This is a genomic window from Sanguibacter sp. Z6_81, from assembly GCF_057180625.1.
In genome coordinates this window covers 114965-170950 of the sequence record NZ_JBXUFV010000005.1, presented here as the reverse complement: position 1 = coordinate 170950, position 55986 = coordinate 114965, and the positions used below count along the sequence as shown (strand labels likewise).

Here is a 55986-nt window from a genome sequence, read left to right as displayed (position 1 = left end):
GGCGACCGCTGACGCGGACCTCGGCACCTCCACCAGCAAGCAGCTCTCGCAGTCGCGCACCTCGCTGTCGATCGCCGGAGGAGCCTCGATCGCGCTGGCCCTGCTGCCCGGCATGCCGAAGATGCCGTTCATGATCGTCGGCGTGCTGCTCCTCGTCGCTTCGCAGCGCGTCAAGGCGGGCGAGGCGCGGGCCGAGAAGGAGGCCGCGGTCAACGACGCCGTCGCGGTCGCGGGTCCCGCTCCGGACAGCCCGGAGCGGCTCATCGAGGAGATGCGGGTCTCCGCGCTGGAGATCCTCCTCGCACCCGACCTCGTCGACCTCGTCAACAGCGGGTCCGACGACGACCTCCTCGCCCGGATCCGCGGGTTGCGACGCAAGATCGCCCTGGAGCTCGGCGTCGTCGTGCCCCCCGTGCGCACCCGCGACTCCGTCGAGCTGCCCGCCTCGACCTACGTCCTGCGCATCTCCGGGGTGGAGGCGGCCCGCGGCGAGGTCCCGCCCGGGCGCGTGCTCGCGCTCGGCGACGACCTCGGGTCGCTCCCGGGGACGCAGGTGCACGAGCCCGTCTTCGGTCTCGCCGGCAAGTGGGTGCCCGCGGAGATGCGCTTCGCGGCCGAGATGACCGGCGCGACGGTCGTCGACCGCGTGTCGGTACTCATCACGCACTTGAGCAACGTCATCACGCAGAATGCCGACCGCCTGCTCAGCCGGGAGGACGTGCGTGTCCTCACCGAGGGGGTCAAGCAGGTCAGCCCGTCCGTCGTCGACGAGCTCGTCCCGGGTCTCCTGTCGCTCGGTGAGGTTCAGCGGGTGCTCCAGCGGCTGCTCGCCGAGCAGGTGCCCATCCGGGACCTCGGACGCATCTACGAGGCCCTCTCGCTGCGTGCGAAGGTGAGCACCGACCCCGAGGGGCTCGTGGAGGCCGTGCGGCTCACCCTCGCTCCTGCGCTCAGCGCACAGCACGCGCGCGACGGCGTCCTGCGCGTCATGACGATGGACCCCGCCCTCGAGCAGGCGCTGCTCGAGGGCCTGCGCCCGGGGGAGCAGGGCACCCAGATCCTCCTCGACCCCACGCGACTCGAAGGGATGCTGCGGTCCTTCGCGACGGGCCGCGCCGCGGTCGAGAACCAGGGGCACTCCGTCGTGCTCGTGTGCGCGCCGGCGCTGCGACCCGCACTGCACAACCTCATCGCGCTCCACCACGGGGAGGCCCCCGTACTCTCCTACTCTGAGGTCACCGGTTCGGGGCTGACGATCGAAGCCGTGGGAGTGGTCCGTGATGCCGAAGCGATTGCTGCTTGAGGGCGGGGACCTCCAGGAGCTCCTCCTGCGGGTCCGCGCCGAGATGGGTCCGGCCGCGAAGGTCATCAAGGCCGAGCGGGTGCGAACCGGGGGGATCGCCGGGTTCTTCGCCAAGGAGCACTTCGAGCTGACCGTCGAGGTGCCCGAGGCGGAGCGACCCGCGTCGTCCGTGCCGACGGGCGTTGCCCGCCCACCCGTCCCGTCCACGGCGCGAGGAGGCCCGGTGCCCGCGGCGTCCGGGTTGGACGCGCTCCTCGCCGCGGCCGACGCCGCCGACGTGCACGACGACGCCCCGGTGTCCACGGAGCAGGACACCTTCGCGTCCATCCTCGACTCCGTCCGTCAGCTCGCGACGCAGACGCGCGAGGACGCGCGGACGAACCGACAGCCGGCGGCCCCCGCGCCGAGCGCCGTCGTCGTCGACCCCACCCCCGGGGAGCCGGTCGTCATCGTCACGGCCGTTCCCGGGGCGTCCGACGTCGCAGCCACCGCGTCACCCGACGAGGCGGCCGTGCCCGACGAGGCACTCGGACCTGACGAGGCGGTCGTGCCCGACGGCGACACGGGCGCCCCGATCATCATCGGGAAGGACGCCCCCGGGGCCGAGTTCGTCGTCATGCGGCCTGCGGGTGCGACGCCCAGCGAGCTGCGCGACGTCGGCTTCCCCCCGGAGATCCTCGCCCAGCTGCCCCCGGGGCAGGGACGGTACGCGCTCTCCCAGGTCTTCTCGCACGTCCCACGCGCGCCGCGACTCGTCCGGGACCCGTCGGCGGTGGTGATCGTGGCGGGCCAGGGCGAGCGGGTCATCGAGTCGGCCGTCGCGCTCGCGCGCAGGCTGGGCCTGCCGGACTCGGGCATCGCCCTCGCCGGGCGCCTGCGACCGCAGCAGGCTTACGGTCCGTGGGTCCTCACCGGTATCTCGGCAAGGCGCCTGCGCGCCGCGACCGTGGAGAGCGAGTCGCCCCTCGTCGTCGCCCTCGGCGTCGGGACGGACGCCTCCGACTGGTCCGTCGCCTCAGGCCTCCTCGGCGCGTTCGACCCCGACCAGCTCTGGGCGGACGTCGAGGCGGACCGCAGCGCGCTCGACACCCGGCGGTGGCTGCGCGCCGTCGGCCACGCCCGACCCTTCGACGCGCTCGCGGTGCGGAACGTCGCCGCGAGCGCCGCTCCGGCCGCGGTGCTCGACCTCGGCGTCCCCGTCGGCACCATCGACGCGCTGCCCGCGACGGCCACCGTCTGGGCCGCCGCGGTGAGCGAACGCCTCGAGGACCCCGTCTGGGACTGAGCAGTCCGTCGCTGCGCCCCCGCGAGGTCGGCGGAGCGCTGGGGTAGTCTCGGTCACATGCTGGTGCTGAGTCGACGCGTGGGGGAGAAGCTCCTCATCGGGGACGACATCGTCATCACCATCATCGACACCCGTGGCGACGGGGTCCGGATCGGGATCGACGCGCCGAGGTCGATGCGTGTGCACCGCGCCGAGGTCCTCGAAGCCGTCCGGCACACGAACCTCGAGGCGGTGAGCTCCGGCGACGACGCCGAGGCCCTGCTTCGCAGCCTCGTCCTGCCCCCGGTGCGACGAGCGCCCTCCGTTCCCGCCACGGACGGTCCCACGGCCGGCGACAGGGACTCCGCGCCCTCCGCCTGACCGCTTTTCATCCCGCCACCGCCCGGGCGACCCCTCATATCGCGCGCCGTCCGACCGATTCCAGCACTGACAGGCGTCCCGTCTGTCGTGAGGCGGAGGGGAGCGTCGGTGGACGACATTGACGACATCGTTCGGGAGTTCCTGGTCGAGAGCTACGAGAACCTGGACCAGCTGGACCAGGACCTGGTCGCCCTCGAGGGCGCTCCGGGTTCCCGCGACCTGCTCTCCAGCGTGTTCCGCACGATCCACACGATCAAAGGGACGAGCGGCTTCCTCGCCTTCGGCGACCTCGAGCGGGTCGCGCACGTCGGCGAGTCCTTGCTCGTCGAGCTGCGCGACGGCCGCCGTGTCATGGACCAGCACACGACCGACGTGCTCCTCACGATGGTCGACACGATCCGCGAGCTCCTCACGAGCATCGAGGCGACCGGCGGGGAGAGCGGCGTCGAGGTGGGTCCCGCGATCCGCGTGATCCAGGCCTGCCTGGACACGCCACCGCAGCCTGCCGTGCCTGCGCCCGCGCCTGCCGCGCCCGTCACCACCGGGCCTGCCGCGCCCGTCACCACCGGGCCTGCCGCGCCCGACGGTGCGGTGGTCCTGTCCGGCTCGACGCCGCTCCCCGTCATCCCCCTGCTCGCCATCCCCGGCGCGCCCTCCCTGACCGCGCCGCCGTCATCACCCCCCGCGCAGCAGCAGGAGACCACCTCCCCGAGGAGCTCGGGCGACACGTCCATCCGCGTCGATGTCGACCTCCTCGACGCGCTCATGCGGCAGGTCGGCGAGCTCGTCCTCGTCCGCAACCAGATCGCGCAGCTCGCCGGCCTCGACTCGGCTCCCGAGCTCACCCGCTCCTCGCAGCGACTCAATCTCATCGCCTCGGAGCTGCAAGAGGGCGTCATGAAGACGCGGATGCAGCCGATCGAGCACATCTGGTCGAAGATGCCCCGCATCGTGCGCGACCTCGCGGCGTCCTGCGACGTCGACGTGCGCCTCGACATGGTGGGCGGCGACACGGAGCTGGACCGGAGCCTCCTCGAGTCCGTCAAGGATCCGCTCACCCACCTCGTGCGGAACGCGATCGACCACGGGATCGAGGACCGGGCGACCCGGCTACGGGCCGGGAAGCCGGCCGCTGGCGTGCTCACGCTGCGCGCGTACCACGCGGGCGGACAGGTCATGGTCGAGGTGCGGGACGACGGCGCGGGCATCGATCCGCAGCGCGTCGCCGCCAAGGCCGTCGAACGTGGGCTGCGCACGCCCGAGCAGCTCGACCTCATGTCACCCACAGAGGTGCTCAACCTCGTCTTCCTCCCCGGGTTCTCCACCGCGGCCGTCGTGACCAACGTGTCCGGCCGCGGCGTCGGCATGGACGTCGTGCGCAGCAACATCGAGGAGATCGGCGGGGCCGTCGAGGTCGAGAGCGAGGTCGGTCGCGGCACGACGTGGCGCCTACGGATCCCGTTGACCCTGGCGATCATGCCGGCTCTGACGGTCCGCAGCGGAGCGGAGATCTACGCCATCCCGCAGGTCAACCTCCAGGAGCTCGTCGCCCTCGACGCACAGAAGATGCGCGACGCCATCGAGCACGTCGGCAGCGCCGAGGTCTTCCGGCTGCGCGGCTCGCTCCTGCCGCTCGTGCGCCTCTGCGACGTCCTCGAACGCCCGGCGGGCTCCGCCGAGACGTCCGTGATCGCCGTGCTGCAGGCGGACAACCAACGTTTCGGTCTCATCGTCGACCGCGTCCTCAACAACGAGGAGATCGTCGTCAAGCCCCTCGCGGCGCAGCTGAAGTCCATCGGGATCTTCGCGGGCGCGACGCTCATGGGCGACGGGCAGGTCGCGCTCATCCTCGACGTCCAGGCCATCACCCGTCGCTGCTTCTCGGGAGAGAGCACGGAGGTCGACGACCGTCGGTCCGAGGTGGTCACGACCTCCGGCCGCGCCTCCGTCGAGCTTCTCGTCGTCGGCATCGGCCAGGGCCGCCGCGTGGCGATCCCCCTGTCCGCGGTGACCCGGCTCGAGATGATCTCGGCGGACCGCATCGAGCTCGTCGGTGGTCACGAGGTGCTGCAGTACCGGGAGTCCATCGTCCCCGTCACGCGACTGTCCCAGGTCCTCGGGGCGTTCCAGGACGACGGTGCGGAGCTGCCGCTCGTCGTGTTCACGCACGCCGGGCGCACCGTCGCCATGGTCGTCGCGGAGATCATCGAGATCCTCAACGACGAGGGCGCCGAGCGCAGTGCCGTCGACGACATCGGGTTGCTCGGCTCGATCGTCCTCTCCGGGCGGGTCACCGAGCTGCTCGACGTGCCGGCAGCGCTCACCCAGGTCGACCCGCTCTTCTACACGGGGGCCATCACCGGCGCCGGTGACCAGCAGGACGCGCGCGACGCAGAGATGGCAGGTGTGTGATGGCGACCCAGTACGTGACGTTCCGGATCGGTACGGCGTTCTACGGTGTCGAGGTCATGCGGATCTCCGAGACCCTCGGTCACCATCCGCGCACTCCGGTGCCGCTCGCACCGGCAGGGATCGCGGGCCTCGTCAACCTCCGGGGGCAGGTCGTCATGACGGTCGACCTGCGGTCGCGGCTCGGGCTGGAACCCCTCGGCCCGCAGGCGGAGTCGATGATGGTCGTCGTCGAGATCGCCGACGACTCCGTGAGCCTCCTCGTCGACGAGGTCGGTGAGGTCCTCACGCTCGACGACGCCCAGTTCGAATCCCCGCCGGACACTCTCCCGGCGGATGCCAGGGAGCTCATCAGCGGGGCATACAAGCTCGAGCACGGCCTGCTGCTCACTCTCGACGTCGACGCGGCTCTCGCAGCCTGACCAGCCGCCCTCGCGCGCGGTCGACCGCGCCACCCCCACGCCAGCACGTCGGACAGACGCCTCCAGCGCCCGTCGTCGGCACCTCAACCAACGGAAGCGTCATCATGCCCGTCAGTACCCCAGAGTCAGCCACCACGACCGTCCGGTTCGGGATCCGCGCGCGGATCCTCGCGATCGCCGCGATCTTCGTGATCGTGGTCCTTGTCGTGGGAGCGGTGGGAAGCATCGCGGCCGAGGACGGCGCGATCGACGCCGTGGCCATCGCCGACGCCGAGAACGACGTCGTCGGTCCGCTCAACGACCTGCACCAGGAGCAGGTCGAGGCCCAGCTGATCGTCGCCCAGATCGCTGCAGCCCCTGACACCGAGGACCACGAGCGGTGGCTGGACGAGCAGCGTGCCAACGATGTCGAGATCGACGAGCTGATCGACAGCCTCGACGCGGCGCTCGGTACGACCAGCTCCTCGTTCCCGGCCTTCCGCGAGAGCTTCGGAGCCTGGCGCGAGGTCCGCGACGCCGAGCTCGTCCCCGCCGCCATGTCCGACGACGGTCAGGAGTACGTGGACGTCATGGCAGCCACCTCCCAGCCGCTCATCGATGCCTACCTGGTGGACCTGGACGCGACGCACGACGACGTCCAGCAGAACCTCGACGACCTCGCCGAGACCGTCACGGCGGAAGCGACGAGTGCGTTCTTCCTCATCATCGCCGTGAGCATCCTCGGCATCCTCGCAGGCACGGCCGCAGGCCTGCTCGTGGCGACGTCGATCCGGCGGTCCGTGACGCAGGTCCGGACCGCGCTCGAGGCCCTCGCGAACGGAGACCTCACCGTCGCACCGCACGTGCGGAGCCGCGACGAGATCGGTGTCATGGCACGTGCGCTCGCCACGGCGCAGGTGAACCTCCGGGCGGCGCTCGACGGTGTCACCTCTGCGGCGCACGATGTCGACGACGCCTCACGGGACATGACGACGGACACCGCCCGCGTCACCGAGGGTTCCGTCGAGTCCGCCGCCCAGATCGGTGTAGCCGCGGCTGCTGCCGAGCAGGTGAGCCGCAACGTGCAAGCGGTCGCGGCCGGGGCCGAGCAGATGGGCGCATCGATCCGCGAGATCGCTCAGAACGCCAACGAGGCGGCCCGCGTCGCTGCGTCGGCGACGGCCGTGGCGGACGCCACCAACGAGTCTGTCGCACAGCTCGGAGCGTCCAGCCAGGAGATCGGCAAGGTGGTCAAGGTCATCACGAGCATCGCGGAGCAGACGAACCTCCTCGCGCTCAACGCGACGATCGAGGCGGCCCGCGCCGGCGAGGCCGGCAAGGGATTCGCGGTGGTCGCGGGCGAGGTCAAGGAGCTGGCACAGGAGACGGCGCGAGCGACGGAGGACATCGCCCGCCGCGTCGAGACGATCCAGGCGGACACAGGGTCTGCGGTCGCCGCCATCGCGGAGATCTCGGCGATCATCGCGAGCATCAACGACTACCAGCTGTCCATCGCCTCCGCGGTGGAGGAGCAGACCGCCACCACGACCGAGATGTCACGGACCGTGACGGAAGCGGCGACGGGGGTCGGAGAGATCGCGGCGAACATCGCGCAGGTCGCGCTCGGTGCGGAGGAGTCGACCGTCGTCGTCGCCGAGATGAGCGACCGGGTCTCCGGGCTCGCCGGCGTCGCGGCCGGACTGCGGACGAAGGTGTCCGCCTTCACGTTCTGACAGCCCGTCGCGGCCGCGTGCCGCCCCCAAGCCTCTCGATCAGCGTCGACCAAGGAGTGCACATGTCCACCTCGTCCATCATGGCGGCCCGCCCCGTCCCCGCCGTGCCCGCTGCGACTGCCGCGCGCACCGCACCCCCCGAGCCGTCCGTGCCGGTCACGCAGCACGTGAGGTTCGGCGTCCGGGCTCGGCTCGCGACGACCGTCGGCGTCGCCGCGGTCCTCCTCGCCGTCGTCGGCACGATGGCGGTCACGAGTGCGGACTCCTCGGTCACGCGCGTCGCGGCCATCGCCATGACCGTCCTCGGACTCGTCGCGCTCATGGCGGCGGCCCTGGTCGGCACCCACGTCCACCGGTCGCTGGGGTCGATCCGGTCGGCGGTGAGTGCCCTCGCTGACGGCGACCTCACCGTGCGGGCCGACGTGCGTTCGCACGACGACCTCGGCGCGACCGCGGCGGCCGTCGGCAGGGCACAGGACTCCCTCCGTGACTCGCTCACCGGCATGAGCGAGGTCGCGGGGCGCGTCGAGCAGAGCGTGGGCCACCTCAGCGGGAGCGCCGAGAGCGCCGCGCGCGGCACGACCGACTCAGGTGCACAGGTGGGGATCGTCGCCACGGCCGCCGAGCAGGTGAGCCGCAACGTGCAGACCGTCGCCGCAGGCGCCGAGGAGATGGGCGCCTCCATCCGGGAGATCGCGCAGAACGCCAACGAGGCCGCGGGCGTGGCATCACGCGCCACCGGTGTCGCCGAGTCGACCAACGAGACGGTGCTCAAGCTCGGTACCTCGAGCCAGGAGATCGGCAACGTCGTCAAGGTGATCACGAGCATCGCGGAGCAGACGAACCTCCTCGCGCTCAACGCCACGATCGAAGCGGCACGCGCGGGAGAGGCGGGCAAGGGCTTCGCGGTCGTCGCCGGCGAGGTCAAGGAACTCGCGCAGGAGACGGCGAAGGCCACGGAGGACATCGCCCGCCGCGTCGAGACGATCCAGGCCGACACCGGTTCCGCGGTCGCCGCGATCTCCGAGATCTCGGCGATCATCGCGAGCATCAACGACTACCAGCTGACCATCGCCTCGGCAGTCGAGGAGCAGACCGCGACCACGACCGAGATGTCACGCTCGGTCGCTGAGGCCGCCACGGGGTCGGGGGAGATCGCGTCGACGATCTCCGGCGTCGCTCGTGCCGTCGAGTCGTCGTCCGGGGCGGTGGGCGAGGTGTCCGCGCACGTCGTCGCACTCGAGGCCGTCGCTGCTGATCTGCGCCGGCGCGTCTCAGCCTTCCGGCTGTAAGGGGGCCACCGTGACCTCGACACGCGTCCACGCACCCGCCCGAGCAGTCCGTTCGGTCCTCGGGCGGATCCCCCGCGCGGCGCTCCGCCGCCGTCCGTCCGGCGCACCGTCCGCTGACAGCGCCCTCCTGGCGCACGAGGTCGTACCCGGTGAGAAGCTGGCCGACGTGACTGCCGATGCGTCCGCAGACGGCCAGGCGCCGAGCGGCACCGCGGGGCGGGGCACGCGCGCGGCGTGGGGGGACCGGTCGATCGTCACGAAGATCATGACCGCCGTGGGCGTCATGGCACTCGCAGCGATCGTGGCGGGGGCCGTGGGCGTCGTCGGGCTCACGGACGCGTCGCGCCAGAGCCAGCAGCTCTACGAGAGCAACGTCCGCCCGATGGAGATGATGTCTGAGTTCCAGAGCCTGTTCCAGGCCGACCGTGCACGGATCATCCAGTTCGGCATGGCACACCCGGACGTGCGCGAGGAGCTCAAGACCGAGCTCGCCGACAGCTACGAGCAGCTGGAGGCGATCCTCGAGGAGTACGCGCCGTACGCGATCAGCAGGAAGGATGCGAACACGCTGGCCTTCGGCGCCGACAACTACCACTCCACGGCACGGGAAGGACTCTTCCCCCTCATCAACGAACCCGACCTGCGGGCGTACGGCAACTACGTCCAGAACACGATCCGTCCGCTGAGCAACGCGGTCGTCGCGCCGCTCACCCGCGAGATGACCGGACAGTCCGCCCGCGTCGCCGAGCAGTCGGAGCACATCCGCGCCACCGCGACCCGCTCGACGCTGCTCATCGGTACCGCGACGGTGCTCGGTGCGCTCACGGCGTTCGCTCTCGCGTACCTCGTCGCACGCTCGGTCCGAGCACGCCTCACGGCCGTCGAGGGGGCGCTCGCCGCCGTGGGTGACGGTGACCTCACGGTCGACGCAGCCGTCGTCGGCGCGGACGAGGTCGGTCGCCTCGCGACGTCCCTCGCCGTCACCCAGGGCAACCTGCGGGGGCTGGTCGAGCGTGTCGCGAAGGCCTCGCGCAGCGTGAGCGGCTCGGCCGCCGGCCTCGCCGAGGCGAACGCCTCCGTGGCTGCCGGGTCCGAGGAGACGAGTGCACAGGCCGCGGTGGTGGCTGCCGCCGCGGACGAGGTGAGCCGGAACGTGCAGACGGTCGCATCCGGTGCGGAGCAGATGTCCGCGTCGATCCGTGAGATCGCGCAGAACGCGTACGCCGCCGCCGAGGTCGCCCGCGGGGCGACCGTCGTGGCGTCGTCGGCGCACAGCTCCGTGGGCAAGCTCAGCGAGTCGAGCGAGAAGATCAGCGACGTCGTCCACGCGATCACGAAGATCGCGGCGCAGACCAATCTCCTCGCGCTCAACGCGACGATCGAAGCGGCTCGCGCAGGTGATGCGGGCAAGGGCTTCGCGGTCGTCGCCGGCGAGGTCAAGGACCTCGCCGGCGCCACGGCACGGGCGACCGACGAGATCATCGCGCGTGTCGAGGCGATCCGCGCGGACACCGCCGCCGCGACCCAGGCCATCACCGAGATCACGAGCATCATCGCGACCATCGACACCTACCAGATGACGATCGCCTCGGCTGTCGAGGAACAGACGGCGACGACCACGGAGATGGGACGCAGCGTTGCTGAGGCCGCGACCGGCTCCGGTGAGATCGCCGCGAACATCACCGGGGTGGCGCTGGCTGCCGCGTCGGCCAGCGAGACCGTCCTCGGGATGGGCTCGACGGTCGAGCACCTCCGGGTGACGTCCAGCGAGCTGGACGCGCAGGTCGCTCGCTTCACGTACTGATCGCCCACGCGGACCTCACACATCCTCCGACCCGGCCGATAGGAACGCCGTGCCGGTACCCGTCCCGCCACCCGGCGCCGGACCACGCCCACTGCCAGGAGAGGCTCGACCATGACCATCCGCGTGCTCGTCGTCGACGACTCGGTGGTCATCCGACGCCTCGTCGTGCAGGCGCTCGAGACCGATCCCGGCATCGAGGTGGTGGCGACAGCCGCGAACGGACGGATCGCGATCGCGAAGGTCGCGCAGCTCGCGCCCGACGCGGTGACGATGGACATCGAGATGCCGGAGCTCAACGGCGTCGACGCCGTCCGGGAGCTGCGCAGGCTCGGGCACTCCGTGCCGATCGTCATGTTCTCCACCCTCACCGAGCGCGGTGCCACAGCGACCCTGGACGCGCTCGCGGCCGGCGCCTCGGACTACGTCGCCAAGCCCTCCAGCAGCGGCAGCCTCGGTGAGTCCCTCACGGCCGTCGCCGACCAGCTCATCCCGAAGATCCGTGCACTGGTCGCCCGGGCAGCACGGCGTTCGGTCCCCGCGCTGTCCTCCGCTGCGAGGGTTCGTCCGGTCCCGGCCCGTGCCGCGGTCGCCGTGCCCCGGGACGTCGTCCTGCGGGCCGATGCTCGCCGTCATCCCGTGCGAGCCGTCGTGCTCGGGTGCTCGACCGGCGGACCGGAGGCGCTGTCCCGCGTCGTCGAGCGCATCACGGAGCCGCTGCCCGTCCCGATGCTCGTCGTGCAGCACATGCCCGCCGTCTTCACACGTCAGCTCGCACAGCGCATCGACCGCCTCGGCCCGTCGACGGTCCAGGAGGCGGTGGACGACCAGCCGCTCCTGCCGGGCAACATCTACATCGCCCCCGGCGACACCCACCTGGAGGTCCGGGGCACCAGTGCGCGCATGCGCGCCCGGATCACCCACGACGCGCCGGTGAACTTCTGCCGACCGTCCGTCGACGTCCTCTTCCGCTCCGTGCTGGGACTCGTCGGCCCGGACCTCCTCGCCGTCGTGCTCACCGGCATGGGCGCGGACGGCAGGGCTGGTGCGGGAGCGATCGCCGAGGCCGGGGGCACCGTCGTCGTCCAGGACGAGGAGACGTCGGTGGTGTGGGGCATGCCCGGCGCCACGGTCGCCGCGGGATACGCCCACCGGGTGCTGCCGGTGCTCGAGATCGGTGGAGCCGTCTCGGCACTGACGAGGACCGGCGAGGGCGCGCGATGACGCTCACGTCCGAGACCTTCACGTTCGTCGCTGACCTCGTGCGCCGCCGCAGCGCCATCCAGCTGCCTCCCGGCAAGGAGTACCTCGTCGAGAGCCGGCTCACGCCGCTCGCCCGCCAGCAGGGCCTGTCCGTCGACGAGTACGTCGCTCGGCAGCGGACGTCGCCCAGCATCGTGTCCGCCGAGCGGATCGTCGAGGCGCTCACGACGAACGAGACGTCGTGGTTCCGCGACGCACTGCCCTTCCACACCCTCGCCGAGCACATCCTCCCGGACGTCGCCGCGACGCGAGCGCCCGGAGTGCCCGTGCGCATATGGTCGGCCGCGTGCTCCACCGGCCAGGAGCCGTACTCGATCGCGATGACCCTCCGGGACACGTTCGGGCCCGACGGCCTGCCCACCGAGATCACCGCGACAGACCTGTCGGTCGAGGTGCTCGAGCGCGCCACGCAAGGCTTCTACTCCCAGCTCGAGGTCAACCGAGGACTTCCCGCCCCGGCGCTCGTGCGCTACTTCACCCGGGTCGGTGCGCAGTGGCGCGTCGCCGAGGACCTGCGGTCCATGGTGCAGTTCCGCAAGCACAACCTCCTCGACCGGCCACCGGCGGGTGGACCGTTCGACATCGTCTTCATGCGCAACGTGCTCATCTACTTCGACGTGAGCGTCAAGCGCGACATCCTCCGCCGGCTGCGCACCACGGTGCGGCCCGGCGGCTATCTCGTCCTCGGCGCCGCCGAGACGACCGTCGGGATCGACGACACCTGGTCTCGGGTGCTCGTCGGTCGGAGCTCGATCTACCGGAACACACCAGGGAGCCACGGATGAGAGCCCTAGTCATCGACGACTCGAGGACGATGCGCCGCATCGTGTCCTCGGTCCTGCAGGACCTCGGCTACGAGATCGTGGAGGCCGGCGACGGCCAGGCCGCGCTCGACGTCCTCGCCGAGACGACGATCGACCTCGCGTGCATCGACTGGAACATGCCGGTCATGGATGGCCTGACGTTCGTCACCGAGGTCCGCAAGAACCGGGCCTGGCGGGACATCACGCTCATGATGATCACGACCGAGAGCGAGCACGGTCAGATCGTCCGCGCGCTCGCAGCGGGTGCCCACGAGTACCTCATCAAGCCGTTCACCCCGGACGCTCTGCGGAGCAAGCTCGAGCTCCTCGGCATGCTGCCCAGCAGGAAGATCGCATGAGAGCCGCGTTCGACGGCGTCAGCCGGGCGCAGATCCTCGAGATCGCGCAGGAGGTCTTCGCCGCCATGGTCGACGACGGCGAGCACTTCCTCGTGGAGCGAGCCGGGCCGGGGTCGGGCCTCACGGAGCCCGTCGCGGCCTGGGTGGACATGTCGGTACCGTCCCTCGGCCTCGTCGCCCGGGCCGTCGTGCGGACAGAGCGCGTCACGGCCGACGCACTCACCCGGGCGCTCCTCAAGCTGGACGACACCGCCCACGTCGGGAACGGTGAGATCGCCGACGCCTTCGGTGAGCTCGCGAACGTCGTGGGTGGCAACGTCAAGTCGTTGCTCGCCGCCCCCGCGTCGCTCAGCCTGCCGGACGTCGGGGATTCCGCGCCACACACCCCGGGCGAGCATGTCCAGGACATCACGCTCGACTGGTGCGGGCACGTCGTCGTCGTCGAGCTCTGGGCACTGGGCGCCGACGCGCTCGTGTGAGCCACCATCAGATCAGCCGTTCACGTACATCAGGGGGTAACCATGCTGGTCCTTGTAGCTGACGACAGTCGCGTCATGCGACAGATCGTCATCCGCACGCTGCGTCAGGCCGGCTACGACTGGCAGATCATCGAGGCAGCCGACGGCCAGGAAGCGTACGAGACGGCGCTGTCCGAGCAGCCGGACCTCATCCTGTCCGACTGGAACATGCCGAACGCCACGGGCATCGAGGCGCTCGAGGCGCTCCGTCAGGGCGGGTGCACGATCCCGTTCGGGTTCGTCACCTCCGAGGGGTCGAACGAGATGCGGGAGCAGGCCGAGGCCGCTGGCGCACTGTTCCTCATCGCGAAGCCGTTCACCGCCGAGTCGTTCCGCGCCGTCATCGACCCGGTGCTCGCATGAGCACCACGCCGCTGCCCGCGGCACTCGAGGTGCGGGAGGTGCTCAGCGGGCTCATCGGCCGGGACATCGAGGTACGCACGGGTGGCACGATGGTCGACCCGGGTGCGCCGGGAGGCGCGGTCGTCGCCGAGTACGTCTCGGACGCGCTGCAGCTCTCTGCGCTCGTCGTCATGGACCTCAGCCTCGCGGCGCGGGCGGGGGCCGCGATCGGCCTCGTCCCGTCCGCGGCGGCCGAGGCGGACGTCGAGGCGGGAGAGATCTCCGACGCGCTGCTCGAGAACGCGGGGGAGATCCTCAACGTGCTCGCGTCGCTGTTCAACGTCGAGGGCGCCCCGCACCAACGGCTGAACGCCGTGCACGCCCCTGGTGCGAGGCTCCCCGGTGACGTCGCACCCTGGGTGCTGGCCTACGTGCCACGGCTCGACCTCGAGTGCGACATCGCCGGGTACGGCCGAGGGGCGCTGTCGGTCCTCGTCGTGTGAACGCTCAGGCTGTGCGTGAGGACGGGTGGACGTCGTCGTCGACGACGTCGATCGTCTCCGCCACCGCACGGTACGACCGCCGGTGCGTGCGCTCCCAGACGAGCCCGAGGAGCCCGAGGGCGACGCCGGCCGCGCACACCCACAGCTGTTCGTGGGTGTCCGACCCGGTGGCGCCGAGGAGGGCGTAGGCGATCGCGGCAGCCGACCAGGCCGCAAGACCGGCGAGGACGACGCGGCGCAGATCCACCTGGAGGGGTGTGGTCCCGGGTCGGCGTCGCTCGGGGTGGAGGGCGAGTGCGAACATCGAGCGGAGCGTGGTCATGCGTTCACCCTAGGCCGCCGGGGGCCCCGAGCATTCTTCGAGCGGCAGGCGGTGGGACCGGGTGAAGTCCGACGATCTCGCGATCTGGTACGCGGGGTGCCGCCGACGAGGGTGCCGGGTGCGCCTGAGCTCGGAGACTCGGGCTGGCCGGCCGAGCGCTGATGTGTCACCGCAGGTCACAGGCCTGACATGAGCGCAGGACAGGTATCTGCCCTGGTCTCCACGACCGCGCAGAGGAGTCTCTCCTCTGCTCTTCGGGGCGGCTGCTGGGTGGCGCCGCAGAGTTTCCTGGGAAAATCCAGGGAAAACTCTTGCCTCGCGCGACGAGGCCCGGGATACTTAACCGAATTCCAGCAGGGCCTTGCCACGCGGTGGGGACCGGGGATAAAGAAAGTTTGGGCTTCGGTCCTTTCGTCACAAACAAGGGGAACAGCATGACTCGACGTATCTTTGCCGTAGCGACCGTGGGCCTCGCGCTCGCGCTCGCACCGGCCAGCGCCTTCGCCTACGAGGCCGAGGCATTCGACGGGGAGATCAGCATCGTCGCTGGCGACAACAGCGTCGTCTACTTCGTCAACGGGCCTGCGTACAACACCAGCATCACCGTGACGGTCACCTCGGTCCCGGCGTCCATCCCGAACTCAGCGATCTCCATCGCCGGTGTGCAGTCGCTCACCAAGGCGACGGACGCGAACGGTGACGCATCGTTCACCATCGCCGTCACCGAAGAGGGCACCTACAACGTCGTCGCGACGGACGCCCAGGGAGACGAGATCGACACGCAGGTGTTCAGCGCGGAGCTGGTCGACGGTGCGGTCGTCGGCGGAGTCGGCGCGGCTGGCGGAACCACGACGTCCCCTGTCGCGGGCGCGAGCTCGCTCCCGGTCACCGGTTCGTCCGTCCTTCCGCTCGCCCTCGGTGCCGGTGCTCTCGCCGCTGCCGGTGTCGGTGCTGTCGTCGTCGCCAACAAGCGTCGCGAAGGATCGCAGTCCTGATCACAGGTCCGATCGGCGGCGCGGTCCTCACCGCAGTCGTCTCCAGCGTGCTCCTGACCGCCTGCTCCACGGGCGGTCAGGAGCACGTTCCTGTGTCCGCTCCAGCCACCTCTGCTGCTCCCGCTCCCGCTCCCGCGGAGAGCCCGGTGCAGCCACCGCCCGAGGATCCCTACCCGGCCGACCCCGCGGCGTACGACATCGCCTCGCTGCCGCCGGTGGGCGTCTACGACGTCGTCCCGGAGCTCCCGGTGGACAGTGCGCCCACCGATCCTCCGCTCCCCGTGCTCGCGCACGCCGCAGGCGCCGCAGCGCCGGTCTTCACCGCTCCCGGAACTGCTCCCGTCGCGCAGATCCTCGCCGACCACGAGTACGGCGGGACGTCCGTCCCCGTCGTCGAGCAGCACGAGAACTGGCTCAAGGTGCTCCTCCCCGGCCGCGCCGGCCTGCCGTCCGCCGGGATCACCGGGCAGCTCACCGGGTGGGTCCGCGTCGCGGACGTCACCACCACGCCCATGACCCAGGCCGTGCAGGTGAGCCTGAGCAGCGGGCAGATCACGATCACGGACTCGGGCGAACCGACGTACTCCGCCACGGGGTTCGGGTACGGCGCGGACGCCACCCCCACCCCGATGGGACGCACGTTCGTCATGACGATCTTCACCGACCCCTCGGCCGCGTACACCCGCGGACTGCCGACGGTCGCCCTGGGAGCCCAGTCGCCGACCCTCGACGGGTTCGGCGGCGCAGACATCGCCGTCACGGCGTTCCACTACCACGACACACGGACGGGAGCCGTCTCGAACGGCTGCCTGCGGGTGGACGCCGCGACGATCACCCAGCTCGCTGCGCTCCCGCTCGGGACGCCCGTCCTCATCGCCGCGTGAGCCGCTCGACGCCCACGGGCCCCGCCGTCGTCGCAGCCCTCCTCCTCGCGGGGACCGTCGCGTCCTGCAGCCCCGACGGCCCCGCAGAGCCGCCACCCACGACCGCGACGATGTCCGTCGCGGTGGACATCGCTCAGTTCGGCACGCCCGAGGAGTACGCGACGGCGCTGTTCGAGGAGACGAACGCCGCCCGCGCGACCGAGGGCCTGCCTGTTCTCGAGCCCTCCGGCTGCGCCCAGGAGCAGGGCGCGGTCCGCGCCGCGGCGCTCGTCTCGTCAGGTGGGGAGCTCGTGCACGCACCGCTCCAGCCGGTGCACGACGCGTGCCTGGGCGGCATCCCTGACGGCGACGAGGCGGCCATCGCGGGGGAGAACCTCAGTCGGGCGGCGGCCAGCCCGGCGGACGTGGTCGACGCCTGGATGGGCTCGGCGGGACACCGCGCCAACATCCTGGGCGCGGAGTTCGCCGAGATGGGCATCTCGTGCGCCGTGATGGTGAGCACCGGACCTGACTCGCTGGACGAGATGCTCTGCTCGCAGGTCTTCCTGGGCGAGTAACGAGCACGGTCCCAGACGTGGGAGGATCTTCCGCGTGAATGTGAAGACTGCGGCGGCGGCCGAGCCCAAGAACGCACTGGACCGCTACTTCAAGATCAGCGAGCGGGGCTCGACGATCGGGGCCGAGGTTCGTGGCGGGCTCGTCACGTTCTTCACGATGAGCTACATCATCGTGCTCAACCCGATCATCCTCAGCACCATCCCCGACGGCACCGGCAACTACCTCGGGGGAGGGAGCGAGCCGAACCTCGGCATGATCGCGGCGACCACCGCGCTCGTCGCAGGTGTCCTCACCATCCTCATGGGCGTCGTCGCGAACTTCCCGCTCGCCCTCGCCGCCGGTCTGGGCCTCAACGCCGTCGTGACGTTCTCGATCGCGAGCCTGCCGGACATGACGTGGGCCGACGCGATGGGCATCGTCGTCCTCGAGGGCCTCATCATCCTGCTGCTCGTGCTCACCGGGTTCCGGGAGGCCGTGTTCCGTGCGGTCCCGCCCGAGCTCAAGACGGCGATCAGCGTGGGCATCGGCCTCTTCATCGCGTTCATCGGGTTGGTGGACTCCGGGTTCGTGCGGATCCCCGCCAGCATGGCGACACCCGTCGAGCTCGGCATCAACGGCTCCGTCGCGGGGTGGCCGCTCCTCGTGTTCGTGTTCGGACTCGTCGTCGCGATCGTCCTCATGGTCCGCAAGGTGCACGGCGCGATCCTCATCGCGATCCTGTCGTCGACGGTCCTCGCCGTGATCATCGAGGCGGTCGCGAAGGTCGGGCCCCAGGGCGTCGACGGGAGCAACGCCACGGGGTGGGAGCTGACGACCCCGAAGCTGCCCGACGCCATCGTCTCGACCCCCGACTTCTCGCTCCTCGGCCAGTTCTCGCTGTTCGGCTCGTTCGACAAGATCGGGGCCGTCGCGGTCCTCCTCCTCGTGTTCACCCTGCTGCTCGCGGACTTCTTCGACACCATGGGCACGATGGTCGCCGTCGGGGGCGAGGCTGGCCTCCTCGACGACGAGGGCAACCCGCCCCGCATCCGCCAGATCCTCGTCGTCGACTCTGTCGCCGCGGCTGCCGGAGGGATGGGATCGGTCTCCTCGAACACGAGCTACATCGAGTCCGCCGCGGGCGTGGGCGACGGAGCCCGGACAGGGCTCGCCTCGGTCGTCACCGGTATCGCGTTCCTCCTCGCGACGTTCCTGTCCCCGCTCGTGGACATGGTCCCGTTCGAGGCGGCGACCCCGGCGCTCGTCGTCGTCGGCTTCCTCATGGTCATGCAGGTCTCCGGAATCGACTGGAAGAACTACGAGATCGCCATCCCGGCGTTCCTCATCATGATCCTCATGCCCTTCGCCTTCTCGATCACCGCAGGGATCGGCGCCGGGTTCATCGCGTTCGTCGTCATCAAGGTGGCGCTCGGGAAGGTTCGCCTCGTGCACCCGCTCATGTGGGTCGCGACGGTCATGTTCGTCGCGTACTTCCTCCGTGGGCCGATCGGCGACGCCGTCGGGGCATTCTGACCGCCCTCGCGGTGCACGGCCCCGCTCACGTAGGGTCGTGCACCGTGAGCCTCGTCTACCGCCTGACCGCACAGCTGCAGCGTTACGACTGGGGCTCGCCGTCGGCGATCCCTGACCTGTTGGGTCAGGTGCCCGACGGTGCGCCCGTCGCCGAGATGTGGCTCGGTGCGCACGCGTCGGCGCCGTCGCACTGCGTGCCACCCGGCGGCGGTCCGGCCAGCGCGGTGGCGCTTCCCGACCTCCTGCGCAGTGATCCTGACCGCCTGCTCGGCCGCGCCGTCGTGGAGGAGTACGGACCGCGCCTGCCGTACCTGCTCAAGGTCCTCGCGGCGGACCGCCCGCTCTCGCTGCAGGTGCATCCCCGCCCGCACGTCGCTCGCGCGGGCTTCTCCCGCGAGAACGCCGCAGGCATCCCGCTGGACTCGCCGGACCGCAACTTCAAGGACGACGAGCACAAGCCCGAGATGATCGTCGCGCTCACCGCCTTCGAAGGGTTGAGCGGGTTCCGGCGTCCCCGGCGGACGCTCCAGCTGCTCGAAGGTCTCGAGGGCGAGATCGTCGGGCGGATGCGCGACGCCCTGCGCGCGCAACCCGACGCCCGCGGCGTCCAGACGGCATTCGAGGTTGCGCTCGCCGCACGCTCGAGCGACTGCGGCGAGGACATCGCGCGGACCATCTCCTCGGTCCGAGCGATCGTCGCGCTCGGCGCGACGGCCTCGCGCGGGCACCGGACCGCGATCTCGCTCGCCGAGCACTTCCCCGGTGACCCGGGCGCGATCGTCTCCCTCATGCTCAACCGCTTCTCGTTGCAGCCGGGCGATGCGGTGTTCCTGGATCCGGGGGAGGTGCATGCCTATCTGTCGGGGGTGGGGATCGAGCTCATGGCGAGCTCCGACAACGTGCTGCGGGCTGGACTGACGTCCAAGCGCGTCGACGTGCCGGCCCTGCTCGGCTGTGCGAGCTATGCCCCGCGTGCGCCCGACCACCCGGTGCGCCGAGCCGCAGGCGGCGGGTTGACCACCTACCGGGCGCCGGTCGAGGAGTTCTCGCTCATGGCCGGCACGGTGCGCGGCGAGGCGCGGGTGAGTCACGCAGGTCCCCGGATCCTGCTCTGCCTCGAGGGGACTGCGGAGCTCCGCGGGGACGCCGGACCGCTCTGCCGGGTCTCGCGCGGTGAGTCCGTGTTCATCGCGCACGACGCAGGTCATGTCTCGCTGCACGGCGACGTGACGGTCGCTGTCGCGTACGTGCCGTAGCACGCACGGGCATCTGCGCTACGCCCTCGCACCCGTCCGGTCCACCCCCTCCCGGGCGGGACCCACTCCCATTTCATTACCTAAGGTAATGAGATACGGTGGAACCATGACCGAGACGGACGCCTGCACCCCCAGCACGCTGGGCGGACAGGTCCGCGTGGCCGTCGCGCGGATCGCCCGCCAGCTCCGTGCGCAACGCGGCGACGCCGAGCTGTCCGAGGCACAGCTCGCCGTCCTCACCTCGCTCGAGCGCCACGGGCCGATGACCCCCGGAACACTCGCGGAGCACGAGCGCATACGTCCGCCGTCGATGACGCGCACGGTGAATGCGCTCGTCGACCTGGGTCTCGTCACCAAGGTGGGGCACCCGGCCGACGGCCGCCTCGTCGTCGTCGACCTCACCGACGACGGGCGGACCGAGGTGACCGAGACGCGCCGGAGGCGCGACGCGTGGCTCACCCACGAGCTCGAGGCGCTCACCGAGGCCGAGCGTGCCGTCCTCGCCGAGGCGTGCACCCTCCTGACGAGGATCGCCAGCGCATGAGCCCGACCTTCTCCTCTCTCAAGTACTACAACTACCGGCTGTGGTTCGGCGCGGCGTTCGTGGCGAACGTCGGCACGTGGATGCAGCGCGTGGCACAGGACTGGCTCGTGCTCACCGTGCTGTCCGACGACTCCGGGATCGCGGTCGGGATCGTCACCGCGCTGCAGTTCGTCCCGACCCTCGTCCTGTCGGCGTGGGCAGGTGTGCTGGCGGACCGGCTCGACCGCCGCAAGCTGCTCATGGTGACGCAGGGAACCATGGGTCTCCTCGCGCTCGCGCTCGGAGCGCTCGTGCTGCTCGGCCACGCCGAGCTGTGGCACGTCTACATCTTCGCGACCCTGCTCGGGTGCGCGTCGGCGTTCGACGGACCCGCACGGCAGACGTTCGTGGCCGAGATGGTCCCGGCGGGCAAGCTCTCGAACGCGGTGGGTCTGAACTCCGCGTCCTTCAACGCGGCGCGCCTCGTCGGGCCCGGCGTCGCGGGGCTGCTCATCGCCGTGGTGGGGCCTGGCTGGGTCTTCATCATCAACGGCGTGACGTTCGCGGCGACCATCGTCGCCATGACAAGGATGCGCACGAGCGAGCTCCACGCGATGCCCGTGGCGTCACGCGCCAAGGGGCAGATCCGCGAGGGCATCCGGTACGTGCGGGGGCGCAGCGACATCATCGTCATCATGGTGGTGGTCGGTGTCGTCTCGACGTTCGGTCTGAACTTCCAGCTGACGTCGGCCGTCATGGCCCGTGAGGAGTTCGGCAAGGGCGCGGGGGAGTACGGGGTGCTCGGGTCGATCCTTGCGATCGGTTCCCTCACCGGGGCACTGCTCGCGGCGCGGCGTGAGCGCCCACGGGTGCGTCTGGTCATCGGTTCGGCGTTCGCGTTCGGGATCACGACCGCCGTGATGGCGCTCATGCCGACCTACGCCACGTTCGCCGTCGCGTGCATCCCGGTGGGGCTCGCGAGCCTCACCATGATGACGGCGGCGAACAGCACCATCCAGATGTCCGTCGACCCCGCGGTCCGTGGCCGGGTCATGGCGCTCTACATGATGGTGTTCCTCGGGGCGACCCCGATCGGTTCACCGATCGTCGGGTGGATCGCCGAGGAGTTCGGCCCGCGGTGGTCCATCGGGATCGGCTCCGTGAGCGCGTTGGTCGTCTCCGTCGCGGCGGCGGTGTGGACCTCCCGCAACTGGAACTACACCGTGCGGTACCAGGTCTTCCACCGCCCGCACCTCGCGGTGACGTATCCCGGGGCCGGAGAGGCCGGGCCCGGTGCTCCGGGTGCGCAGGCGCGACGAGACCTGGCCGACAGGCTCACGGCCCAGGAGGCGAAGGACGGTCAGTCCGGCGCCTGACAGCGGCGCGCGGCGGGACCTCGCTCAGGCGGTGTGCTCGACGAGATGGTCGATGCAGGCGGTCAGCGCCAGCACGTCGTCGGGCTCCACCGACGGGAACATCGCCACGCGCAGCTGGTTGCGGCCGAGCTTGCGGTAGGGGTCGACGTCCACGACGCCGTTGGCGCGCAGCGCCGCCGAGATCGCCGGGGCGTCGACGTCGTCCGCCAGGTCGATCGTGCCCACCACGGAGGAGCGCACAGCGGGGTCCGTCACGAACGGCGTGGCCCACGGCCGGCGTTCCGCCCAGGAGTAGAGGTGTGCGGCCGACTGGGCGGTGCGTGCGGTCGCCCACGGGAGGCCGCCCTGGCCGAGCATCCAGTCCAGCTGCTCCGCGAGCAGGAAGAGGGTGGCCACGGCGGGGGTGTTGAGCGTCTGGTCCGCGCGGGAGTTCGTCACGGCGTTGTGCAGCGAGAGGAACTCCGGGATCCACCGGCCGCTCGTGTGGATCTGCGCGACGCGCTCGATGGCGGCGGGCGACATCACGGCGAGCCACAGGCCGCCGTCCGACGCGAAGGACTTCTGCGGTGCGAAGTAGTAGACGTCGGTCTCCGTGATGTCGACGGGCAGCCCGCCGGCGCCGGACGTCGCGTCGATGACGGTGAGCGCCCCCTGGGTGCCCGGCACCCGCCGCACCGGTGCCATGGCTCCCGTCGAGGTCTCGTTGTGCGGCCATGCGAAGACGTCGGCGTCCGGCGTGGCGTCGGGCAGCACCATCGAACCGGGTGGGGCCGTCGTGACGTGCGACTCCTCGAGGAAGGGAGCCCCGGCGGTGACCGACGCGAACTTCTGCCCGAACTCCCCGAACACCGCGTGGGCCGCGCGGGTGCGCACGAGGCTGAACGCAGCAGCATCCCAGAACGCCGTCGACCCGCCGTTGCCGAGGACGACCTCGTACCCGTCAGGGATCTCGAACAGGTCCGCGACGGCGCTGCGCACCCGCGCCACGAGGTTCTTCACCGGCGGCTGTCGGTGCGAGGTCCCCATGAGCGTGTGCCCTGTCGCCACGAGGGCCTGGAGCTGGGCATCACGTACCTTGCCGGGGCCGCTGCCGAAGCGGCCGTCGCGGGGGAGAAGGTCGGCGGGGATCCGGGGCGCCTCAGGAGTCACGGCACCACCCTACGCGCCGCCGCGGGGGCGGCGTGCGTGGGTGTGCGGGGTCGCGGGCGACCCGCAGGGGCGCATGCCTGCGAGATAGGCTGTCCGGCAGAGACGGACCAAGCTGTGCGACGCACTGGAGGAACGCGTGAGCGACCTGATCGACACCACCGAGATGTACCTGCGGACGATCTACGAGCTCGCGGAGGAGGGGATCGTGCCGCTCCGCGCCAGGATCGCGGAGCGCCTCGGGCACTCGGGGCCGACGGTGTCGCAGACGGTGGCCCGGATGGAGCGCGCCGGCCTCGTGGTGGTCAGCGGAGACCGTCACCTGGAGCTCACCGAGCTCGGGTACGGCAAGGCGATGCGCGTCATGCGCAAGCACCGCCTCGCGGAACGCCTGCTCACCGACGTGATCGGTCTCGACTGGGAGTTCGTGCACGACGAGGCGTGCCGGTGGGAGCACGTCATGAGCGACCGCGTGGAGCGGCGCCTCGTGGACCTGCTGGGTCGCCCGCAGTACTCGCCGTACGGCAACCCCATCCCGGGGTTGGCCGAGCTGGGTGACGAGACCGAGGCGGTCGGGTTCCTCGAGGGCGTGACGTCCCTCAAGTCTCTCCTCGCGGTCAGGTCTGCGGCCGGAGGTGTGCCCGAGGGGGGCGCGTTCGAGGCGGTCGTCGCCCGGCTGGGAGAGCCGCTCCAGACGGACACCGAGCTCCTCGCCCGCCTCGCCTCCGCCGGCGTCACCCCGGGCGGGACGATCGCGGTGGGCCGGTCCGACGACGGCCGGAGCATCACCGTCACGTCCGAGGGCGCGCCCATCGTCCTCGACCTTCCCGACGAGGTCTCCCGGCACATCTTCGTTGAGTCGTAGATCACATTCCGGGCCTGACCTGGCGTCATGCCATGAGCGCCGTAAATCGGGCGTGATCGGAGCGTGACATACCGCGGGTATCTGATGTATCTTCAGATTGCTTCGAGGGCTGACGCTCTTGGAGAGCTTGAGCGGAACGCCTAACCCTGCCACCGCTCAAGGTTGCCTACGACCCGCTGGCAGGGACGGGGGACCCAAATTCGGGCGCTGTTCACAGCGTCCTTGGGGTGAAGCCGCACGGACCTCGCGTCCGGACGGCCGGGTGTTCTCCTACCCGAACCCGACAGCTGACCTCGCAGGCGTCTTGGAGAGAACGTGACCACTAGTACGACCCGTGCCCGCCACCGTGCGGCACAGCGGCCTATCACGCCGCTCACGATGCTTGCTTCTGCTGCATCAGAGAACGCTGCGACGGTTGGCCGTCGTACCGCTCTCGTCGCAGCATCGTCGGGTCTCCTCGTCTCGATGATGGGTGCAGCTCCTGCGTCCGCGTCGCCGGCGTCGAGCTCCGCCGCGAACAGCGTCGACATCAAGGCACTCACCACCGAGGCACGTTCCGCGCTGAGCACCGCTCCCGCGGTCACTGCCGCCGCGGACGTCGCCTGGACGGTCGAGCAGAGCGTCATCGCCGTGACGCCGGCGCCTGAGCCGGAGCCCGAGCCGGAGCCGGAGCCGGAGCCTGTTCGTCAGGCCCCCGCCGCCTCGCGGACCGCCGAGCGGGTCGCCGTCGACGCCTCGGCCGAGACTGCTCCTAGCACCGAGACTGCTGCGGCAGCCCCCAAGGCTGCTGCTGCCGAGGTTCCGGCATCCGCTGCCGGGAGCTCGATCATCGACATCGCCAGCCGTTACGTGGGTGTGCCGTACGTGTCGGGTGGATCGACGCCGGACGGCTTCGACTGCTCCGGGTTCACCGCGTACGTGTTCGCCCAGGCCGGCATCAGCCTGCCGCGGACGTCCGGCGCGCAGGGCCAGGCCGGAACCGTCATCTCACGCGACCAGGCGCAGCCCGGCGACCTCATCTGGACCCCCGGGCACATCGCGATCTACGCCGGTGGCAACACCCAGATCGACGCTCCTCGGCCGGGCAAGACCGTCCAGTTCCGTGAGATCTGGCAGTCCAACCCCACCTTCGTGCGGGTCGGCTGACCAACGCGCACCTGAGAGGCCCGAGCTGCTCACGCGGCTCGGGCCTCTTGTGCTGTCCGGAGCGACTGCCGGGGCGGAGCGCTCTGGACGTCGGCGAGCCGCGTGCGGGTAAGGTCGGAGCCTAGAGGGTCGATGACGGCGCCTCCGCCGTCATCTCCAACGAAGGAGGAGCGACGATGTCCCACAGTGGTCCCATCCTCGTCGGGATCGACGGCTCGGAGTCCAGCCTGCATGCGCTCGACTGGGCGGTCGCCCAGGGCGCTCGGGCGAGCCGCCCGTTGACGATCGTGTGCGCCTACTCGTTGCCGTCGTTCGCCGCGGCCTCGCTCGACGGCGGCTACGCCGCCCTGGACGACTCCGCGATCCAGGAGGGCGCCCGGGTCGTGCTCGAGGAGGCCCGCACGCGTGCGGAGCGAGCCGGTGTCACCGTGACGACACAGGTCGCCACGGGAGACGCCGCAGGTGTGCTCGTCGAGATGTCCAAGCAGGCGTCCATGGCCGTGGTCGGGACCCGCGGCCGGGGTGGCTTCGCAGAGCGTCTGCTCGGCACCGTCTCGTCCGCGCTGCCTGCCCACGGTCACTGTCCGACGGTCGTGGTGCCGCTCCGGGGCGGGGAGAGCGAGGCGGTCGTCAAGCCTGCCCGACGCATCGTCGTCGGCGTGGACGGGTCGCCGTGGGCGCACGGCGCGCTCCAGGCGGCGATCGACCAGGCGCGACTGTGGGACGCGGAGCTCGTGGCCGTGGCTGGCGTGCCCGTCGGGTCAGGTTCCGGGTTGCTCGCGTGGCTGCCCGCGGCCGTCGACCACGAGCAGGTGCTCGCGGACATCGCCGTGGGTATCAACCGGATCGTCGACGAGGCAGAGGCAGCAAACCCTGGCATGAGCATCCGACGGATCGTGCTCGACGGCACGGGCGCCGAGCTCCTCAGCGAGTTCTCGACGGCGAGCGACCTCGTCGTCGTCGGGTCGCGTGGCCGGGGCGGGTTCGCCGGCTTGCTCCTCGGTTCCACCAGCCAGGCTGTTCTGCACCACTCCGAGTGCCCGGTGATGGTCGTCAACAGGCACTGCAGCCAGGGCAAGCAGGCGCAGCAGGCCGTCTGACCCTGCATCGCGCACGCCGGGCGTCAGTTGCGCGTGCGGTACAGGTGCATCGTGATCGGCGCGAAGACGGCGGTCATCACGGCGGAGGCCACGAGCACCCCCACGACCGCGCCGTAGTCCGTCCCGCCGTTCATCAGGCCCCGGATCGCGGTGACGAGCCCTGAGACCGGGTTGAGGCCGACGACCGTGCGGAGTGCCGACGGCATGGTGTCGGGGTCGACGAAGATGTTCGACGCGAACGTCAGCGGCATGAGGATGAGCATCGAGACCCCCATGACGGCGTTGGGGGTGCGCATGACGAGCCCGAGGATCGTGAAGATCCAGCTGAGCGCGAACGCGAAGACCAGCAGCAGCACGACGGCCTGGAGGGTCCCCAGCACTCCGCCCTCCGGCCGGTAGCCGAGGATGAGGCCGAGCGCGACGACGACCGTGGACGCGAGCGTGTAGCGGACGGTGTCGCCGACGAGTGCACCGACGATCGGCGCGGGGCGCCAGATCGGTAGCGAGCGGAACCGGTCGAAGACTCCCTTGGTGATGTCGGTGTTCAGGGTGAAGCCCGTGTAGACGGTGATGATGAGGACCGTCTGGACGAGGATGCCGGGCAGCAGGTACTGCAGGTACGTCGCGGTGTCCCCGGCGATCGCGCCTCCGAAGAGGTAGGTGAACATGAGCGTGAAGATCACGGGCGTGAGCGTGACGTCGAACAGCTGCTCGGGAACGTGCTTGATCTTCAGCAGCGCTCGCCACGCGAAGGTGAGGGTCTGGGCGACCACGGACGGCCGCGGTGGGCGGACGTCGAGGGCGACCGCATCGCGGAGGGTGCTGGGGGTGGGCGGTGACGCGGTCACGGTGCGGCTCATGACGTGTTCTCCTCGGAGGCGGTGTCCGTGGCGGCCGGCTGGCCTGTGAGGGCGAGGAAGACCTCGTCGAGGCTCGGCTGGCCGAGCGAGAACTCCGGGACGTGGATTCCCGCGTCGTGCAGCCGGACGAGGATCCCGTGGGCCCGGGCGCGTCCCTCCGGGGAGCTGTCCACGCGCGCCGAGAACGCGTACGGGTCGGCTGCGACCGTGACGTCCTCGATGCCGACGGCTAGCACCTCGGCGACGATCGTCACGGCGGCCTCGCGGTGAGCAGAGTCGGCGAGGCGCAGGGAGACGGTTCCTGATCCCACCGAGCTCTTGAGCTCGGTGGCAGTTCCCTCGGCGATGACCTTTCCGCGGTCGATCACGGCGATACGGTCGGCGAGCTGGTCCGCCTCCTCGAGGTACTGGGTGGTGAGCAGCACGGTGGCGCCGTCGGCGACGAGCACCCGGACGATGTCCCACACGTCGTTGCGGCTGCGCGGGTCGAGCCCGGTGGTCGGCTCGTCGAGGAAGAGCACCACGGGGCTCATGACGAGGCTCGCGGCGAGGTCGATGCGTCGGCGCATGCCGCCCGAGAACGTCTTGACCTGCCTGCCGGCCGCCTCGCTCAGGTCGAAGGCGCTGAGGAGATCAGCGCTCCGTCGGCGCGCGGCGATCCGGCTGAACCCGTACAGGCGCGCGAGGATCATGAGGTTCTCGGTGGCTGTGAGGTCCTCGTCGACGGACGCGTACTGGCCCGTGAGGCCGACGCGTGTCCGCACAGCATCGGCGTCAGCGACGACGTCGTGCCCGAGGACGCGGGCGGTGCCCGCGTCCGGTCGCAGGAGCGTCGCGAGCATCCGGACAGCGGTCGTCTTTCCGGCTCCGTTGGGTCCGAGGACGCCGTAGACGGTTCCTGCGGGTACGCGCAGGTCGATCCCGTCGACGGCACGCGTGGTGCCGAAGTGCTTGACGAGCCCCTGGGCTTCGATAGCGAGGTCGGTCATCCTCCCATCGTGGTCCCGTCAGCGCGTCCTGACTACACCTTTTCGCCGGATTGTTCGTGCGGCTTGCTCAGACGCGGATCTCCAGGGTGCAGCACTTCGCGCCGCCGCCCCCGAGGAGGAGCTCCGAGGTGTCGACCCCGATCGGGTCGTATCCGCGGTCGGTGAGCTCGCCCACGAGGTTCGTCGCCCGCGGGTTGAGCACCACGTGGTGACCGTCGCTCACTCCGTTGAGGCCGAGGACGACGGCGTCGGCCTCGACGGCGCGCACGGCGTCGGGGTAGAGGTCGGCGAGGAGCTCCTGGCTGGTGGGGGAGAAGGCCGGGGGGTAGTAGGCCACCTGGCCCGCTCCCGTGCCGTCGCTGCCCTCGAGGACGATGAGCGCGGTGTCCAGGTGGTAGAAGCGCGGGTCGACGAGCTCGAGCGTGACGACCTCACGGCCCCACAGCGATGCCGCCTCGGCGTGGGCGGCGGGGTCGGTCCGGAACCCGGTGCCGGCAAGGATGTGCCGTCCCGCGACGAGGATGTCGCCCTCACCTTCGTTGCGCTGCACGGCGCCGTGCACGGTGAAGTCACGGTCGGCGAACCACTGCATGAAGGCGGGGCCCTCGGGCTGGCGCTCGGGGTAGGTGAAGCGGGCGCTGTAGACACGGCCGTCGACGACCGTCGCTCCGTTCGCGGCGTACACCATGTCCGGCAAGCCCTCGATCGGGTCGATGAGCTCGACCGTGTGCCCGAGGTCGAGGTAGGTGTCTCGCAGCCGCTCCCACTGGGCGACGGCCTTGGCGGTGTCGGTGGGGTGCGCCTTGTTCATCCACGGGTTGATCTCGTAGCTCACCGTGAAGAAGTCGGGGCGGCACATGAGGTAGCGGCGGGTCTGCTGCGTGGGCATGGGGTCTCCTGGGGGTGGTGGAGGGTGTGCGGTGAAGACTAACGGCGATGCCGGGCGAGGGGTGCGCTCCCGCCGTCAGCCGGGGTCTGCTCGGGTGATCTCGCGGGCGACGCGCCGCAACGCGTACGTGGTCATCGCGACGAGGAACGGTCCGACGAGCATGCGTGTCACTGCGGGGGGCACACGTCCGGCGAGGTGGACGTCCTCCCACCATGTCGCGCGGCTCGACCGGGCGGTGACCGGTTCCACGATGATCCCCGCGGTGCCGCGGAGCAGGGATCCGGTCTTGCGGAACGTCGTGCTCAGGGTCGGCCCGACCGCGTCGAGCGCCACGACGACCATCTCGTCCGTGATCATCGGTCGGGACCGCATGACGAACCGGGTCCCGACCGGGAGCGGCCCGTCGGGTGCCGGCGGGCAGCACGCTGTCGTCAGCGGGATCCACCGTGGATGGTGGCGGACGTCTGCGACGAGCCGGAACGCGTCGGGCGCGGGCAACGGGACGACGCGCGACGCGCGGAACCGCTGCTCGCGCACCGACGGGGTCATGCCTCGATGACGGCAGGCCGGACGAAGGTTCGCGGTGCGGGTCCGAACGCGGCGGTCGCCTGCTCGACGACCGTCCTGGCGAGCGTCCGTGCGCCGGCGATGCCGATGGCCGCACCGATGCCGAAGGGGATGACCCGGCCGAGGGCGAGGGAGCCCTGCTTCGCGAGCTGCCGCTTGATGAACCGCTTGGTCAGCGTCGAGTTCACCTGCTTGAGGGTGCTCGTCGGCATGGTCGTCACCAGCGCGGTACCCCAGGCTGCGGCGGACTTGCCGGACGCGTCCATGACGGTCTCGGCGCCGGCGTCGCCGAGCACCGTCGCGAGCAGCAGCGCCCGCCGCCGCTCGACGTCGGTGACCTCGATGCCGTGCACCTCCGCGACGGCCAGCGCGTACGCCGCCGACGCGGCGAAGAACGTCGCGATGTCACCCGAGCTGAGCGCGAGGCCGACCCCTGTCCCGATCCCGGGGACCGCGGCGGCGGCGCCGACCGCACCGCCCGCGCTCTGGAGCACGAGCCGGTACTCCCGGGTGAGCAGGTCGATGATCTGCTGCGGGCCGGCCTCGGGGTTGCGGCGGCGCAGCGAGTCGACGTGCGCGCGGATCGTCGTGGTGGGCATCGTCACGGCCCGGTCGAGAGCAGCGTCGATGTAGGGCGTGCGCGGCAGCGCGGTGGGCTTGCGGGGGGTGTGCGCCACGGATGGTCTCCTGGGGGATCAGCCGGCGGGCGGAGCCGACGGCACGGACTCGATGCTCAGCTCGACCGTAGTCCCCGTGGTCAGGGTCCGCCCGACGGTGCACGCCTGGTCGATCGCGCGGCGCACGACGGTGAGGAGCCGCTCACGTGCGCCGTCGTCGAGCCCCGAGAGGTCGACCTCGAGACGTTCGACGAGCGCGGGGTAGCGGTCCTCCTCGAGATCCTTGCGCCCGGCGACGTGGATGGTCGCGGCGTAGTCGTCGCCGAGCCGCCGCGCGAAGACAGCGTCCGAGGTCAGCCCTGAGCAACCGGCGAGGGCAACCTTGAGCAGCTCGCCGGGTGTGAACGTTCCTGGCGCCTCGGCGCCGCCGATCTCGACGACGCCGCCCCGCTCGGAGCGCCCGACGTAGCGTCGGGTGCCGGTTCGTTCGATCCACAGGGCGGGTTCGGGGGCGGAGGCGCCGTGCGGAGCCGCCGCGCTGGTCTCGGGTGTCGTCGACGAGTCGCTCATGCCGCGATTGTCGCAGGTGGACGGCCACGGATGCGCACCCTGCGGATCCTCGACCGGTCGTCCTCGCAGGTCAGTGGGGACTTCGCCCCATCGACCGTCGTGGAGGGGCCTCGCTACCGTCGCGCCATGGCCATCGGGGGGGATCCGGACGACATCCGGGACACGGCGCGCGCCCTGCGCGCATGGGCGCTGGACGTCCAGGTCACACGGGACACGGTCGCAGCCGGATCGGGCGTCCAGTGGGTCAGCACGGCAGCCGACCGCTACCGCGAGCGCCTCGCCGAGCATTCGCTCTCGATCGCTGGTGCGCGCGACGAGATGGATGCTGCTGCCGACGCTCTGGACGCGCTCGCGGACGCCCTCCAAGAGCGCCAGGAGTTCATCCAGCGTGCGATGAACGCGGTCAACGACGCCATCGACGGTGCGAGGTCGACGCTCGGGCGCCTGTGGGGGTGGGCGCGCGACGAGCTCACGGACGCCGAGAACGCCGCCAGGGATACCGCACAGGAGCTCGTCGACAAGGCCGCCTCGCTGCCTCCGGTGGGCAGCCCGGAGTGGGTCGACGTCGCCAAGGACGTCTTCGGCGAGATCAAGGACAAGGTCACATGAGCGCCGTCATCGCCCTGGAGGAGCAGGACGGTGCGCTGCGCCGAGCGATGAGCGAGTCGCAGTGGCGCGCGGTGCTCGATGCCTGCGGTGACGCGGCCACCGCGCAGTGGGCCCAGCCCGACGGACTCCTCGGCGAGGAGGACGAGGATGCGGACGTCCACATCGACGATGCCCTGCTCGAGGCCGTCCAGATGCGCGGCGCGTCGGTCCTCGAGATCGAGGTGGCTGCCGTCGCCGCAGACCGCGGCATCCTCTCGACCCTGTGGACCGACGGGCATGTCGCGTCGTCGATGGTTCGCGGGCTCGACGTGACCGCCGCGGGCGCGACCGGCGCCCGCGTGCGCGCGGGGGTCGAGGTGAGCGCCTTCCCGCTGTCCCGCCTCCTCGACGAGGTGCTGCGGCTCGTCCCGCCGGCGCCCGTCTCCATCGAGGCACCGGCTGCGGTCGTGCCTGAGGAGCTGACGATCGCCCTCGCCCGTGGCCTACGGACCAGGGACACGGTCCTTGTCGAGGCGATCTGTCGCGACCTCGGGATCGAGAGCGCCCCGCCCGTCGTCGAGGCGGCCGTGGCGACGATGGACGGGAGCCTCGTCATCAGCTCGCGCAGCGCGGGACGGGACAGCACGAGCGTGCTGTCCCTCGTGCGCTGCGCCGCAGGATGGGTGGAGCTCGCACGCGACCGCGACGGCATGGTGGTCCACACACCTCGCTCCCCGCAGGACATCGCTCGGATCGTCCTGTTCGACCTTGCAGGACGGCTCGACGCGATCATGCGAACGACAGGAGATGCAGCATGACGATCGAGGTCAGCGGTGGGGCCGGAGGCGTCGGAGCGACGTACGCGGACCTCCTGGCACAGGCGCGGGTCCTCGACACGGCCGGTGACGACGTGCGCGCATGGTCGGACGACGTCGCCAAGCTCCTCCTCGACCCCGACATCCTCGAAGCGGCGCTCCTGTGCCCCCTCGAGGTCGCTACCGCCGAGCTGGCGCTCGGGTCCGCAGCCACAGGTCCCAGCGGTCTTCTCCCGGTGAGCGTCCTCCTCGAAGGCTCCGCCCTCGTGCTCGAAGGCACTGTCCTGTCGTACGAGGTCATCGAGGCGACCCAGCAGGCTGTGTACCAGGGACTGCACGCCGTCGGTGGCTTCGCCCTCGGCCTCGCCCTGCCCGGGATGGCCGCCGGTGCCAGCGTCCTCCTCGCCGCCAACCCGATGCTCGCCCTCGCGCTCGGCGGGACCGCCTACCTCAACCGGGAGGCGATCGGCGAAGCGGCCCTCGAGACGCTCTTCGAGAACCCGTGGCTCATGGACCGCGCGATCACGAGCGCGCCGTGGCTGCTCCAGGGCGCAGCAGTCGGTGTCCTCGGCCCTGTCCTGCCGTTCGTGCTCTCCGGTGGGCGCTGGCCCTCGGGGGACTACGAGGACGCCGTCGGCGGGCTCGTCGCCGGGGGGCAGCTCTTCGGTGCGTTTCACGACGAGGGCGACTTCGCGCCGGTGCTCGTCACCGACCGGGACGCTGAAATGGAGGCCCCACGCTCGGTGGCGGACGTCTTCAGGCAGCAGGAGGATCTGGGCGAGCACGCCGCGCAGATCCAGATCACGACGACGACCAACCCCGACGGCTCCGTCTCGCACATCGTCCAGGTGCCGGGCACCCAGGAGCTCGGCGTCGTCCGCGGGGCGAACCCCGTCGACTTCTCCACCAACGTCAACCTCATGAGCGGCGAGGACACGGTGATGCGCGCGCAGATCGCCCAGGCGATGCGCGATGCCGGGATCAACCCCGGCGAGCCCGTCATGCTCACCGGACACAGCCAGGGCGGCATGGTCTGCGCTGCGATGGCCTCCGACCCCGCCCTCACGGCCGAGTTCAACGTCACGAGCATCGTCACCGGTGGGTCCCCCATCGCCCGTTTCGACATCCCCGACAACGTCTCGGTGCTCGCCCTCGAGCACGACCAGGACATCGTGCCGATGCTCGACGGCCGGGAGAACCCCGACCGGGCCAACTGGGTGACGGTCGAGCGGGACCTTGCGCCCGTCATGACGACGCATGATCCTCTCGCCACGCACGGAACCGATGTCTACAGGTCCACCGGGGCGCAGGTCGACAGATCCTCGGACCCGAGCATCGTCGCGTGGCAGGAGCGGAACGACCAGTTCTTCGACCCCGACGCGGAGTCGTCCGTGAACCGCTACGAGATCCGACCGACGCCATGAGCCGGCCAGGGATCGGCCCGGGGCCCCGCACGTCCATGGTGCTCGCCGCCGCGCTCGTCCTCGCCACAGTCGCCGCGTGTGACTCCAGCCGGGTCGACGGCGTCCCTGAGGGGCCGGTGCCTGACACCGAGCTCTTCGCCCAGATCGAGGCGATGGACCAGGTCGTCGAGTCCAACGTGTCCTACGTCGTCAACCTCACCGATGGTGACTACTACAGCGCCACCCTCACTGTGGAGGACAGCGCAGACCTCTTCTGCGTCTTCGATCGAGCCACCGCGATCCTCTGGATGGGCCGTGACACCGACATCCGTCTGAGGGTGCAGCGAACGGATGAGAACTTCAACGACGCGGCCACCAAGGAGGACGTCGGGCCGGAGAAGTGGTGGGCGGACCTCGAGGAGCGTTACGGCCCGCGGCCTGAGCCTGGCGCTGACCCCACCCCTGCGCCAGCTCCCGCGTGCGAATGACGCCTCGGCTCCTCCGGGGATCGTGGAGGCGCACAGCAGCGGGTGCGGACCTGGAGCTGTGCGGCGCCTGCTGGGTCACGAGGTGACGAGCCGGAACGGCTGGATCGTGCCGCCTTCTGACGTGTGCGCCCGGGCAGATTCGAACTGCCGACACCCGCTTTAGGAGAGCGGTGCTCTATCCCCTGAGCTACGGGCGCGTGAGCGGGTCCAGGCTACCTGACGGTGGCCGGAGAGCCGGTGACGAAGCCGTTGCGGCAGTCCTGGGTGCTGTGAGACCCGTGACGTGCTGGTGTTCCTGACGTCTGCGGGTCCGTGCTCATTGACTCCCGGTACGTGAACATGGACACTTTTCCACGACAGTGCGTGCCGCCTGCCCCCTGCGCGGCACGCACTGTTCTCGTACCGTCCGCAGGACCGCAGGCCGAGCCGCCGGACGGGCGGCGCGATCGGGCCGGGGCGCCCCGCCCGTCGCCCCCGCCGAAGGCCGCCGGTCGCCCCCGCCGAAGGCCGCCGGCCACCGTGCACGGAGCGCCCGGACGGTCCTCGTGCGGTGCCATTTCAGGTCTCGTCGGCGCGCCAATCGCCCGCGGGCACGACCAGCGGTTAGCGTGCCAGGGTGACTGCTCCCGAACGCGATCAGGCGCCGGGTACGCGACGTGCCGCGGTGACCCCGCACGCCACGAGTCCGCGAGACCACACCCAGTCGGAGGAACCCGCCGAGATGACCAGCGACACGATGGCGACCCGTTCGCCCGGCGACGACGCGGACACACCAGCGCCCGCTCCGGCGCCCACGGTCGTCCGGCCACCGAGCGCGGCGGAGCTCGTCCACCGAGCCGTCGAGGGGTGGCGCACCACGCTCGTCGCCCTGGCCGGCGGGTCGAGCCTTGCCGACGTCGGTCTCCTCGGTGACGCCGTCCTCGACCTCACGGCGGCGCACCCCTCCGGGATCGCGCAGCTCTTCGCCGGCCGGGGGACCCGCCTGGCGAACATCTTCCGCGAGGGTGGGTCGCTGCCCGTGGCGCGACGTCGTGCCCGCGCCGTGTCCCAGCGTTCGCAGGAGCAGGCGGAGCGGTACGGCGTCGCGCCCACCTACCTGGCGATTGGTGTCGCCACCTGGACCGAGTACACGGTCGACGAGGCCGCGGACGACATGGCTGCGCTCGCCCGTGCGACGGGCAGCGGCACGGTGAGCAGCCGCTCCGCCTACGACGACGCGGCGGCGCCCGCGACGACGACGTCCGGCCGGGGCGTCGGCCGGACGGTCCGAGCACCCGTGCTCCTGCGCCCGATCAGCATCCACGCCCGGGGCGGCGGCGAGACCGACTACGAGCTCACCCTCGAGCCGACGGCGGAGATCAACCCCGTGCTCTCCCGCGCGCTGCGCTCCCGCGGGGCGCTGCTCGACCCCGCCGCGCTGGCCCGCGGCGCCTTCACCGGCTCCGGGTTCGACCCCTCCACCGCGCTCGACCGCATCAACTCCCTCGGTGGCGCCGTCCTCAACGACTTCACGCTCGCCGACAAGCTGCTCGTCGGCACGTTCGTCCATCCCGGCCAGATGCTCGTCGATGATCTCGACGACCTGTCCGTCGGCCTCGAGCGGCACGAGATCATCGCTGCGCTCGCGGGGGACGGTCCCTCGGCCGACGCGCTCCGGCACCCGCTGCCGCCCGTCCGGGCGGAGGACGCCGAGCCCAACATGGAGCGTGGCGTGGGGGACCTCGACCCCTCGGGCCGGCGGGTGCTCGATGCGCTCGCCAGCGGCAGCCACCTGTTCGTCGACGCGCCCGTCGGCGCTGACTCGACGGGTGCGGTGGCAGCCGTCGTCGCGGAGGCGGCGGCCATCGGTCGGAGCGTGCTCTACGTGCCCGGTCACCGGCGGGCGGCCGACGCGCTGACCGTCCGGCTGGCCGAGCTGGGCCTCGACGACCTGCTGCTCGACGTCACGCCCAACCCGAGCTGGCGCACGGCCGTCTCGCGCCGTCTCCTCGGGGCGATGACGCTCGAGCCCCCACCGGTCGACGCCGCAGCCATCGCTGAGACACGCCTCCAGCTCGTGGAGACGCGCACCCGGTTGGCGCGGATGATCGACGCGCTCCACGAGGTCCGCCAGCCGTGGGGGATCTCCGCCTACGACGCGCTGCAGGCGCTCGCGCGCCTCACGGCCGAGCGGCCGGCGCCGTCCACGACCACGCGCCTGGACGCGGCGACGGTGAGCCGCGTGGCCGCCGTGCGCCCCACGGTCGGCGCCGACCTCGTGCGTCTCGCGGACCTCGACGGCTTCACGCTGCGACCAGCGTCCACGCCCTGGTACGGCGCGGACATCGAGACCGACGAGGTCGCGCAGGACGCCGTGACCCGCATCGAGCGGCTCCTCGACGTCACGCTGCGCGACCTGCGCACCCAGGTCGCTGCCGTCGCGGAGGACACCGGGCTCGTCACACCGCGCACGCTCGCCCAGTGGGGCGAGCAGCTACGGATGCTCGACGGGATGCGCTCCACGCTCGACGTCTTCCAGCCTCTCGTGTTCGAGCGGACGGCGGACGACCTCGTCGCCGCGACGGCCACCCGTCAGTGGCGCGCCGCCCAGGGGATCGAGATGCGACGCCTGCACCGCCGACGTCTCGTGCGGCGCGCCAAGGACATGCTGCGCCCCGGGACACGGGTGCCCGATCTCCACGCGGCCCTCCTGCAGGTGCAGAAGCAGCGCGACGCGTGGGCCGCGCACTCCCAGAGCGGTGGGTGGCCGCGGTTGCCCGAGCGCCTCGACACCATCGAGGCGACCTACGCGTCGGTGGTCGCCGACCTCGAGGTCCTCGGCACGGTGCTGGCTACCACGCCCGGCGCGGAGGACCTCACCACGGCGCCCCTCGGTGACCTCACCGAGCGCCTGCAGCGCCTGCTGGACGACAGGGGTGCTCTCGCCGAGCTGCCGGAGCGTACGCGCCTGCAGCGTCGGCTCGTCGGGCTCGGGCTCCGTGACCTGCTCGACGACCTCGCTGCCCGACGCGTGGACCTCGCGGTCGTCGAGGCCGAGCTCGACCTCGCGTGGTGGAGCTCGGTGTTCGAGCAGATCATCGCGGCGGACCCCGACCTCGCCGGCGTCGACGGCCACGGCATCGAGATGCTCGCCGAGCGGTTCCGACAGCTCGACCGCGCGCATGTCGAGTCCCTCGCCACCCCGATCCGCGCCGCAGCGGTCCACCAGCTGCACGGTGCACTGCGGGACAACCGTGACCAGGCTGAGGGCCTGTTCGCCCAGCTCGTCGAGGAGCGGCTCGCGAGCATCCGCACCGCCAACGACGACTTCGGCGACGTCATCCGCAAGCTGCGCCCCTGCCTCATCGCGACGCCGACGCTCGTCCCGCACCTGCTGCCGGCGCACCGGACCGTCGACCTCGTCATCCTCGACGCGGTGCAGCAGCTGCCCGTGGAGTCGGTCCTCTCGGCGATCGCCCGGGGGCGGCAGGTCGTCGTCGTCGGCGATGCGCGGTGCGCGTCGGGAGAAGCGGTGCGCAACCTCTCCCGGCTGCTTCCCACGGTCGCCCTCGCTGGTGACGCGTCACGGCGCGACCCCCTGCTCACCTCGTTCCTCATCGAGCACGGGTATGCCGGCGTGCTGCGGCCCATGCCCCTGCCATCGGCGGAACAGCTCGTGACGTTCGACGTCGTCGACGGGACCGGGATGCCCGACTCGTCGTCCGGCGCCGTCGAGTCCACCCAGGCCGAGGTCGACCGCGTCGTCGAGCTCGCCATCAACCACGCGCTGGACCGCCCCGAGGAATCCCTCGCGGTCGTCGCCGGGTCCCGGGTGCACGCGGACCGCATCCGCGACGCGCTGCTCGCACAGGTCCGGCAGAACGCCGCCCTCGGCACCTTCTTCGACCCGCGCCGACGCGAACCGGTGGTCGTCGCCGACCTCATGGGCGTCGCCGGACTCAGCCGCGACGCGGTGATCTTCTCGCTCGGGTTCGGGCGCACCCCGCACGGTCGCGTGCTCCACCGCTTCGGCGAGATCTCCGGCCCGACGGGCGACGCGTTGCTCCTCAACGCACTCGGCGCGACACGCCGCAGGCTCTCCGTCGTCGCGTGCTACGGCATGCAGGACCTCGACCCCGAGCGGCTGCGGGGCGACGGGGCGAAGCTGCTCGGCGCACTCCTGGAGTTCGCGGAGAACCGGCCGACCGACATCGGGGCCGAGGGCGTCGGCACCACGGCGCCCCGACCGCAGCCAGACCGGCTCCTCGTGGATCTTGCCGAGCGGCTCTGGCGCACCGGGCTCACCGTCGAGACCCAGCACGGTGCACCGGGTGGCGAGCACATCCCGCTCGTCGTCGGTCACCCTGACCTGCCCGGGGAGCTTCTCGTCGCCGTCCTCACCGACGACGACGCCTACATCGCCGAGCGAAGCATCCGGGTCCGCGACCGTCAGCGTGCCGAGCGTCTCGAGCGGCTGGGCTGGCACGTCGTCCAGGTGTGGTCCGTGGCGCTGTTCCTCGACCCGGAGCGCCAGGCCAACCGCATCCGCGAAGCCGTCTTCGAGATCGAGGCGCGACGCCGCGCGGCCCGGCAGCCCGTGACGGGAGCCCTGCCGATGGTGAGCAGCGTGACCGGGGAGGCGCTCGCCGAACTCGCCGCGGCGGACGACGGCTCAGGAGAGAGCGACCTCGTCGACCCGTCGGCCCCGGTCGTCCTCCCGGCAGCTGCCGACGAGGTCGGCGAGACAGGCGCCCGTGAGGCCGGCACCGTGGCGCCGTCGGCCCGCGGCCCTCGCCCCGACGTGGAGCCCGGTCTCCCGATCGCCGCGTACGGCGACGACCAGCTGGACGAGCTCGTCGAGTGGATCGTGTCCGACGGCGTGGAGCGCGACCACGAGCAGCTCGGGCTCGAGGTGCGGACCGAGCTCGGGGTGACGAGGCGCAGCGCGCGCGTCGACACCGCGGTCTCGAGCGCGGTCCGCCGGTACCACGGCTAGGACGGCCGGGTGAGCGCGCACGACCCCGGCGCCCCGGTCGATCCGGCCCCGATCGATCCGACGCCGGACGAGACGGCGCCGCGGCGCCGACGTGGCCACCGCCGGGTGGTCAGGGAGGGCGCCGAGGTCCCTGGTGCCGCAGACGGACCGGCGCCCTGGGACGCGTCGTCGGACGAGGAGTCCGCGCAGCGGGACGCGCGCGCCGACTCCAACGACGCACGCCTCGCCGAGGACGTTCCGCCGCACTGGTGAGGAACCGGGCCCGACGGGCCGCGCGAGCGAAGTGCCGGTCCGTCAGTACCCGGTCGGCTGCGCCGGGGGCGCAGGCGGCGTCCGCCCGGTGCCCTGGTCCGTCCCGGCCGTGCCCGGTCCGCTCGGACCCGTCCCGCGCTGGGCCGCGAGCAGGTCGCGGATCTCCTGGAGCAGGATGACATCTTCCGCGGGCGCCTCCGGCTCGTCGACGAGACCGCGCTTACGCAGGTTCTGCAGCTTGTTGAGGGGCAGCACGACGAAGAAGTAGAGCGCGGCAGCGACGATGAGGAAGTTGATGAGCTGGGTGAGGATCAGCCCGAAGCGGAAAACCGCCCCGTTGATCGTCAGCTCGAGCGATCCGTCGAGGCTCGGTTGGCCGAAGACGGCGGCGATGAGGGGCCCGATGAACCCGTCGACAAAACTCTCCACGAGCGACGCGAACGCCGCACCGATGACGATGCCGACGGCGAGGTCGATGACGTTGCCGCGCATGATGAACTCTTTGAACCCGTTGAGCACGTTCTTCATGGTTTCTCCCGTCTCCAGACATCGATCATTGCACGAGGACGGCGCTGATCGGCGTCCAGCCGGTGACGTTGGCCAGCAAGGTGGCCTCCTCCGCGGACACCGCCACGAGGAGCAGGTCCGACGGGGTGTCGTCAGCGGCCGCGCCACCGAGCGAGATCCCCGCGTTCTCGCCCGTGTCGGTGCTGGGGGACGGCACGGGGAGCACGAGCGCCCGCCGGGCGAGGTACGTCGCCGCGCCTGACGAGCCCCGGTCGTCGGGTGCGGCGACGCTCGGTGCGAGCAGGTCCACCCGCACCCCGGGTTCGAGCACCGCCCGCAGCGCCGGTTCGGCGAGCCGCACCGCGGCGATGACCGATCCTGCAGGGACCGAGGACGTGATGTCCGGCGCAGCGAGGACGGTCTCGCTGACGACGGTCCCCGGCGCGAGGGCAACAGTCGCGGTCCGCCCGACGGCTTCAGCAGCCGTACCGAGGGCGTCGCCGGGGACAGCGTCGGGTGCCACGCGGACCTCGCGGACGTCGCTGCGGGTGAGCACGTGACCGGCGGGTACACCTGCCGCGAGAGTGATCATCGGCTGGGTGTGCGGGGGCGGGGGCCGGAGCTGGTGCACGGTCACGGAGGCTGCGACGCCGAGCAGGCATGCCGCAAGGAGGAACCGCAGCTTCCACACCCAGGAGCGCCACCGGCGTCGGGCGCGTGGGAACGGCGAGGAGCGGGACGGGAGCGTCGTCATGCACGGGACGGTACGAGCGGCGCACCGCACCTCCGGCCCTGGCGCAGTGTGCTGTGGGTGCGTGGCCCGGGGTGCGCACCTGTGGGGGAGACGCTGTGAGGCGGACGCGCTGTGTGTGTGGGACTCCGTGCACGGAGTCCCACACGGTGGGGTCTAGGAGGAGGAGCCGGACGAGGCAGGAACCGACGCGCTGCTCGACCCTGACGAGCCACCGGACGCCGACGCGCTCGACGCCCCACCAGACGTCCCAGACGTCGAGGAGTCGCCGGACGTGGAGGTGCTCGACGAGGATCCCGCCGACGCCCCCGAGGTGCTCGACGTCGAGTCGGACGAGCCTGACCGTCCGGCACCGTCCCCCGAGCGCTTCGACTTCGCCTTGTTGTCCGTGCGGTAGAAGCCGGAGCCCTTGAAGACCACGCCGACGGGCGAGAACACCTTCCGCAGCCGACCGGCACACTCCGGGCAGACCGTGAGCGCGTCGTCGGCGAAGGACTGCTGGATGTCGAAGCTGTGACCGCACGCGGTGCACGTGTACGCGTAGAGGGGCACGGATTCTCCTCAGAGATGGCGCGGGCAGCGGCCCGCGAGAGGTGTTCGGACGCCGCGGGAGGGCTTGGCACTCGCAGCGGCTGAGTGCTAATGATACGCCGGTGCGCGACGAGGACGGACAGGTCTCGTGGCGAGGCGGGCCATGAGGGGACGCAGTAGTCTCGGGGCGTGTCCCGTCGCAACGTCTACCTCCGCCGTTCCCTCGTCGGGATCGCGGGGGCACTGTTCCTCGCCCTCCTCGCGGCCGTGGTCGCCGCCGTCGTCATCACGCGCGAGCCGCTCCCGCGGACGGACGGTGAGCTGACGGTCAGCGGCCTCACCGACCCCGTCCGGGTGGTGCGGGACGGGCAGGGTGTCCCGCACATCTACGCCACGACCTCCGCCGACCTCTTCATGGCACAGGGGTTCGTCCACGCCCAGGACCGCTTCTTCGAGATGGACTACCGGCGCCACGTCACGGCGGGCCGCGTCGCCGAGCTGGTCGGTGACGACGAGACCGCCATCGAGGCGGACACGATCATCCGCACCTTCGGCTGGCGCGACGTCGCAGAGCAGGAGTGGGAGCTCCTCGACCCGCAGACCAAGGCCTACCTGTCCGCGTACGCCGACGGCGTCAACAGCTACCTCGGCACCCGTGACGCGAACGACCTCGCGTTCGAGTACACCGTCCTCGGCGCGCGTGTGACGGTGACGGAGCCCGAGGAGTGGGACCCCGTCGACTCGCTCGCCTGGCTCAAGGCCATGGCATGGGACCTGCGGGGGAACTACGACGACGAGCTCGACCGGGCGCAGAGCTATCTGAGCATCGGTGACGTCGCCCGGGTGGAGGAGCTCTTCCCGGCCTATCCCGAGACGACCAACCCACCGATCCTCGACGGGCCCGCTGCCCAGGCGAACCTCGACGTCGCCACGGCCCAGGCCCTCGCGGAGGCCGCCGCGGCGGAAGGGCTCGCCGACGACTCCCAGGAGGATGCGCCCCCCGCCGCCGACGACCAGTGGTACGCCGACGACGCCGCCGTGGATGCCGCCATCACCTCCGCCGCGCGCGCCGTCGACGCCGTCCCCGTCCTCGTCGGCAGCGGTGAGGGCGTCGGGTCGAACTCGTGGGTGGTGTCGGGCCAGCACACCGAGACGGGTCTGCCCATGCTGGCCAACGACCCGCACCTCGCGCTCGCAGCCCCGGGGATCTGGTCCCAGGTGGGACTCCACTGCACGGAGGTGTCGGACGAGTGCCCCTTCGAGGTCGGCGGCTTCTCCTTCGCCGGGTTCCCGGGCGTGATCATCGGGCACAACTCCTCGCTCGCCTGGGGGATCACCAACCTCGGCGCGGACGTCACCGACTTCTTCGTCGAGCGTGTCGTGGACGACGGGTACGAGCGCGACGGCACGATCGTCCCGTTCACCACCCGCACGGAGACCATCAAGGTCAACGGCGGTACGGACGTCGAGATCGACGTGCGTTCGACCGTGCACGGGCCGATCATCTCCGACGTCCTCGAGGTGAGCGCCGTCGGCGGCGTGCCCACCGAAGAGACCGCGTCGAGCGGCCGTCCCGTCGCCGTGTCGCTCGGATGGACCGCACTGACGCCCGGCCGCACGGCAGAGGCGGTCTTCGCGCTCAATCTCGCCACGAGCGCGGCCGACATCGCGGCGGCGGCGGCGTTGTTCGAGGTCCCGTCGCAGAACATCGTCTTCGCGACCGTCGACGGACACATCGGGTACCAGGCGCCCGGCCGCATCCCCGTCCGTGCTGAGGTGCCGGGGGTGCTGCCCTCCGACGGAACATGGCCGCGACCCGGCTGGGACAGCCGGTACGACTGGCAGGGATACGTCGACAGTGCGGCGATGCCTGCGGTGCTCGACCCCCCCGAGGGCTTCATCGTCGCCGCCAACCAGGCCGTGGCGCCGGCGGGCGCGGGCCCGTTCCTCGCTCTCGACTGGGACCACGGCTTCCGGTCCGAGCGCATCCGTGAGCTCCTCGCGGCGGAGATCGAGGCTGGGCGACCGTTGACCACGCAGACCATGGCCGCGATCCAGAACGACGAGCACAACCCGTACGCCGAGATCCTCGTCCCGACGCTCCTCGAGCAGAAGATCCCCAACACGTTCGACCGGGCAGGGCAGGGCCTCCTCGTCGACTGGGACTACACCCAGGCCGCGGACTCTGCAGCGGCTGCCTATTTCTCCGCCGTCTGGGCAGAGCTCCTCGTCCTGACGTTCCACGACGAGCTGCCCGACTCCGCGCTCCCTGACGGCAGCAGCCGCTGGCTCGAGGTCGTCCGCCTGCGCCTCGACGACCCGACGAGCGCGTGGTGGGACGACCGCACGACGGTGAACGTCGTGGAGACCCGTGACGAGATCCTCACCCAGGCGCTCGTGACGGCCCGCGCCTCGCTCACGACGTCCCTCGGGAGCGAGGCCGAGGAGTGGGAGTGGGGTCGCCTGCACCGGCTGGCCCCGGAGCACCCCGTCCTCGGGGGCGGGTCCGTGCCGGCGCTGGTGCGCACGTTCGTCAACCCGTCTCCGGTCGACCTCGGCGGAGGCTCGTCGATCGTCAACGCCACGAGCTGGGATGCCTCCACCGGCACGTTCGACGTGACGTCGGGACCGTCGATGCGGATGGTCGTGGACCTCGACGACCTCGACGCGTCCACCTGGGTCGTCGTCACCGGAGTCTCAGGTCACCCGGCCAGCCCGCACTACGCGGACCAGCTCTCTGCGTGGGCGCAGGGGGAGTCGTACACCTGGGCGTTCTCGCCCGACGCGGTGGAGGAGGCGGCGCAGGACGAGCTCATGCTCGTCCCGTGACGGACGCAGCGTTCAGACCCGTCCAGGCACCCAGTCCCAGCCGGACGGGGTCGCGAACCCGTCGACGGGGCGGTCGTGGCGCTCGTGGGGCAGCGGACGCTCCGAAGCGTCGTAGACCTCCTCGGGGAAGACGAGAGCGATGACGCGGACACCCGGACGGACGTGGACGAGCGTCCGGTCGTACCACCCGCCGCCCATGCCGAGCCGCGTGCCGGCGGTGTCGACCGCGAGCGCCGGTGCGATGACGACGTCGGCCATCTCGAGCGCGGACATGCCCAGCGGCGGGGTGCTCGGCTCCGGCGGTCGGCCGGGCGCGCGTTGCAGGAGGTCGTCCAGCCCCGCGTACTCCGCCCAGTCCCGTTGCAGCCCGGCACCGAGGACCGGCAGGAGGATCCGCTTGCCGAGGTCGTCGAGCTCGTCCATGAGCGGCAGCGTCCCGGGCTCGTGGGTGCGTGAGGTGTACAACGCCACGACTCCGGCGTCCCGCACCTCGGGGATCGTCAGCACGGTCGCGGTGAGGAGCCGCGCGGCTTCGGCCCGCCGTCGTTCGCTGCGCGACTCGCGGGCTGCTCGGATCGCGCTCCGCAGTGCGCTCTTGGCGTCCTCTGCTTCGAGTGATCCGTTGATCGGGTAGGGCTGCACTGGACCGCTCATGCACACAGTGTCTCAAGGATTCTCGTGAAAATGGTGCAGATGGTGCCTCTGGGACCGCGGGCCGACCCCCCGGGCGTTCTCGACTAGCCTGTGCTGCATGACGAGCGGAGCGGCATGAGGAGCGTCCAGGACCAGCTCGCCGCGGTGCTCGCGGTCGCGAAGCCGGTCCCTGCGCTCGACGTCGTGCTCACCGACGCAGCCGGGTGCATCCTCGCGGCCGACATCGTCGTCACGGAGGATGTGCCGCCCCGTGCCACGGCCACCTGCGACGGGTACGCCGTGCGCTCGCAGGACCTCGGGACGGGCGCGGGCGAGGCTCCCGTGCTGCCCGTCGTGCACGACGTGTGGTCGGCGGCCGACGAGCCCTTCCGCCTCGCGCCGGGGCAGAGCGTCCGCGTGAGCTCTGGTGTGCCGATGCCCGTCGGTGCGGACACCCTCGTGCCCGTGTCGGCGACGGACCGCGGAGACGTCCGGGTGCGGATCTCGGGCACGTTCGGACCGGGGAGCAACGTCCGGGCGGCGGGCGCCGACGTGCGCGCGGGCGACGTCGCCCTGCGGGCCGGGACGCGGTTGGACGCGCGGCAGCTCGCGCTCGCGGCGAGCCTCGGGTACGCGAGGATCCGGGTCCACCCCGCGCCGCGGGTCGTCATCCTCCCCGTCGGCGACGAGCTCGTGCTCCCCGGGTCGAGCCGGCCCGGCGTGTTCGACGCCAACGGACCGTCGTTGCGCACCGCGGTGCAGGACACCGGTGCGGTCGCCATCCAGGTCCCGCCGGTGAGCGACGACCAGGGGAAGCTGCGGGACTCGATCGAGGACCAGCTCGTGCGTGCGGACCTGCTCCTGACGACCGGGGGCCTGAGCGAGGGAACCAACGACACGCTCAGGGGGGTGCTGGCGCAGCTCGGCGAGGTGCGGTTCGACCACGTGGCGATGCTCCCGGGCCGCAACCAGGGAGTCGGCACCGTCCGCGCCGGGATCGGTGGGTCCGACGGGGAGACCGTGCCGGTGTTCGCGCTGCCCGGCCACCCCGTCGCCGCCCAGGTGTCGTACGAGGTGTACGTCCGTCCGGCCCTGCGGGCCATGGCCGGCTACACCGAGATCTTCCGACCCTCCGTGGCCGCGCACGCGTCCGTGGGCTGGCGCAGCCCCGCCGGGATCAGGCAGTTCGTGCCGGCAACACTCGTCGGGACCCCGGAGGACGGCTATCACGTCACCCCGGTCGGTGATCCGACCCGTCTCGAGGAGCTCTCCGTCACGCACCTCGCCGCCGCGAACGCCCTCGCCGTCGTCCCGGAGGACGAGTCCGAGGTGCGTTTCGGCGACCGGGTGCACTGCCTCGTGCTCGAGGGGTGAGAGTGCGACTCTTCGGTCGGTCCCCCTACTGGCCCGTCATGCTCAGGGACGACTCGCTGGGCGAGCCCCCGGGCGGCTCTCTTCTCCTGCGCCCGTTGCGTCGCTCCGACGGCGAGCAGTGGTTGGCGCTACGAGGCGAGAACAGCGCGTGGCTGGATCCCTGGGAGGCGACGACTCCCGCGCCGACGGAGCGGCGCGGAGGTGCCCGGGACCGGCCACGGGGCGGGGCGGCCTACGGGCCGGGCCGACCCGGCAGGGATCGCCGACCCCCGACCTTCGCCGAGTACGCGGACCTCCTTGAGCGCGCGGCGCGGGACGGCACGACCCTGCCCTTCGCGGTGGAGTTCGACGGTGAGCTCGTCGGACAGCTCACCGTCTCCTCGATCACCTACGGATCCATGTGCTCCGCGAGCATCGGGTACTGGGTCGGTCGACACGTCGCTGGACGGGGCATCACCCCCACGGCGGTCGCCCTGGTCACGGACTACTGCTTCGCGGAGCTCGGCCTGCACCGGGTCGAGGTGAACATCCGACCGGAGAACGGTCCGAGCCTGCGTGTCGTCGAGAAGCTCGGGTTCCGGGACGAGGGCGTGCGGGTCGGGTACATCCACATCGGCGGGCAGTGGTGCGACCACCGGACCTTCGCGCTCACCGCGGAGGAGGTCGGTCCGCAAGGGCTTCTCGCTCGGTGGCGCCAGGGCTCCTGGCGGGGCCGCCCGCCGGATCTGCCGCCGACCCCAGACGTCGGGTGACGGGTCGACTCACACCCGTGTAACTTGTCGACACACCGGGGCGCGTCCGGCTGCGTCCTCGGGCGCTCGCCTACCGTCATGAGGTGGACTCACCGGCCGGCATCGTCGTCGTGGCGGTCGTCGTGCTCTGGCTCGCCTACCTCGTGCCACACCGGCTCAGGCAACGTCAGCAGCTGCTCGAGGCGCGTGTGGGGGACAGGTTCTCCGCGCGGCTCCGGGTGCTCGCGGTCGTGTCGGGGAATCCAGCTGATGCGGCTGCACGGGACATGGGGGCACGTGGCGTCATCGGCGACAGGCGGGGAGACTGCCCGGCGTCGAGCGGTTCGGCAACACTCTTGACACCGCCGTACGGGACCACCGTCCGGCCTGCACGGCATCATCCGGGAGGAGAGCAGGACATGGAACGACCACACCCCGAGACCGGTCCTGCCGAGAGCGACCAGGAGCGTCGTGCTGCTGCGGCCCGACGCCGCGCGGTGCTCGCCGCCACGCTCCTCCTGCTCCTCGTCGTCTCGATCCTGCTCGCTGCCGCCGGCGTCGTCTCAGCGTGGGTCGTCGTCGCTCCGGCGGCGCTGCTGCTCGCTGTCCTCGTCCTCGGCCGCCGCGCGGTCCGTGCTGCTCAGCGCCGGGACGTCGAGCGTGAGACGCGCCGACCGGCCTCGGCCGGAGGACGAGGCCCGGGCGGCCCGCGGCCGGGCGGGCGGGGTTCGGCCACCGGGCGCGCCGTGCACGGGTCGCAGTCGCACACCCAGCTCATCGCGCGCGTCGTGCCGCCGGATCGTCAGGACGGTTCGCCGCGTCCTTCGGCCGTCCTCGGCGACCGCGAGCGACCGGCCGACGGATCGCCGGCCGACCGGGCGGGCCGCGGCGCCCCCGCCCCGAAGGATGCCCGCCAGGAAGCGCCAGGGACGCAGGGGGTCCCTTCAGGCTCTGCTGCGCAGCGCAGCGGCGCACCTGACCCTGCCGGCGCCGTCGGGGACGGGAGCGATGCCGCCCCCGCCTGGGCGCCCGTCCCGGTACCGCGTCCCGTCTACACGATGAAGGCCGCGGCTCCTCGGTGGGAGCCCGCCCCGCTCACGGCAGAGCTCCAGCAGCTCACGGAGGCCCGCCGCGCTGAGATCGCCGCAGGTACGACGCTGCGTCCCGTGGCCGTCGTCGAGGAGACGGCCGACGAGCCGTCCCGCGACAGCCTCGGTGTCGACCTCGAGTCCGTGCTCGCACGGCGACGGGCTGCCGGTGCCTGAGACCGGGTAGTGAACACCACCTCTGCGGTGGTGCTAATCTAGTGAGCGCTTCGACGGAACCGGCCCCTGGTCGGCGACGCGGAGCGTGTGAGGGGCTATGGCGCAGTTGGTAGCGCGCTTCGTTCGCATCGAAGAGGTCAGGAGTTCGAATCTCCTTAGCTCCACCATCTCAGCACGATCGGGAAGCCCGTCCATCCGGACGGGCTTCTTTCGTCACCGGACGCTGTCGCGCTCCGGTGTTCGTCGAACCTCCGCATGACGTAGGTCCTTTGTCAGGACATCGTCGACCATCGGCACGTAGTCTTAGCGGCGACCGGCGTCGGGGCCCCGACGCGACCGACCGACGACTGGGATGTTATGACGGCTGAGAGCACTGTGATGGGACAGGACGAGACGGTGTCCGTCCGCGACCGCCAGGTCAGCGACTTCAGCGCTCTGACGCGCACCGTGCAGGAGACGGGTCTCATGCGGCGTCGTTACGGGCACTACTGGACACGGTTCGCCGTGCTCTGCGCGCTGCTCGCCGGTTGCGGCGTCGCGATGGTGATGATCGGCGACTCCTGGTGGCAGCTCGCCGTGGCCGGGGCACTCGGAGTGCTCTTCACGCAGTTCGCCTTCCTCGGGCACGACGCCGCGCACCGTCAGATCTTCAAGTCCGGCCAGTGGAACGACTGGGCGAGCCTCGTCATCGCGAACCTCTTCGGAGGGATGAGCTACGGATGGTGGTTGCACAAGCACTCCCGGCACCACGCGAAGCCGAACGTCCGCAACGTCGACCCCGACATCAACAACGGCGTGCTCGTCTGGGAGACAGACTCGCTCACCGAGACCAAGTCGGGTCTGCGCGCCTGGTTCGCCGCGAACCAGGGGTACCTGTTCTTCCCGCTCCTGCTCCTCGAAGGGCTCAACCTCCACGCGAGCGGCATCAAGACGATCTTCGGCCGCGAGCCGGTCAAGCGACGCTGGGTCGAGATGGCGTTCGTGACGTTCCGGCTCGTCGGGTTCGTCACCGCTGTCTTCCTCCTCATGCCTGTCGGCATCGGATTCGCCTTCCTCGCCGTGGAGCTCGGAGTGTTCGGGTTCCTCATGGGCGCGTCCTTCGCGCCGAACCACAAGGGCATGCCGATCGTCGCGCCGGACGTGAAGATCGACTTCCTGCGCCGTCAGGTCCTCATGTCCCGCAACATCGTCGGCGGCCGGTGGGTCGACGTCTTCATGGGCAGCCTCAACTTCCAGGTGGAGCACCACCTGTTCCCGAGCATGCCGAGCCCGGCCCTGCGCGAGGTCCGACCGATGGTCAAGGAGTTCTGCGCGCAGCGCGGCATCAAGTACACCGAGACGACCCTGGTCGAGTCCTACAAGATCGTCGTCCAGTACCTCAACCGCGTCGGGCTCGCCGCCCGGGACCCGTTCCAGTGCCCGCTCACGGCGCAGTACCGCTCGGCTCGCTGAGCGGTCTCGACGACGGCGGGGCCGGGTGCCCCGCGGTCACTTGATCCAGCTGGCGAACCACATGTGTGCTCGCCAGAACTCGATCGGCACCTCCATGGCCGTCCAGATCGGGTAGAAGAACCCGCTCGTGGCGACGAGGACCCCGAGCAGCACCGCGATGGCCCAGCGCCCCTGGCGCTGGGCCATCGGGCTCTCGCCGAGCCGCTCCCAGCCGACAGCGAGCGCCCAGGCCAGCGCGAGATACATCCACGGCGCGAACGCGATCGTGTAGAAGGTGAAGATCGTGCGGTCGGGAAAGAACAGCCACGGCACCCAGCCGGCGACGATGCCGGCCAGGACGGCGCCAGCACGCCAGTCCCGCCAGCGCAGGAGGCCGTAGACGGCGAGCAGGAGCGCGGCGGTCGCGAGCCACCAGACGAACGGGTTCCCGAGCGAGGTGATGGCCCGCACGCACACGTCCGCCCCGCAGTCACCGGCACCGTCGACCGTCTTGCGCCAGTAGAACGAGGTGGGTTGGAGCTGGAGCAGCCACCCCCACGGGTTCGACTCGTAGTCGTGCGGCGTCGAGAGCCCTCGGTGGAACTTGAGCATCGACGCGTGATACGCCCACAGCGAGCGCAGCGCGTCGACCGCACCCTCTAGGGCGTCGGGGAACCAGCCCGGGTACTCGCGGGGGTGGCTCGACGACCAGTCCCGGTCGTAGGACCGCGGTTGGGCGAACCACGCCCACCAGGATGCGAGGTACGTCAGGAGGACGACAGGGAGCATCGTCACTGCGGCGGGAATCGCGTCCCGCAGGACGGCGCCGAGCAGCCATCGTCGGATCCCCACGGTGCGTCGCGCCGCGGCGTCCCAGCCGACGGAGAGCAGGCACAGGACGGCGACGAAGTAGAGACCGGACCACTTCGTCCCGCACGCCAGACCGAGCGCCACCGCGGCAGCGATGCGCCACCACCGCCACCCGAGACCCGGCCCGAGCGCACCGGGATCCGTGCCGGCGTCGAGCAGGGCCGCCATGCGGTCCGCCAAGCGGCGCCGCGCCTGCGCGCGGTCGGCGACGAGGCAGGCGAAGGCGACGAGCACCCAGAACATGACGAAGCTGTCCAGCAGGCCCGTGCGGGCGTGCACGATGCCGACGCCGTCGATCGCGAACACGCCGCCGGCGATCACGCCGAAGGGGGTCGACCCCAGCACGCGTCGTGCGGTACGGGCGAGGATGAACACGGCGAGCACGCCCACGATCGCCGGGACGAGCCGCCACGCCCACGCGTTCTCCGGACCGGCGAGCCGCAGCCCGACCGCGATCATCCACTTGCCGACCGGCGGGTGCACCACGTAGTCCGCGCGCTCGAGGTAGACCTGCTGCACGCCGCGTTCGAAGTTCGCGTCCGGGTCCTCGGGCCAGTCGGCCTCGTACCCCTCCATGAGCAAGGAGTACGCGCCCTTGACGTAGTAGGTCTCGTCGAAGACGAGGGTGCTCGGACGTCCGAGGTCCACGAGGCGCAGGACCGCCGCGAGGAGCGCGACGGCAGCGGGGCCGGCCCACCCCCAGAAGCGGTCACGCGCCGTGGCACCCAGTGCCAGCTCACGCGCAGGGACGAGCATGCGCAGGAGCCGCTGGGCGGTGCCGTCCTCCCCGGTCGTCCCGGGCGACGGTCTGTCCTGCGCATCGGTCTCGCTCGTCACGCACGTCATCGTATGCGGGACCGCCACCGGTCCCTCCTCCGGGGCGTGGCAGGCTTGCCCCATGACAGGCCGCCTCGTTCTTGCCGCGACTCCCATCGGCGACGTGGAGGACGCCTCGCCGCGTCTGCGTCGGCTGCTCGTCGAGGCGGACGTCGTCGCTGCCGAGGACACCCGCCGCCTCCACGCGCTGGCAGGCCGCCTCGAGCTGCGCATCGGCGGACGCGTCGTGAGCTATCACGAGCACAACGAGTCAGCGCGGGCTGACGAGCTGCTCGACGTCGTCGCGCAGGGGGGCACGGTCCTCGTCGTCACCGACGCCGGGATGCCCAGCGTCTCGGACCCCGGTTTCCGCGTCGTCGGCGCAGCCATCGAGCGTGGGCTCCCGGTGACGACGGCCCCTGGTCCGAGCGCTGTCCTCGCGGCGCTCGCGGTGTCGGGGCTGCCGACGGACCGCTTCTGCTTCGAGGGGTTCCCCCCGCGCAAGCCGGGGGAGCGGGCGCGCGCGTTCCAGGTGCTCGCCGACGAGCGCCGCACGATGGTCTTCTTCGAGAGCCCGCACCGCGTCGACCAGACGCTGGCCGCGATGGCCGAGGCCTTCGGCGCGGACCGCCCGGCTGCCGTGTGCCGCGAGCTGACGAAGACGTACGAGGAGGTGCTGCGCGGCGGCCTCGGCGAGCTCGCGGAGCGTGCCGCTGCCGAGCAGCTGCGCGGGGAGATCTCGGTGGTGGTGGCGGGAGCGCCGGGGCGGGCGCCAGCCTCGACGGCCGACCTCGTCGCCGAGGTCCTCGCGCGTGTGGACTCCGGGGAGCGGCTCAAGGAGGCTGTCGCGGAGGTCGCGGCAGCGTCCGGCGTCGTCAAGCGCGACCTCTACGCGGCGGCGCTCGCCGCGAAGGCGCCGCGCACCCCCTGACACCCCGTCGACTCCGTCGGTCGGGGTGCAGACCTCGTCGGACCCGCCGGCACGACACCCGGGCCGGTCACGTCACACGGTGTCGCTCGTCGCGAGGTGCACGCCGGCGGCTGCGAGCTCGGTGCGGGCCGCGGCCCCGAGCTCCGGTGTCACCGGGACCGTGAGGTCGGTGAGGACGCGCGTCGCCAGGCCGAGGGCGTGCGCGTCGAGGGCCGTCGCCCGCACGCAGTGCGACTCGGCGATGCCCACGACGTCGACCCGGGTGACCTGCGCCTCGAGGAGGATGTCGGCCAGTGCGCGGCCCCCGGCGTCGCGTCCCTCGAAGCCGGAGTAGGCGGCCTGGTACTCGCCCTTCTTCACGCTCACCTCCGGCTCGAGCGTCGCGAGCGCGGGGTGCAGCTCGGCCTCGGCGGTGCCGGCGATGCCGTGCGGGGGCCACGTGTCGACGAAGTCCGGGGTGTCGCTGAAGTGCGGGCCCGGGTCGATGTGCCAGTCCTGGGTGGTGACGACGAGGTCGTACTCGGAGCGGTGCTCGGCGGCGTAGCGGGCGATGCCCTCCGCCACGGCGTCACCACCCGTCACAGCGAGGGCGCCGCCCTCGCAGAAGGTGGGTTGGACGTCGACGACGAGGAGTGCGCGGTGCGTGCGCTCGGGTGCTTCGGCCATCTGCCCAATGTAGCGGCGCCCCGCGTGAGCGGCCCGGGGTCGCGTGGCGGTCCGCTTGTATTCTCGGTGGTATGCCCCGTGACATCGAGTTCCGCCGGATTCCCGGACTGCCGCCGTACGTGTTCACGATCATCGACTCGCTCAAGCTCGCGGCACGCCGGGAGGGGCGGGACATCATCGACCTCGGGTTCGGCAACCCGGACCTGCCGAGCCCCCAGGTCGCGGTGGACAAGCTCGCCGAGGCTGCGCTCAACCAGCGCAACCACCGCTACTCGTCCTCGCGCGGGATCCCCAAGCTGCGCCAGGCCGTGGCCGACCTCTACCAGCGGCGGTTCGGGGTGGCGCTCGACCCCGAGACCCAGATCATCTCGACGATCGGTGCGAAGGAGGGCTTCAGCCACCTCATGTGGGTGCTGCTGCAGCCCGGGGACGCGGCGATCGTCCCGACGCCGAGCTACCCCATCCACATCTGGGGCCCGTACTTCGCGGGAGCCGACGCCCGGCAGGTCCCGATCGGTGACGGCACCGACGCCGCCGGGTTCATCGACCGGGTCATGGAGGCGTGGGAGCTCGGCTGGCCCAAGCCCCGCGTCGTCGTCCTGAGCTTCCCGCACAACCCGACGACGACCGTCGCGCAGCTGAGCGACCTGCAGCGCCTCGTCGACTGGGCGCGCGACCGCGACGTCGTGCTCGTCCACGACCTCGCCTACGCCGACATGACGTTCGACGGGTTCGAGCCGCCGTCGATCATGCAGTGCGAGGGTGCGACCGAGGTGGCCGTCGAGCTGTACTCCATGACGAAGTCGTACTCGATGGCCGGGTGGCGCGTCGCGTTCCTCGTCGGCCGGGCGGACGTCGTCGCGGCGCTCGCGAAGCTCAAGAGCTACCTCGACTACGGCACCTTCCAGCCCATCCAGATCGCGGCGACCGTGACGCTCAACGAGGCCGTCGACTTCCCGCGGGAGGTCTCGGACGTCTACGAGTCACGCCGCAACGCGCTGTGCGACGGGCTCGCGCGGATCGGGTGGGACGTGCACAAGCCCGGGGGCACGATGTTCGTGTGGGCGCGCATCCCCGAGGCGTACCGGGAGATGGGGTCCATCGAGTTCGCCACGCACGTCATCGCGGAGTGCGACGTCGCAGTCTCCCCGGGTGTCGGGTTCGGCGCGGGGGGCGACGAGTTCGTGCGGTTCGCGCTCATCGAGAACGAGCACCGCATCGGTCAGGCCGTGCGCGGGCTGAAGAAGGGGTTGACGCGGCTGTGAGGTCTGCTCGGGTGCGTGCCGTGACCGTGGGGACGGCGCTCGCCGTCGCGGCGCTCTCGGCGTGCGCGGGAGACCAGACGCCGAGCGCCCCGGACCCGACGCCGACGGCGTCTGCGTCACCGGAACAGGACCCGGCGCCCGAGCCCGAGCCCGACGAGGAGGGACCGCGCGCCCCGGTGGTGCCGCTCGTGGAGGCCCAGGTGACCGGCGCTGTCGCGACGGACCTCGCTGCGCCCTGGGGCCTCGCGGAGCTCCCTGACGGAGGCTGGCTCGTGAGCGAGCGCGACACGCGGTCGCTCCTGCTGGTGCGACCCGGCGCAGCGCCCGTGGTGATCTCGGGCGACGGCGCGCAGGACCTCCTCGAGGGGACGTCGGGCGACGGCGAGGGAGGTCTCCTCGGGGTGGCCGTCTCCCCGGACGTCGCGACAGACGGACGCGTGTACGTGTACCGGACCGCCGACGACGGCAACGAGGTGCTGCACGGCGAGCTCACCGGTACGGTGCTGGGTCCGCTGACCCCGGTGCTCTCCGGGATTCCCGCTGCGGGCAACCACAACGGGGGTCAGCTGGCGTTCGGGCCCGACGGGCACCTCTACGTCTCGACCGGGGACGCGGGCGTGCCGGACGCCGCCCAGGACCCGGACTCGCTCGCCGGGAAGATCCTGCGCATCACCGCCGACGGTGCGGTGCCCGCGGACAACCCGCTGCCCGGGTCGCCGCTGTGGAGCCTCGGCCACCGCAACGTGCAGGGGATGGGGTGGTCGGCGGACGGGCGCATGTTCGCCTCCGAGTTCGGGCAGTCGACCGTCGACGAGCTCAACCTCGTCGTCCCGGGGGGCAACTACGGCTGGCCCGACGTCGAGGGCGCGTCGGGTGCGCGGGATGACGGGGGCACCGACGCCGACGCTGAGGACGCGGACGGTGCCGAGGGGGCCGCGGGCACCACGCACGACGTGGAGGCCGCAGCCGGGGACGGTGCCGTCCCCGGGACGCTCGTCGGGCCCTCGGGATTCGTCGAGCCGCTCGTCACGTGGCCGACGTCGCAGGCGTCGCCGAGCGGGCTCGCCGTGACGGACGAGGGGGTGTATCTCGCCTGCCTGCGCGGGCAACAGCTGTGGCGCGTACCGCTGGCCGAGCAGGGCGTGGGAGAGCCGCAGGCGTTGCTCAGCGGGACGCACGGCCGGCTGCGCGCCGTGGTGGTTGCCACCGACGGCACGTTGCGCGTGCTCACCAACAACACCGACGGGCGGGGCGCGCCGCGCGAGGGTGACGACCAGCTCCTCGCCGTGACGATCACCCCGGGTCCCTCCTGACCGCGCCGGGCCGTCCGGCGCGCGACCTCCTCGACCGGCACCGGCACCTCGCGGAGCGCGCGCGGGCCGCCCTGGACGACGTCGACGGCGCCCGGCTCGAGGTCGCCGCACTCGTCGAGGAGGACCGCGAGGCGGCCGTGCGCCGCGAGCTCGCCCGCATCGGCGTGGACCGCCTGGGTGAGCTCACCGACAAGAACCTCCGGGTCCGCGCGCTCCTCGACGCGGGCTACGCGACGGCGCTCGACGTCTACCGGGCGGGCCCGGACGAGCTCGAGCAGCACGACGGTGTCGGTCCGCACACCGCCCGGGGGGTCGTCGCCGCGACCCACCAGCTGGCTGAGGTGGTGCGTGCCGGGGTCCGTACCCGGATCCGGTTCCGTCCGGCGCGGCACCTCCCGGACGAGCCGTCTGACCCCGGCGACGACGCACCCGGGACGGACCAGGGGCCGGGGACCGCTCTCCTGGGGGCCCTGCAGCGGGTGCTGCACCTCGGGCCGCTCGTCGAGCCGCACCGCCGGGATCTCGACGACTATGCGCGTGCGGTGACGGACCTGCGGCGTTCCGCGCATCCCGCGACGAACCGCCTGACGTGGCTCCTGCGAAGCCCGACGACGAAGGAGCGGGCACGCACGGCTCTCGCGACGCTGGCCGGGTGGGACGGGTGGCTCACCTCCACGGGACTCCCGGAGACGGTCGACGGCCTCACCGCGGAGCGGGAACGGCAGCGCCCGGGTCCGGTGGCGCTCTGGGACGACTTCGAGCGCAGGTCCGTGGAGTACTACACCGTGCTCGGCGAGATCGTGCCGACCGCCGACGTGGCCCTCGCGCACGGGATGCTCCCGACCGAGCTCGCTGAGCGTGTCGAGGCCCACCCGCTCGACCAGTCGCTCCTGCGCGTGCGCCTGCGGGGCTACCAGGCCTTCGGCGCGAGGTTCGCGCTCAACCAGGGCAGGGCGCTCCTCGGGGACGAGATGGGGCTCGGGAAGACCGTGCAGGCGATCGCTG

The 55986-nt window shown here is 71.5% G+C and carries 53 protein-coding genes, 2 tRNA genes and 1 riboswitch (2 of these 56 only partly in view); of the genes, 40 read left to right on the top strand and 15 right to left on the bottom strand.

Annotated features, from left to right (window positions below):
- From AC2AXK_RS13465 to AC2AXK_RS13400, 14 genes are all read left to right on the top strand, one after another.
- On the top strand, positions 1-1303 hold the 3' portion of the coding sequence (locus AC2AXK_RS13465; protein WP_484345896.1) for a flagellar biosynthesis protein FlhA. 755 nt of this gene lie to the left of the window's left edge; only the last 1303 of its 2058 coding nucleotides appear in the window; the start codon falls outside the window, past its left edge; the stop codon is at positions 1301-1303.
- Entirely contained in the window at positions 1281-2588 is a 1308-nt protein-coding gene (locus AC2AXK_RS13460; protein ID WP_484345895.1) for a hypothetical protein, read from the top strand. The genes AC2AXK_RS13465 and AC2AXK_RS13460 overlap by 23 nt, the downstream gene beginning before the upstream one ends.
- A 57-nt stretch (positions 2589-2645) precedes the next feature.
- Positions 2646-2948, top strand: a complete 303-nt coding sequence (gene csrA, locus AC2AXK_RS13455; RefSeq protein WP_484345894.1) for a carbon storage regulator CsrA — start codon at positions 2646-2648, stop codon at positions 2946-2948.
- A gap of 108 nt (positions 2949-3056) precedes the next feature.
- Positions 3057-5360 carry a chemotaxis protein CheA gene (locus AC2AXK_RS13450; protein WP_484345893.1) on the top strand — a complete coding sequence of 768 codons (2304 nt, stop codon included), beginning with the start codon at positions 3057-3059 and terminating at the stop codon, positions 5358-5360.
- Positions 5360-5779: a chemotaxis protein CheW gene (locus AC2AXK_RS13445; RefSeq protein ID WP_484345892.1), complete on the top strand. Its 420-nt coding sequence runs from the start codon at positions 5360-5362 to the stop codon at positions 5777-5779. Before AC2AXK_RS13450 ends, AC2AXK_RS13445 begins: the two co-directional genes overlap by 1 nt.
- A gap of 104 nt (positions 5780-5883) precedes the next feature.
- Positions 5884-7491: a methyl-accepting chemotaxis protein gene (locus AC2AXK_RS13440; protein WP_484345891.1), complete on the top strand. Its 1608-nt coding sequence runs from the start codon at positions 5884-5886 to the stop codon at positions 7489-7491.
- A gap of 62 nt (positions 7492-7553) precedes the next feature.
- The gene (locus AC2AXK_RS13435; protein ID WP_484345890.1) at positions 7554-8783 is read left to right on the top strand and encodes a methyl-accepting chemotaxis protein; all 1230 of its coding nucleotides are present in this window, start codon (positions 7554-7556) and stop codon (positions 8781-8783) included.
- A 10-nt stretch (positions 8784-8793) separates the two neighbouring features.
- The gene (locus tag AC2AXK_RS13430) at positions 8794-10587 is read left to right on the top strand and encodes a methyl-accepting chemotaxis protein (protein WP_484345889.1); all 1794 of its coding nucleotides are present in this window, start codon (positions 8794-8796) and stop codon (positions 10585-10587) included.
- A 111-nt stretch (positions 10588-10698) separates the two neighbouring features.
- Positions 10699-11808 (top strand): chemotaxis-specific protein-glutamate methyltransferase CheB, encoded by a 1110-nt coding sequence (gene cheB / locus AC2AXK_RS13425; RefSeq protein WP_484345888.1) that lies wholly within the window; start codon positions 10699-10701, stop codon positions 11806-11808.
- Positions 11805-12632 carry a CheR family methyltransferase gene (locus AC2AXK_RS13420; protein ID WP_484345887.1) on the top strand — a complete coding sequence of 276 codons (828 nt, stop codon included), beginning with the start codon at positions 11805-11807 and terminating at the stop codon, positions 12630-12632. The genes cheB and AC2AXK_RS13420 overlap by 4 nt, the downstream gene beginning before the upstream one ends.
- The gene (locus tag AC2AXK_RS13415; protein ID WP_484345886.1) at positions 12629-13009 is read left to right on the top strand and encodes a response regulator; all 381 of its coding nucleotides are present in this window, start codon (positions 12629-12631) and stop codon (positions 13007-13009) included. Before AC2AXK_RS13420 ends, AC2AXK_RS13415 begins: the two co-directional genes overlap by 4 nt.
- Entirely contained in the window at positions 13006-13488 is a 483-nt protein-coding gene (locus AC2AXK_RS13410; RefSeq protein ID WP_484345885.1) for a chemotaxis protein CheX, read from the top strand. The genes AC2AXK_RS13415 and AC2AXK_RS13410 overlap by 4 nt, the downstream gene beginning before the upstream one ends.
- Before the next feature lie 42 nt (positions 13489-13530).
- The gene (locus AC2AXK_RS13405; RefSeq protein ID WP_484345884.1) at positions 13531-13890 is read left to right on the top strand and encodes a response regulator; all 360 of its coding nucleotides are present in this window, start codon (positions 13531-13533) and stop codon (positions 13888-13890) included.
- Positions 13887-14372 (top strand): hypothetical protein, encoded by a 486-nt coding sequence (locus AC2AXK_RS13400; protein ID WP_484345883.1) that lies wholly within the window; start codon positions 13887-13889, stop codon positions 14370-14372. Before AC2AXK_RS13405 ends, AC2AXK_RS13400 begins: the two co-directional genes overlap by 4 nt.
- A 4-nt stretch (positions 14373-14376) precedes the next feature.
- On the opposite strand, the gene AC2AXK_RS13395 is transcribed toward AC2AXK_RS13400, so the two are convergent.
- Positions 14377-14694: a DUF2530 domain-containing protein gene (locus AC2AXK_RS13395; protein WP_484345882.1), complete on the bottom strand. Its 318-nt coding sequence runs from the start codon at positions 14692-14694 to the stop codon at positions 14377-14379.
- Between the two features lie 434 nt (positions 14695-15128).
- Between AC2AXK_RS13395 and AC2AXK_RS13390 the strand changes: the two genes are divergently transcribed.
- The 7 genes from AC2AXK_RS13390 (at position 15129) to AC2AXK_RS13360 (ending at position 21798) form a co-directional block, all read left to right on the top strand.
- Positions 15129-15689: a peptidase gene (locus tag AC2AXK_RS13390; protein WP_484345881.1), complete on the top strand. Its 561-nt coding sequence runs from the start codon at positions 15129-15131 to the stop codon at positions 15687-15689.
- 92 nt (positions 15690-15781) lie between these two features.
- On the top strand, positions 15782-16573 hold the full coding sequence (locus AC2AXK_RS13385) for a L,D-transpeptidase (protein WP_484345880.1): 792 nt from the start codon (positions 15782-15784) through the stop codon (positions 16571-16573).
- Positions 16570-17130, top strand: coding sequence for a CAP domain-containing protein (locus AC2AXK_RS13380; RefSeq protein ID WP_484345879.1), 561 nt, complete (start codon positions 16570-16572; stop codon positions 17128-17130). The genes AC2AXK_RS13385 and AC2AXK_RS13380 overlap by 4 nt, the downstream gene beginning before the upstream one ends.
- 34 nt (positions 17131-17164) lie before the next feature.
- Entirely contained in the window at positions 17165-18643 is a 1479-nt protein-coding gene (locus tag AC2AXK_RS13375; protein WP_484345878.1) for an NCS2 family permease, read from the top strand.
- A 44-nt stretch (positions 18644-18687) separates the two neighbouring features.
- Entirely contained in the window at positions 18688-19899 is a 1212-nt protein-coding gene (gene manA / locus AC2AXK_RS13370) for a mannose-6-phosphate isomerase, class I (protein ID WP_484345877.1), read from the top strand.
- A 106-nt stretch (positions 19900-20005) separates the two neighbouring features.
- Positions 20006-20443, top strand: a complete 438-nt coding sequence (locus AC2AXK_RS13365; protein ID WP_484345876.1) for a MarR family winged helix-turn-helix transcriptional regulator — start codon at positions 20006-20008, stop codon at positions 20441-20443.
- The gene (locus AC2AXK_RS13360) at positions 20440-21798 is read left to right on the top strand and encodes an MFS transporter (protein ID WP_484345875.1); all 1359 of its coding nucleotides are present in this window, start codon (positions 20440-20442) and stop codon (positions 21796-21798) included. The genes AC2AXK_RS13365 and AC2AXK_RS13360 overlap by 4 nt, the downstream gene beginning before the upstream one ends.
- A gap of 24 nt (positions 21799-21822) precedes the next feature.
- Here AC2AXK_RS13360 and serC read toward each other — a convergent pair whose 3' ends face one another.
- Positions 21823-22947, bottom strand: a complete 1125-nt coding sequence (serC, locus tag AC2AXK_RS13355; RefSeq protein WP_484345874.1) for a phosphoserine transaminase — start codon at positions 22945-22947, stop codon at positions 21823-21825.
- 136 nt (positions 22948-23083) lie between these two features.
- Here serC and AC2AXK_RS13350 point away from each other — a divergent pair, with 136 nt between their 5' ends.
- The 3 genes from AC2AXK_RS13350 to AC2AXK_RS13340 all read left to right on the top strand — a co-directional run bounded on the left by AC2AXK_RS13350 (position 23084) and on the right by AC2AXK_RS13340 (position 26055).
- Entirely contained in the window at positions 23084-23809 is a 726-nt protein-coding gene (locus AC2AXK_RS13350; protein ID WP_484345873.1) for an iron-dependent transcriptional repressor DtxR, read from the top strand.
- 153 nt (positions 23810-23962) lie between these two features.
- Positions 23963-24126, top strand: a riboswitch (cyclic di-AMP (ydaO/yuaA leader).
- The gene (locus tag AC2AXK_RS13345; RefSeq protein WP_484345872.1) at positions 24125-24955 is read left to right on the top strand and encodes a C40 family peptidase; all 831 of its coding nucleotides are present in this window, start codon (positions 24125-24127) and stop codon (positions 24953-24955) included. It overlaps the preceding riboswitch by 2 nt.
- A gap of 176 nt (positions 24956-25131) precedes the next feature.
- Positions 25132-26055, top strand: coding sequence for a universal stress protein (locus AC2AXK_RS13340; RefSeq protein ID WP_484345871.1), 924 nt, complete (start codon positions 25132-25134; stop codon positions 26053-26055).
- A 23-nt stretch (positions 26056-26078) separates the two neighbouring features.
- Here the strand turns inward: AC2AXK_RS13340 and AC2AXK_RS13335 are convergent, their stop codons facing one another.
- The 6 genes from AC2AXK_RS13335 to AC2AXK_RS13310 form a co-directional block, all read right to left on the bottom strand.
- Complete coding sequence (locus AC2AXK_RS13335) at positions 26079-26915, bottom strand: ABC transporter permease (RefSeq protein WP_484345870.1); 837 nt, start codon at positions 26913-26915, stop codon at positions 26079-26081.
- Positions 26912-27904 (bottom strand): ATP-binding cassette domain-containing protein, encoded by a 993-nt coding sequence (locus AC2AXK_RS13330; protein ID WP_484345869.1) that lies wholly within the window; start codon positions 27902-27904, stop codon positions 26912-26914. The genes AC2AXK_RS13335 and AC2AXK_RS13330 overlap by 4 nt, the downstream gene beginning before the upstream one ends.
- Before the next feature lie 67 nt (positions 27905-27971).
- The gene (ddaH, locus tag AC2AXK_RS13325) at positions 27972-28793 is read right to left on the bottom strand and encodes a dimethylargininase (RefSeq protein WP_484345868.1); all 822 of its coding nucleotides are present in this window, start codon (positions 28791-28793) and stop codon (positions 27972-27974) included.
- A gap of 75 nt (positions 28794-28868) precedes the next feature.
- Positions 28869-29342, bottom strand: a complete 474-nt coding sequence (locus AC2AXK_RS13320; RefSeq protein ID WP_484345867.1) for an SRPBCC family protein — start codon at positions 29340-29342, stop codon at positions 28869-28871.
- A complete protein-coding gene (locus AC2AXK_RS13315; RefSeq protein WP_484345866.1) occupies positions 29339-30037 on the bottom strand; it encodes a hypothetical protein in 699 nt (232 codons plus the stop codon). The genes AC2AXK_RS13320 and AC2AXK_RS13315 overlap by 4 nt, the downstream gene beginning before the upstream one ends.
- Before the next feature lie 18 nt (positions 30038-30055).
- Positions 30056-30547 carry an OsmC family protein gene (locus AC2AXK_RS13310; protein WP_484345865.1) on the bottom strand — a complete coding sequence of 164 codons (492 nt, stop codon included), beginning with the start codon at positions 30545-30547 and terminating at the stop codon, positions 30056-30058.
- Positions 30548-30673: 126 nt separating this feature from the next.
- On the opposite strand from AC2AXK_RS13310, the gene AC2AXK_RS13305 reads away from it, so the two are divergent.
- The 4 genes from AC2AXK_RS13305 to AC2AXK_RS13290 are packed head-to-tail and all read left to right on the top strand — an operon-like array spanning position 30674 to position 33841.
- Positions 30674-31156, top strand: coding sequence for a hypothetical protein (locus AC2AXK_RS13305; RefSeq protein ID WP_484345864.1), 483 nt, complete (start codon positions 30674-30676; stop codon positions 31154-31156).
- The gene (locus tag AC2AXK_RS13300) at positions 31153-31953 is read left to right on the top strand and encodes a hypothetical protein (RefSeq protein WP_484345863.1); all 801 of its coding nucleotides are present in this window, start codon (positions 31153-31155) and stop codon (positions 31951-31953) included. Before AC2AXK_RS13305 ends, AC2AXK_RS13300 begins: the two co-directional genes overlap by 4 nt.
- Positions 31950-33374, top strand: coding sequence for an alpha/beta hydrolase family protein (locus AC2AXK_RS13295; RefSeq protein WP_484345862.1), 1425 nt, complete (start codon positions 31950-31952; stop codon positions 33372-33374). The genes AC2AXK_RS13300 and AC2AXK_RS13295 overlap by 4 nt, the downstream gene beginning before the upstream one ends.
- Positions 33371-33841 carry a hypothetical protein gene (locus AC2AXK_RS13290; RefSeq protein ID WP_484345861.1) on the top strand — a complete coding sequence of 157 codons (471 nt, stop codon included), beginning with the start codon at positions 33371-33373 and terminating at the stop codon, positions 33839-33841. The genes AC2AXK_RS13295 and AC2AXK_RS13290 overlap by 4 nt, the downstream gene beginning before the upstream one ends.
- A 124-nt stretch (positions 33842-33965) precedes the next feature.
- On the opposite strand, the gene AC2AXK_RS13285 is transcribed toward AC2AXK_RS13290, so the two are convergent.
- A tRNA-Arg gene (locus AC2AXK_RS13285) sits at positions 33966-34038 on the bottom strand.
- Between the two features lie 524 nt (positions 34039-34562).
- On the opposite strand from AC2AXK_RS13285, the gene AC2AXK_RS13280 reads away from it, so the two are divergent.
- A complete protein-coding gene (locus AC2AXK_RS13280; protein WP_484345860.1) occupies positions 34563-38816 on the top strand; it encodes a hypothetical protein in 4254 nt (1417 codons plus the stop codon).
- A gap of 9 nt (positions 38817-38825) precedes the next feature.
- On the top strand, positions 38826-39068 hold the full coding sequence (locus AC2AXK_RS13275; protein ID WP_484345859.1) for a hypothetical protein: 243 nt from the start codon (positions 38826-38828) through the stop codon (positions 39066-39068).
- A 42-nt stretch (positions 39069-39110) separates the two neighbouring features.
- On the opposite strand, the gene mscL is transcribed toward AC2AXK_RS13275, so the two are convergent.
- The 3 genes from mscL to AC2AXK_RS13260 all read right to left on the bottom strand — a co-directional run bounded on the left by mscL (position 39111) and on the right by AC2AXK_RS13260 (position 40878).
- A complete protein-coding gene (gene mscL / locus AC2AXK_RS13270) occupies positions 39111-39596 on the bottom strand; it encodes a large conductance mechanosensitive channel protein MscL (RefSeq protein ID WP_484345858.1) in 486 nt (161 codons plus the stop codon).
- 25 nt (positions 39597-39621) lie between these two features.
- Positions 39622-40329: an SAF domain-containing protein gene (locus AC2AXK_RS13265; RefSeq protein WP_484345857.1), complete on the bottom strand. Its 708-nt coding sequence runs from the start codon at positions 40327-40329 to the stop codon at positions 39622-39624.
- Between the two features lie 153 nt (positions 40330-40482).
- On the bottom strand, positions 40483-40878 hold the full coding sequence (locus tag AC2AXK_RS13260) for an FmdB family zinc ribbon protein (protein WP_484345856.1): 396 nt from the start codon (positions 40876-40878) through the stop codon (positions 40483-40485).
- A 168-nt stretch (positions 40879-41046) separates the two neighbouring features.
- On the opposite strand from AC2AXK_RS13260, the gene AC2AXK_RS13255 reads away from it, so the two are divergent.
- Positions 41047-43686 (top strand): penicillin acylase family protein, encoded by a 2640-nt coding sequence (locus AC2AXK_RS13255; protein WP_484345855.1) that lies wholly within the window; start codon positions 41047-41049, stop codon positions 43684-43686.
- Positions 43687-43698: 12 nt separating this feature from the next.
- Here AC2AXK_RS13255 and AC2AXK_RS13250 read toward each other — a convergent pair whose 3' ends face one another.
- Complete coding sequence (locus tag AC2AXK_RS13250) at positions 43699-44340, bottom strand: 5-formyltetrahydrofolate cyclo-ligase (protein ID WP_484345854.1); 642 nt, start codon at positions 44338-44340, stop codon at positions 43699-43701.
- 114 nt (positions 44341-44454) lie between these two features.
- Between AC2AXK_RS13250 and AC2AXK_RS13245 the strand changes: the two genes are divergently transcribed.
- The 5 genes from AC2AXK_RS13245 (at position 44455) to AC2AXK_RS13225 (ending at position 49141) form a co-directional block, all read left to right on the top strand.
- Positions 44455-45693 carry a molybdopterin molybdotransferase MoeA gene (locus AC2AXK_RS13245; RefSeq protein ID WP_484345853.1) on the top strand — a complete coding sequence of 413 codons (1239 nt, stop codon included), beginning with the start codon at positions 44455-44457 and terminating at the stop codon, positions 45691-45693.
- 38 nt (positions 45694-45731) lie between these two features.
- A complete protein-coding gene (locus tag AC2AXK_RS13240; protein ID WP_484345852.1) occupies positions 45732-46445 on the top strand; it encodes a GNAT family N-acetyltransferase in 714 nt (237 codons plus the stop codon).
- 83 nt (positions 46446-46528) lie between these two features.
- Positions 46529-47689, top strand: coding sequence for a hypothetical protein (locus AC2AXK_RS13235; RefSeq protein WP_484345851.1), 1161 nt, complete (start codon positions 46529-46531; stop codon positions 47687-47689).
- A 91-nt stretch (positions 47690-47780) separates the two neighbouring features.
- A tRNA-Ala gene (locus AC2AXK_RS13230) sits at positions 47781-47856 on the top strand.
- Positions 47857-48067: 211 nt separating this feature from the next.
- Complete coding sequence (locus AC2AXK_RS13225; RefSeq protein ID WP_484345850.1) at positions 48068-49141, top strand: fatty acid desaturase family protein; 1074 nt, start codon at positions 48068-48070, stop codon at positions 49139-49141.
- A gap of 36 nt (positions 49142-49177) precedes the next feature.
- On the opposite strand, the gene AC2AXK_RS13220 is transcribed toward AC2AXK_RS13225, so the two are convergent.
- Positions 49178-50836: a dolichyl-phosphate-mannose--protein mannosyltransferase gene (locus tag AC2AXK_RS13220; RefSeq protein ID WP_484345937.1), complete on the bottom strand. Its 1659-nt coding sequence runs from the start codon at positions 50834-50836 to the stop codon at positions 49178-49180.
- Between the two features lie 52 nt (positions 50837-50888).
- Between AC2AXK_RS13220 and rsmI the strand changes: the two genes are divergently transcribed.
- Positions 50889-51737, top strand: coding sequence for a 16S rRNA (cytidine(1402)-2'-O)-methyltransferase (gene rsmI, locus AC2AXK_RS13215; RefSeq protein WP_484345849.1), 849 nt, complete (start codon positions 50889-50891; stop codon positions 51735-51737).
- A gap of 72 nt (positions 51738-51809) precedes the next feature.
- Here the strand turns inward: rsmI and AC2AXK_RS13210 are convergent, their stop codons facing one another.
- Positions 51810-52403, bottom strand: coding sequence for an isochorismatase family protein (locus tag AC2AXK_RS13210; RefSeq protein ID WP_484345848.1), 594 nt, complete (start codon positions 52401-52403; stop codon positions 51810-51812).
- A gap of 71 nt (positions 52404-52474) precedes the next feature.
- Here AC2AXK_RS13210 and AC2AXK_RS13205 point away from each other — a divergent pair, with 71 nt between their 5' ends.
- From AC2AXK_RS13205 to AC2AXK_RS13195, 3 genes are all read left to right on the top strand, one after another.
- Positions 52475-53668 (top strand): aminotransferase class I/II-fold pyridoxal phosphate-dependent enzyme, encoded by a 1194-nt coding sequence (locus AC2AXK_RS13205; protein ID WP_484345847.1) that lies wholly within the window; start codon positions 52475-52477, stop codon positions 53666-53668.
- An 11-nt stretch (positions 53669-53679) separates the two neighbouring features.
- Positions 53680-54981: a PQQ-dependent sugar dehydrogenase gene (locus tag AC2AXK_RS13200; protein ID WP_484345846.1), complete on the top strand. Its 1302-nt coding sequence runs from the start codon at positions 53680-53682 to the stop codon at positions 54979-54981.
- Between the two features lie 137 nt (positions 54982-55118).
- Positions 55119-55986, top strand: partial view of a DEAD/DEAH box helicase gene (locus AC2AXK_RS13195; protein ID WP_484345845.1) — the beginning only. The gene runs 1271 nt beyond the window's last position; 868 of the gene's 2139 nt are visible here — the first part of the coding sequence; it begins with the start codon at positions 55119-55121; its stop codon lies beyond the right edge, outside the window.

What these genes read in the sequence shown, in the direction of transcription:
- AC2AXK_RS13460 (WP_484345895.1), top strand. Translation starts at nt 1,281, where the DNA reads ATGCCGAAGCGATTGCTGCTTGAGGGCGGGGACCTCCAGGAGCTCCTC.
- csrA (WP_484345894.1), top strand. Translation starts at nt 2,646, where the DNA reads ATGCTGGTGCTGAGTCGACGCGTGGGGGAGAAGCTCCTCATCGGGGAC.
- AC2AXK_RS13445 (WP_484345892.1), top strand. Translation starts at nt 5,360, where the DNA reads ATGGCGACCCAGTACGTGACGTTCCGGATCGGTACGGCGTTCTACGGT.
- AC2AXK_RS13440 (WP_484345891.1), top strand. Translation starts at nt 5,884, where the DNA reads ATGCCCGTCAGTACCCCAGAGTCAGCCACCACGACCGTCCGGTTCGGG.
- AC2AXK_RS13435 (WP_484345890.1), top strand. Translation starts at nt 7,554, where the DNA reads ATGTCCACCTCGTCCATCATGGCGGCCCGCCCCGTCCCCGCCGTGCCC.
- cheB (WP_484345888.1), top strand. Translation starts at nt 10,699, where the DNA reads ATGACCATCCGCGTGCTCGTCGTCGACGACTCGGTGGTCATCCGACGC.
- AC2AXK_RS13420 (WP_484345887.1), top strand. Translation starts at nt 11,805, where the DNA reads ATGACGCTCACGTCCGAGACCTTCACGTTCGTCGCTGACCTCGTGCGC.
- AC2AXK_RS13415 (WP_484345886.1), top strand. Translation starts at nt 12,629, where the DNA reads ATGAGAGCCCTAGTCATCGACGACTCGAGGACGATGCGCCGCATCGTG.
- AC2AXK_RS13410 (WP_484345885.1), top strand. Translation starts at nt 13,006, where the DNA reads ATGAGAGCCGCGTTCGACGGCGTCAGCCGGGCGCAGATCCTCGAGATC.
- AC2AXK_RS13405 (WP_484345884.1), top strand. Translation starts at nt 13,531, where the DNA reads ATGCTGGTCCTTGTAGCTGACGACAGTCGCGTCATGCGACAGATCGTC.
- AC2AXK_RS13400 (WP_484345883.1), top strand. Translation starts at nt 13,887, where the DNA reads ATGAGCACCACGCCGCTGCCCGCGGCACTCGAGGTGCGGGAGGTGCTC.
- AC2AXK_RS13395 (WP_484345882.1), bottom strand. Translation starts at nt 14,694, where the DNA reads ATGACCACGCTCCGCTCGATGTTCGCACTCGCCCTCCACCCCGAGCGA.
- AC2AXK_RS13390 (WP_484345881.1), top strand. Translation starts at nt 15,129, where the DNA reads ATGACTCGACGTATCTTTGCCGTAGCGACCGTGGGCCTCGCGCTCGCG.
- AC2AXK_RS13365 (WP_484345876.1), top strand. Translation starts at nt 20,006, where the DNA reads ATGACCGAGACGGACGCCTGCACCCCCAGCACGCTGGGCGGACAGGTC.
- AC2AXK_RS13360 (WP_484345875.1), top strand. Translation starts at nt 20,440, where the DNA reads ATGAGCCCGACCTTCTCCTCTCTCAAGTACTACAACTACCGGCTGTGG.
- AC2AXK_RS13340 (WP_484345871.1), top strand. Translation starts at nt 25,132, where the DNA reads ATGTCCCACAGTGGTCCCATCCTCGTCGGGATCGACGGCTCGGAGTCC.
- AC2AXK_RS13335 (WP_484345870.1), bottom strand. Translation starts at nt 26,915, where the DNA reads ATGAGCCGCACCGTGACCGCGTCACCGCCCACCCCCAGCACCCTCCGC.
- AC2AXK_RS13330 (WP_484345869.1), bottom strand. Translation starts at nt 27,904, where the DNA reads ATGACCGACCTCGCTATCGAAGCCCAGGGGCTCGTCAAGCACTTCGGC.
- ddaH (WP_484345868.1), bottom strand. Translation starts at nt 28,793, where the DNA reads ATGCCCACGCAGCAGACCCGCCGCTACCTCATGTGCCGCCCCGACTTC.
- AC2AXK_RS13320 (WP_484345867.1), bottom strand. Translation starts at nt 29,342, where the DNA reads ATGACCCCGTCGGTGCGCGAGCAGCGGTTCCGCGCGTCGCGCGTCGTC.
- AC2AXK_RS13310 (WP_484345865.1), bottom strand. Translation starts at nt 30,547, where the DNA reads ATGAGCGACTCGTCGACGACACCCGAGACCAGCGCGGCGGCTCCGCAC.
- AC2AXK_RS13305 (WP_484345864.1), top strand. Translation starts at nt 30,674, where the DNA reads ATGGCCATCGGGGGGGATCCGGACGACATCCGGGACACGGCGCGCGCC.
- AC2AXK_RS13300 (WP_484345863.1), top strand. Translation starts at nt 31,153, where the DNA reads ATGAGCGCCGTCATCGCCCTGGAGGAGCAGGACGGTGCGCTGCGCCGA.
- AC2AXK_RS13295 (WP_484345862.1), top strand. Translation starts at nt 31,950, where the DNA reads ATGACGATCGAGGTCAGCGGTGGGGCCGGAGGCGTCGGAGCGACGTAC.
- AC2AXK_RS13290 (WP_484345861.1), top strand. Translation starts at nt 33,371, where the DNA reads ATGAGCCGGCCAGGGATCGGCCCGGGGCCCCGCACGTCCATGGTGCTC.
- AC2AXK_RS13280 (WP_484345860.1), top strand. Translation starts at nt 34,563, where the DNA reads ATGACCAGCGACACGATGGCGACCCGTTCGCCCGGCGACGACGCGGAC.
- mscL (WP_484345858.1), bottom strand. Translation starts at nt 39,596, where the DNA reads ATGAAGAACGTGCTCAACGGGTTCAAAGAGTTCATCATGCGCGGCAAC.
- AC2AXK_RS13265 (WP_484345857.1), bottom strand. Translation starts at nt 40,329, where the DNA reads ATGACGACGCTCCCGTCCCGCTCCTCGCCGTTCCCACGCGCCCGACGC.
- AC2AXK_RS13250 (WP_484345854.1), bottom strand. Translation starts at nt 44,340, where the DNA reads ATGAGCGGTCCAGTGCAGCCCTACCCGATCAACGGATCACTCGAAGCA.
- AC2AXK_RS13245 (WP_484345853.1), top strand. Translation starts at nt 44,455, where the DNA reads ATGAGGAGCGTCCAGGACCAGCTCGCCGCGGTGCTCGCGGTCGCGAAG.
- AC2AXK_RS13240 (WP_484345852.1), top strand. Translation starts at nt 45,732, where the DNA reads ATGCTCAGGGACGACTCGCTGGGCGAGCCCCCGGGCGGCTCTCTTCTC.
- AC2AXK_RS13225 (WP_484345850.1), top strand. Translation starts at nt 48,068, where the DNA reads ATGGGACAGGACGAGACGGTGTCCGTCCGCGACCGCCAGGTCAGCGAC.
- AC2AXK_RS13220 (WP_484345937.1), bottom strand. Translation starts at nt 50,836, where the DNA reads ATGACGTGCGTGACGAGCGAGACCGATGCGCAGGACAGACCGTCGCCC.
- rsmI (WP_484345849.1), top strand. Translation starts at nt 50,889, where the DNA reads ATGACAGGCCGCCTCGTTCTTGCCGCGACTCCCATCGGCGACGTGGAG.
- AC2AXK_RS13210 (WP_484345848.1), bottom strand. Translation starts at nt 52,403, where the DNA reads ATGGCCGAAGCACCCGAGCGCACGCACCGCGCACTCCTCGTCGTCGAC.
- AC2AXK_RS13205 (WP_484345847.1), top strand. Translation starts at nt 52,475, where the DNA reads ATGCCCCGTGACATCGAGTTCCGCCGGATTCCCGGACTGCCGCCGTAC.